Genomic DNA, 55231 nt, shown 5'->3' on the forward strand with positions numbered 1-55231 from the left:
ACTGACGGCTCCGATCTTCGTCGGCGGCGGTGTCACCTTCGCGGCCAAGCCGCGCAGCTTCGAGCAGAAGGTCAATCGTAAGCAGTACCGTGCCGCCATGTGCGCGATCCTGTCCGAGCTGAACCGTCAGGGCCGTCTGACCATCGTGGAGTCCTTCGATGTCGAAGTGACCAACACGAAGGGTCTGATCGCCAAGCTGGCCGGCCTGGAAGTGGGCAAGCGCCCGCTGATCGTCACTGAAGAAGCGTCCGAGCACCTGTACCTGTCCGCCCGCAATCTGCCGTACGTGCAGGTGCGTGACGTCCAGGGTCTGGATCCGGTCTCGCTGGTTGGTGCCGACACGGTCGTCATCACCGCTGACGCGGTCAAGAAGGTCGAGGAGTGGCTGGCATGAACAGCAACGAAAAAATCTTCAGCGTGCTGCGTGCCCCGCGTGTCTCCGAAAAGACCGCGCGCCTGCAGGAACTCTCCAATCAGTATGTCTTCGAAGTTTCGAACGAAGCCACCAAGGCCGATGTAAAGGCCGCGGTTGAGCAGCTGTTCGACGTCAAGGTCGAAGCCGTCAACGTGGTCAACGTCAAGGGCAAGAACAAGTCCTTCCGTAACCGTGCTGGCCGCCGCGGCGATTGGCGCAAGGCGTACGTTCGTCTGGCCGACGGCCAGTCGATCGATGTAACGGCCAAGGCCTGAGGTACATCCCATGCCATTGATGAAATTCAAGCCCACCTCCCCCGGCCGCCGTTCGGCCGTGCGCGTGGTCACCCCCGACCTGCACAAGGGTGCTCCGCACGCCGCACTGGTCGAGTCGCAGAGCCGCTCGGGTGGTCGTAACCACCATGGCCGCATCACCGTGCGTCACGTCGGTGGTGGTGCCAAGCAGCACTACCGCATCATCGACTTCAAGCGCAACAAGCTGGGCATCCCGGCGCGCGTGGAACGCATCGAATACGATCCGAACCGCACCGCCCACATCGCTCTGCTGTGCTACGTCGACGGTGAGCGTCGCTACATCATTGCCCCGAAGGGCCTGAAGGCTGGTGATCAGGTGATCGCTGGTTCGGACGCCCCGATCAAGGCTGGCAACACCCTGCCGCTGCGCAACATCCCGGTCGGTACCACCATCCACTGCATCGAACTGAAGCCGGGCAAGGGCGCTCAGATCGCTCGCGCCGCTGGTGCGGCCGTGCAGCTGGTGGCTCGTGAAGGCATCTACGCCACCCTGCGCCTGCGCTCGGGTGAAATGCGTAAGGTTCCGGTCGAGTGCTGCGCCACCATCGGCGAAGTCGGCAACGACGAGCACAGCCTGGAAAAGCTGGGCAAGGCCGGTGCCAAGCGTTGGCGCGGCGTCCGCCCGACCGTTCGTGGTGCTGCCATGAACCCGGTTGACCACCCGCACGGTGGTGGTGAGGCGAAGGCCGGCCAGGGTAATCCGCATCCGGTCACCCCGTGGGGTGTCCCGACCAAGGGTTACAAGACGCGCCATAACAAGCGCACTCAGCAGTTCATCGTCCGCGATCGTAGGGGCTAATCGACCATGGCACGTTCACTCAAGAAGGGCCCGTTCGTCGATCACCACCTCGTCAAGAAGGTGGAGGCCGCTGCGGGCAGCAAGAAGCCGATCAAGACCTGGTCGCGCCGTTCGATGATCCTGCCTGACATGGTAGGCGTCACCATTGCCGTGCATAACGGCAAGAACCACATCCCGGTTCTCGTCAACGAGAACATGGTCGGCCACAAGCTCGGCGAATTTGCCATCACCCGGACCTTCAAGGGTCACGGTGGTGACAAGAAGTCGGGCAAGTAAGGAGAGATGACAATGGAAGCGAAAGCCATCCTGCGCACTGCGCGCATCTCCCCGCAGAAGGCTCGTCTGGTCGCTGACCAGGTGCGCGGTCTGCCGGCCGAGCGTGCGGTCAACCTGCTGAAGTTCTCGGACAAGAAGGCTGCCCACCTGATCAAGAAGGTGGTGGAGTCGGCAATTGCCAACGCCGAGAACAACCAGGGCGCCGACGTCGACGAGCTGAAGGTTCAGACCATCATGGTTGATGAAGGTCCGACCCTGAAGCGTTTCATGGCGCGGGCGAAAGGCCGCGGTACCCGCATCCTCAAGCGCACCAGCCACATCACTGTGGTTGTGGGCGCCGCCAAGTAAGCGGATAAGGAAAAGACCATGGGTCATAAAGTTCATCCGATTGGTATCCGCCTCGGCATTTCCAAGGACTGGAACTCCAAGTGGTACGCCAACAAGGCCGAGTTCGCTGGTTACCTGGCAGCCGACCTGAAAGTGCGCGAAATGCTGCGCAAGAAGCTGGCTCAGGCCGGCATCAGCAAGATCCTGATCGAGCGTCCGGCCAAGACCGCTCGCGTGACGATCCACACCGCCCGTCCGGGCGTGGTGATCGGCAAGCGCGGTGAGGACATCGAGAAGCTGCGCAAGGAAGTGAGCGAGATGATGGGCGTCCCGGCGCACATCAACGTCACCGAAGTGCGCAAGCCGGAACTGGACGCGCAGCTCGTTGCCGAGTCGATCGCCCAGCAGCTGGAGCGTCGCATCATGTTCCGCCGCGCAATGAAGCGCTCGGTCGGCAACGCGATGCGCCTGGGTGCCCTGGGCATCAAGGTCAACGTGGGTGGCCGCCTCAACGGTGCAGAAATCGCCCGTTCGGAGTGGTACCGCGAAGGCCGCGTGCCGCTGCACACCCTGCGTGCCGACATCGACTATGGCTTCGCTGAAGCCAAGACGACCTACGGCATCATCGGCATCAAGGTCTGGATCTACAAGGGCGAAGTCTTCGATTTCTCCCAGGTTGGCCAGGAAAAGCAGGACGACACCCCGTCGCGCAACGATCGTCATGATCGCGGCGACCGCGGTGACCGTCAGCGCCCGGCCCGTGAAGCGAGGTAACGACAATGTTGCAACCCAAGCGAACCAAGTACCGCAAGGTACACAAAGGCCGTAACGATGGCCTGAGCTGGAGCGCCAACGCTGTCAGCTTCGGCGAGTACGGCCTGAAGGCAACCGCCCACGGTCAGCTGACCGCGCGTCAGATCGAAGCGGCCCGCCGCTCGATCAGCCGCTACGTCAAGCGCGGTGGCAAGATGTGGATCCGCGTGTTCCCCGACAAGCCCATCACCAAGAAGCCCATCGAAGTTCGAATGGGTTCGGGTAAGGGCAACGTGGAATACTGGGTGGCCCAGATCCAGCCCGGCCGCATGATCTATGAAATCGAGGGTGTTTCCGAGGAAGTGGCACGCGAGGCGTTCCGCCTGGCCGCCGCGAAGCTCTCGGTCACCACCACTTTCGTGACCCGGACGGTGCGCTGATGGATATCAAAACTCTCCGTGAAAAGTCGGCTGACGAACTCAAGGCCCACCTGATCGACCTGCGTAAGGAACAGTTCTCTGTCCGTATGCAGCAGGTCACCGGCCAGCTGCCGAAGACCCACGACATCCGCCGGGTCCGTCGCGAGATTGCTCGCGTCAAGACCCTGCTCGGCAGCACGAAGTAAGGATGGCCGCTATGAGCGACAATACTGAAAACAAGACGCTGCGCACGGTCGAAGGCCGTGTCGTCAGCAACAAGATGGACAAGACGGTTACCGTCCTGGTTGAGCGTCAGGTCAAGCACGCGCTGTACGGCAAGTACATCAAGCGCTCGACCAAGCTGCACGCCCACGATGCCGACAACGCCTGCAAGGAAGGCGATGTCGTCCGCGTGACCGAGATTGCTCCGATGTCCAAGACCAAGAACTGGCGCGTGGTGGAAGTCATCACGCGTGCGGCTGAATAAGGAGTCTGAATCATGATCCAGATGCAGAGCTACCTTGACGTCGCGGACAATTCGGGTGCCAAGCAGGTGATGTGCTTCAAGGTGCTGGGTGGTTCCAAGCGCCGTTACGCCGGTATCGGCGACATCATCAAGGTCACCGTGAAGGATGCAATTCCGCGCGGCAAGGTCAAGAAGGGTGAAGTGTATGACGCCGTCGTGGTGCGTACCCGCAAGGGTGTGCGTCGCGCCGACGGTTCGCTGATCCGCTTCGACGGCAACGCTGCCGTCCTGCTGAACAACAAGCAGGAGCCGATCGGTACCCGTATCTTCGGGCCGGTGACCCGTGAACTTCGTTCGGAGAAGTTCATGAAGATCGTCTCGCTCGCTCCCGAAGTGCTGTGAGCGACAGGAGATAATCATGGCTAACCGTATCAAGAAGGGCGACCAGGTTGTCGTCAACGCTGGCAAGGACAAGGGCAAGCAGGGCGAAGTCGTCCGCGTCGACGGCGACCGTGTGGTCGTCGCCAACGTGAACATCGTCAAGCGCCACACCAAGCCGAACCCGCAGGCAGGTGTTGCCGGCGGCGTGGTCGAGCGCGAAGCTTCGATCCATATCTCCAACGTGAATGTTCTGAACCCGGCTTCGGGCAAGGGCGAACGCGTTGGCTTCAAGGTGCTGGAGGATGGACGCAAACTGCGTGTGTTCCGCTCCAGCGGTGAGGCGCTCGACGCCTGAGGAATGAGAAGATGAGTTCCCGTCTCGAAAAGTTCTACAAGGACGAAGTGGTGCCGGCGCTGATGAAGCAGTTCGGCTACACCAATCCGATGGAAGTGCCGAAGCTGGTCAAGGTCACCCTGAACATGGGTGTCGGCGAAGCGGCCACCAACAAGAAGATCCTGGAAAACGCCGTCGGCGACATGACCAAGATTTCCGGCCAGAAGCCGGTTGTCACCAAGTCGCGTGTGTCGGTTGCGTCGTTCAAGATCCGCGATGGTTGGCCGATCGGCTGCAAGACCACGCTGCGTCGCCACAAGATGTACGAGTTCCTGGATCGCCTGATCAACATCTCGCTGCCGCGCGTGCGCGACTTCCGTGGTGTTTCTGGTCGTTCCTTCGACGGTCGCGGCAACTTCAACATGGGTGTGAAGGAACAGATCATCTTCCCGGAAATCGACTTCGACGCTGTCGACGCGATCCGCGGCATGGATATCGCCATCACCACCACTGCGAAGACCGACGCGGAAGCGAAGGCGCTGCTGGCAGCGTTCAAGTTCCCGTTCCGTAACTGATCTGTCGAGGAAACCGAAATGGCAAAGACCTCCATGGTCAACCGCGACATCAAGCGGGAAAAGCTGGCAAAGAAGTACGCTGAAAAGCGTGCGGCTCTGAAGAAGATCGTGTCCTCCGTGGACGCGACCTACGAAGAGAAGATCGACGCCGCAACCAAGCTGGCCAAGCTGCCGCGCGATTCGTCGCCGAGCCGCCAGCGCAACCGTTGCGAGCTGTCGGGTCGTCCGCGTGGCGTCTACAGCAAGTTCGGCCTCGGCCGTAACAAGCTGCGCGAAGCCACCATGCGTGGCGACGTCCCGGGTCTGCGCAAGGCCAGCTGGTAATCCCAGCCGGCCCTGCGATCAGGAGCCCCTTCGGGGGCTGCTGAACCGGGGAGGGGAGGCGTTCAGCTTCCTTTCTGCGAAAAAACCCGAAGAGCCCGACGCAAATCGGGCTCTTTTGGCGTATACTCCCGCGTCTTGCCCTGCGCAAACGGGGTTGTAGGAGTGGGCTTTCGGCCCGCTGCATCAAGGGACCTGGCCCGTTTCCAGGAGACAACAGATTTTCGCGAAAGCGGATATCGGTGCACTCAAAGGTACTCATATGAGCATGACTGATCCCATCGCCGACCTGCTGGTCCGCATCAAGAATGCGGCCGCGGTTGGCAAGCAGACGGTGAAAGCCCCGTCGTCCAAGATCAAGGTTGCGATCGCCCAGGTCCTGAAGGACGAGGGTTACATCACCGACCTGCGCGTGACCCAGCTGGAAAACAACAAGTCCGAGCTGGAAATCGTGCTGAAGTATTTCGAAGGCAAGCCGGTCATCGCGACCCTGAAGCGCTTCTCGCGTTCGGGCCTGCGCCAGTACCGCGGCAAGAGCGAGCTGCCGAAGGTCATGAATGGCCTGGGTATCTCCATCATTTCCACCTCCAAGGGCATCATGACTGATGCGCAGGCGCGCCAGCTGGGCGTCGGCGGCGAAGTCCTGTGCTTCGTGGCCTAAGGCGAAAGGAGTAGAACTATGTCCCGCGTAGCCAAGAAGCCCGTCACCCTGGGTAAGGTTGAACTGAACGTCCAGTCGGAAAGCATCACCGTCAAGGGCCCGAAGGGCACCCTGTCGCTGGTCAAGCCGGCCGGTATTGCCATCAATGTCGACAGCGGCGTTGCCACCCTGAGCACCGAGAACGCCGACCTGGTCGCGCTGACCGGTACCGTGCGTGCGATCCTGGCCAACATGGTCAAGGGCGTGTCCGAAGGCTTCGAGCGCAAGCTGGAGCTGGTCGGCGTGGGTTACCGCGCTGCCATGCAGGGCAAGGATCTGAGCCTGTCGCTCGGTTTCTCGCACCCGGTCGTGTTCGTGGCGCCGGAAGGCATCACCATCACCACCCCGACCCAGACCGAGATCCTGGTCCAGGGCGCTGACAAGCAGGTCGTCGGTGAAGTCGCCGCCAAGATCCGTGCGTTCCGCAAGCCGGAGCCGTACAAGGGCAAGGGCGTGAAGTACTCCGACGAAGTCATCATCCGTAAGGAAGCCAAGAAGGCCTAATTAGGCGCTTCCGCTTTCAAGGGAAAAACATCATGAACAAGAACATCGCCCGCCTGCGTCGCGCCAAGTCGACCCGCGCCCACATCCGTGAGCTCGGCGTCGCCCGCCTGTCGGTGCTGCGCACCGGCCAGCACCTGTACGCCCAGGTCTTCACCGCCGACGGTTCCAAGGTGCTGGCTGCCGCCAACACCACCCAGACCGACGTCATGGAAGGCCTGAAGAACGGCAAGAACGCCGATGCCGCTGCCAAGGTTGGCCGCATCGTCGCTGAGCGCGCCAAGGCCGCCGGCGTCGAGAAGGTTGCCTTCGATCGTTCGGGCTACCGCTACCACGGCCGCATCAAGGCCCTGGCAGAAGCCGCGCGCGAAGCTGGCCTGCAGTTCTAAGGGATCAGGGCAGGGGGCCGATGGCCTCCTGCCCGCCTGCTCGCCAGCCTGAGTGAGGCTGGACGGCGCCGCTCTTCTGCAGTGGCCCACCGGAACGACGCGTCACTTCACAACCATAAGCGGCCCTGAGCCGTACATACCCAAACAACCAAGGAATCAACATGGCAGAAGAGCGTCAGCAGCGGGGTCGCGATCGCGACCGTAACCGCGAAGAGAAGATCGACGACGGCATGATCGAAAAGCTGGTCGCGGTCAACCGCGTCAGCAAGACCGTCAAGGGTGGCCGCCAGTTCACCTTCACCGCCCTGACCGTTGTCGGCGACGGCGAAGGCAAGGTCGGTTTCGGTTATGGCAAGGCCCGCGAAGTGCCGGTCGCCATCCAGAAGTCGATGGAACAGGCTCGCAAGAACCTGGTCAGCGTTGACCTGAACAACGGCACCCTGTGGCACACCATCAAGGATGGTCACGGCGCAGCCCGCGTGTTCATGCAGCCGGCTTCGGAAGGTACTGGCGTCATCGCCGGTGGTGCCATGCGCGCCGTGCTGGAAGCCGTTGGCGTGAAGAACGTGCTGGCCAAGGCCACCGGTTCGCGCAACCCGATCAATCTGGTGCGTGCCACCGTGAAGGGCCTGACTGCTGCGCAGTCGCCGGCTCGCATCGCGGCCAAGCGCGGCAAGAAGGTGGAGGAACTCAACCATGGCTAATGAGTCCAACAAGACTGTGAAGGTGCGCCTGGTGCGCGGCCTGCGTGGTACTCAGTCGCGTCACCGCCTGTCGGTGCGTGCTCTGGGCCTGAACAAGCTCAACGATGTGCGTGAACTGAAGGACAGCCCGCAGGTTCGCGGCCTGATCAACACCGTTCACTACCTCGTCAAGGTTGAGGAGTAATCGATCATGACTCTGCGTCTCAATGAACTGAGCCCGGCACCGGGCGCCCGCACCGAGCGCACCCGCGTCGGTCGCGGTATCGGCTCGGGCCTGGGCAAGACTGCCGGCCGCGGCCACAAGGGTTCGTTCGCCCGTAAGGGTGGCGGCAAGATCAAGGCTGGCTTCGAAGGCGGCCAGACCCCCATGCAGCGTCGTCTGCCGAAGATCGGCTTCCGTTCGCCGATCGCCAAGGACACCGCTGAAGTGCTGCTGTACGCGCTGGACAAGCTGCCGGCCGGTGAGATCGACTTCGCCGCCCTGCGTGCTGCCAAGCTGGTCCCGAGCACCGCAAAGAAGGCCAAGGTCGTCGTCAAGGGCGAAGTGACCAAGGCGTTCACCCTGAAGGGTATTGCTGCCACGGCTGGTGCCAAGGCCGCGATCGAAGCTGCCGGCGGCAGCGTAACGGAGTAAGAAAATCATGGCGCAAGCTGGCATCGGTAACCTCGCGGGCGGAATGGGCAAGTTCACTGAACTTCGCCAACGTTTGCTGTTCGTCGTCGGGGCTTTGATCGTCTATCGCATCGGCTGCTACGTGCCGGTGCCGGGCGTCAATCCCGATGCCATGCTTGCCATGATGCAAACGCAGGGCGGCGGCATCGTGGACATGTTCAACATGTTCTCGGGCGGCGCCCTGCACCGTTTCAGCATCTTCGCGCTGAACGTGATGCCGTACATCTCGGCATCGATCGTGATGCAGCTGGCCGTGCACATCTTCCCCGCCCTGAAGGCGATGCAGAAGGAAGGTGAGTCCGGTCGCCGCAAGATCACCCAGTATTCGCGCATCGGCGCCGTGCTGCTGGCAGTGGTGCAGGGCGGCTCGATCGCGCTGGCCCTGCAGGGCCAGGTCTCGCCGTCGGGCGCTCCGGTCGTGTATGCGCCGGGCATGGGCTTCGTGCTCACTGCCGTGGTCGCACTGACCGCTGGCACCATGTTCCTGATGTGGGTCGGTGAGCAGGTCACCGAGCGCGGCATCGGCAACGGCGTGTCGCTGATCATCTTCGCCGGTATCGTGGCGGGCCTGCCGGGTGCGGTCATCCACACCTTCGACGCCTACCGCGACGGCAACATCCAGTTCATCCAGCTGCTGCTGATCGCCATCGTGGTGCTCGCCTTCACCTTCTTCGTGGTGTTCGTCGAGCGTGGCCAGCGCCGGATCACGGTCAATTACGCGCGCCGCCAGGGCGGTCGCAACGCGTACATGAACCAGACCTCGTTCCTGCCGCTGAAGCTCAACATGGCTGGCGTCATCCCGGCGATCTTCGCCTCGAGCCTGCTGGCCTTCCCGGCCACCCTGGCCATGTGGTCCGGCCAGGCCGCCAACCAGAGCAGCTTCGGTCAGGTCCTGCAGAAGGTCGCCAATGCCCTGGGTCCGGGCGAGCCGCTGCACATGATCGTGTTCGCCGCGCTGATCACCGGTTTCGCGTTCTTCTATACCGCGCTGGTGTTCAACTCGCAGGAAACCGCTGACAACCTGAAGAAGTCGGGCGCGCTGATTCCGGGCATCCGTCCGGGCAAGGCCACCGCCGACTACATCGACGGCGTGCTGACCCGCCTGACCGCGGCCGGCTCGGCGTACCTGGTGATCGTCTGCTTGCTGCCGGAACTGATGCGCACGCAGCTGAATGCTTCGTTCTACTTCGGTGGTACTTCGCTGCTGATCGTGGTGGTGGTGGTGATGGACTTCATCGCCCAGGTGCAGGCGCACCTGATGTCCCATCAGTACGAGAGCCTGCTGAAGAAGGCCAACCTGAAGGGTGGCAACCGCGGCGGTTTTGCCCGCGGCTGATAGGCCTGTTATACTTTCGTCTTCCTGACGTGATGGTCCCTCCGCTTCGCGGACTCCGGCCACACAAACGAAGGGCGGCCCCCGCAGCGGTTCCGGGTGGGGGTGTGATGAGGTGGTCCCGCGCTGGAGTAGCGCGGGCGGCTCCGGGGGAAACCCCAGGTCCAACCCCATCCGGCGCCGGAGCCTGGGCACACTCCCCAGGCCGGGTTCATGAAACCAATGGTTTCACGGGCTTCCATGTAAACCGGAACCTTGTTAGTATCGCTAGTTCACTTTTTTGATCCATCCTGCCGGATTGGCGTGCCCGAGGCGCGCTGTCGGCCATCACTCAGCTGGAGAACCGCGTCATGGCGCGTATTGCAGGCGTCAACCTGCCAGCCCAGAAGCACGTCTGGGTCGGGTTGCAAAGCATTTACGGCATCGGCCGTACCCGTTCGAAGAAGGTCTGCGAAGTCGCAGGCGTTGCTTCGACCACCAAGATCCGCGATCTGTCGGAGCCGGAAATCGAGCGCCTGCGCGCCGAAGTCGGCAAGTACATCGTGGAAGGCGATCTGCGCCGTGAAATCGGCATCGCGATCAAGCGCCTGATGGACCTGGGCTGCTACCGCGGCCTGCGTCACCGTCGCGGTCTGCCGCTGCGTGGCCAGCGCACCCGTACCAACGCCCGCACCCGCAAGGGCCCGCGCAAGGCGATCAGGAAGTAAGGGACCTATAAATGGCTAAGCCCGCTGCTAAGACCAAGAAGAAGATCAAGCGCGTCGTCACCGACGGCGTTGCCCACGTCCACGCTTCGTTCAACAACACCATCGTCACCATCACCGACCGCCAGGGCAACGCTCTGTCGTGGGCAACCTCCGGTGGCGCTGGCTTCCGCGGTTCGCGCAAGTCGACCCCGTTCGCTGCCCAGGTGGCTGCTGAAAAGGCCGGTCGTGCTGCGCTGGACTACGGCGTGAAGTCGCTGGAAGTCCGCATCAAGGGCCCGGGTCCGGGCCGTGAGTCGGCCGTGCGTTCGTTGAACAACGTCGGCTACAAGATCACCAACATCATCGACGTGACGCCTATCCCGCACAACGGGTGCCGTCCGCCGAAGAAGCGTCGCGTCTAAAGGGAGCGATAAGAAATGGCTCGTTATATCGGTCCTACCTGTAAGCTCGCCCGTCGCGAAGGCGCCGACCTGTCCCTGAAGAGCCCGGCGCGTGCGCTGGACTCGAAGTGCAAGCTGGAGCAGAAGCCCGGCCAGCACGGCGCCACTGCCCGCAAGGGCAAGCTGTCCGACTACGCCACCCAGCTGCGTGAAAAGCAGAAGGTCAAGCGTATCTACGGCCTGCTGGAGCGTCAGTTCCGCAACTACTACAAGAAGGCCTCGACCAAGAAGGGCAACACCGGCGAGAACCTGCTGCAGCTGCTGGAAACCCGTCTGGACAACGTCGTCTACCGCATGGGCTTCGCCGTGACCCGTCCGGCTGCCCGTCAGCTGGTGTCGCACCGCGGCGTCACCGTGAATGGCAAGTCGGTCAACCTGGCTTCGTACCAGGTCAAGGCTGGCGACGCCATCGCCCTGTCTGAAAAGGCTGCCAAGCAGCTGCGCGTCCAGGAAGCCCTGACCGTCGCCGCCCAGCATGACCTGAGCCCGTCGTGGGTTGAAGTGGATTCCGGCAAGTTCACCGGCATCTTCAAGGCTGTTCCGGATCGTTCGGATCTGCCTGCGGACATCAACGAAGCGCTGATCGTCGAGCTGTATTCGAAGTAATTCACATTGGAGAGCCCCCGGCGACGGCCGGGGGTTCACTAGGAGAACCCGCAACATGACGGTTACCGCCAACCAGGTTCTGCGTCCTCGCGGTCCGCAGATCGAACGCCTTACCGACACCCGTGCAAAGGTCGTTATCGAACCTTTGGAGCGGGGTTACGGGCATACGCTGGGCAACGCCCTGCGTCGCGTGCTGCTGTCGTCCATCCCGGGCTTCGCCATCACGGAAGTCGAAATCGACGGCGTGTTGCATGAGTACACCACGGTCGAAGGTCTGCAGGAGGACGTGCTCGAAGTCCTGCTGAACCTGAAGGACGTGGCCATCCGTATGCACTCCGGCGACAGCGCCACCCTGTCCCTGTCCAAGCAGGGCCCGGGCGTTGTCACCGCTGCCGATATCAAGGTCGACCACAATGTGGAGATCCTGAACGGCGACCATGTGATCTGCCACCTGACCAAGGATACGGCGATCAACATGCGTCTGAAGATCGAACGTGGTTTCGGCTACCAGCCGGCTGCCGCGCGTCGTCGTCCGGACGAAGAAACCCGTGCCATCGGCCGCCTGGTCCTGGATGCCTCGTTCTCGCCGGTCCGCCGTGTCGCCTATGCCGTGGAAGCGGCACGTGTCGAACAGCGCACCGACCTGGACAAGCTGGTCATCGATATCGAGACCAACGGCACCATCGACGCCGAGGAAGCCGTGCGCACCGCCGCCGACATCCTCAGCGACCAGCTGTCGGTGTTCGGTGACTTCACCCACCGCGACCGCGGTGCGGCCAAGCCGGCCAACAACGGCGTGGATCCGGTGCTGCTGCGCCCGATCGACGATCTGGAGCTGACCGTGCGTTCGGCCAACTGCCTGAAGGCTGAAAGCATCTACTACATCGGCGATCTGATCCAGAAGACCGAAGTGGAGCTGCTGAAGACCCCGAACCTGGGCAAGAAGTCGCTCACCGAGATCAAGGAAGTGCTGGCTCAGCGCGGCCTGTCGCTCGGCATGAAGCTGGAGAACTGGCCGCCGGCCGGCGTCGCCAGCCACGGCATGCTGGGCTGATATCGGTAATGCCTGAAGGCTCCACCGTTCGCGGTGGGGCCTTCAACGCAACACAACATGCCACGACGAACCGCAGGTTCGCGGGGCAGGTCGTCCAGGACGGGCGACCAGGACCAACCGCAGTCCGCGCAGCAACGCCAGGATGGCGACAACGATCCGCACAGCCTCATCATTAACCAAGGAATATCACCATGCGTCACCAGAAGTCTGGCCGTAAGTTCAGCCGTACCAGCGCCCACCGCGAAGCGATGTTCAAGAACATGGCCGCCTCGCTGTTCAAGCACGAACTGATCAAGACCACCCTGCCGAAGGCCAAGGAACTGCGCCGCGTTGCCGAGCCGCTGATCACCCTGGCCAAGGTCGACTCCGTCGCCAACCGCCGTCTGGCCTTCGCCCGCCTGCGCGACAACGAAGCCGTGGGCAACCTGTTCACCATCCTGGGCCCGCGCTACGCGAACCGTCCGGGCGGCTACCTGCGTCTGCTGAAGTGCGGCTTCCGCGCCGGCGACAACGCGCCGATGGCCTATGTCGAGCTGGTTGACCGTCCGGTCGTGGCCGAGGAAGTGGCCGAGTAATCGGACCGCTTCAACGCGACACAGCGAAAGCCCGGCCTCTGCCGGGCTTTTGCGTTTTCAGGGATCTGACCCGCACCGTTCCGACAGGCGTCACCTGTGGCGGTTCGAATGGCGCGCACTCTCGGTTACGCTTGGCGCATTGATCCATTCGAGCGTTGACGATGAATCCACTGCGCTGGCCCTTCCGCGCCCAGTTCTTCCTGGGCTTCCTGATCTGCGCGGGCCTGCTCGGCTACGCGATCTTCCTGCAGCTGAAGATGGGCCTGGAGCCGTGTCCGCTGTGCATCTTCCAGCGCCTGGCATTTGCCGCGCTGGGCCTGCTGTTCCTGATCGGCGCACTGCACGGACCCTCCAACCGTCCCGGCCGGGCAACCTACGGCGTGCTCGCCTTCATTGCCGCCGCAGTGGGCGTCGGCATCGCAGCGCGCCACGTGTACGTGCAGATGCTGCCGCCGGAGATGGGTGCGACCTGCGGCCCGCCGCTGAGCTTCCTGCGCGAGACCATGGGGCCGCTGGAAGTGTTCCGCACGGTGCTGACCGGTACCGGCAACTGCGGCAACATCGACTGGACGTTCCTGGGCCTGACCATGCCGATGTGGTCGGGCGTATGGTTCGTGCTGCTGGCGCTGTGGGCGCTGGTGGTGTCGCTGCGCAAGGTCAAGCGCTGAAGCAGGGTAGTGCCGGCCGCTGGCCGGCATACCGTGGGAATGCCGGCCAGCGGCCGGCACTATCTCAGAACTCCTGCTGCAGGCTCAGGTAGGCGCCGCGGCGCGGTCCCCACTGCGGGGCGAATACACCGACGCCGCCGCCATCGCGCAACTGGTAGCTGCGATCCAATGCATTGATCACGGCCAGCTGCACATGCAGCGGATGGCCGCTGTCGGCATTGAAGTCATGCCCGGCGCTGAGGTTCACCTGCAGGTAGGACGGCAGCTCGCCGCCGTTGGGCACGCCCTCGATGTCCGAACGCAGGCCGCTACCGAACACGTAGTTGGCGCCGACCCGGTTGTGGCCGGCGAAGGCGTAGCTGAAGCCGCCCGATGAGGTCAGCTTCTGGTCGTGGTCGAGGTGGATCCAGTGGTTGGCCACATAGGCCAGCGCGTCCGGATCGAGGTTGTACTGGCCGGTGATGACCTGGGTGCCGATGGCCTTGTTGTACGCCGCGTTGAAGTAGGCGCTGAACGGACCGTTGCTGTAGTCGGCACTGAACTCCAGGCCACGGATATGGCCGCGGCGGTAGTTGAACGTCGAGTAGATGTAGGCGGCGCCGAACTGGCCTTCGTCCTGCAGGCGCGCGACACGGCGGTCGTAGGCGTCCAGGCCCAGGGTCAGGTGTTCGCCCAGCTGCTGCGAGACGCCGATGTCGTAGTAGTCGCTGCGTTCGGCCAGTGGCGTGTTGTTGCCGCCGCTCGGCTGCTGGTTGGTGGTGCCGTCGTACAGGGCGATATCACTGCTGGCGATCAGCTCACTGGCCGGAGGCGTGAAGTAGCGCGAATAGCCGGCATGCACCGTGGTGCTGTCGCTCGCATTCCAGACCACCCCCACGCGGGGGCTGAGCTGGCCCTCGGTGTGGCCGAAGGCCTTGTAGCGATCTCCGCGCAGGCCGTAGTTGACGGTCCAGTCGTCGCCGAGCTTCCATTCATCCTGCAGGTACAACGCCAGCGTGCTGGCATGGAAGGCGCCGCGGTCAGGAATCAGCAGCGGCGTGGTGCTGGACTGCTGGCCGGCGTCATCGACCGGGAACACCCAGCTGCTGTTGCTGGCCCGTGCGTTCTCGTAGTTGCCGTACAGGCCATAGCGCAACGTGTGGTCGTTGCCCAATGGGGTGGAGAAATCGGCCTGCAGGGTGTTGGCGCGGTTGCTGCGCTGCACCTGCGAGGCGACGCCACTGAACACCAGATCGCCGATGACATCCGGGTTGAACGCCACATCGCTGTAGCGCTGCCCGGCTGACAGCTGGTAGGCGGTGCTGCCCAACGTGCCCTGCAGCACCAGCATGCCGAAGCGCGTGGTCTCGCGCTGGGTTTCATCCAGCTGGCTGGAGTCGAAGGTGGTGGTGTCCAGGTAACCGAACTGCGGGGTCTGCCCGGGGTTGACCGGGATCTGGAAGCGATTGTTGGCGAAGCCGGCGAACACGCTCAGGCGGGTGTTCTCGTTGACCAGGTAAGTGAGGTCGGCGAACGCTTTGCCCTGGTGGGTGTCGTCGTGCAGCGGCTTGCGCGAGGAGGTCGGGTTCTCCAGGCCGACCTCGTTCTGGTCGTAGTTGCCAGTCAGGAACCAGCTCCAGCGCCCCTGGTTGCCCCACCACGAGGCATTCGGATTGATCTTGCCGAACGAGCCTGCGGTCAGACCGGCGCTGCCGCCATTGCCGAGCTCGGCGCCACTGCGGGTGGTGATGTCGACCACTGCAGCGGTGCGCTCGCCGAACTGCGCCGGCAGCGCGCCATCCATCAGGCGGATGCTCTTGATGGTGCGTGCATCCAGCGTCTGGCCGAAGCCCGAGATCGATTCGGGCAGCAGCACGCCGTTGATGCGGTACTGCAGATTGGCGTGGTCGCCGCGCACGTGCACGCCGCCGTAGGAATCCTGGACCACGCCCGGGGCCTGCAGCAGCACCTGGCTGAGCGGCGCGGAGGCACCCAGCGGCTGTTTCTGGATGTCCTCGGCGGTGATCTGGTACTGGCTGCTGCCGATGTCCGGCGACAGCGCATTGCGGGCCTGGTCGAGCTGGGCGCTGACGGTGACCGTGTCGAGGTCCTTCACCGGAGCGGTGGCATCGGCGGCCACAGCGAGGGAAGGCAGGCTGGCCAGGGTCAGGGCGAAGGTGATGCCGGTAGCAAGCAGGGAGGGCTTCATGGCGGATAGGCTGTGGAAGGGGCCAATGGGGATTGAGTGTTACTTCGTAACAGTGCGTGGCGAATCATGCGCCTGTCCGGGCGGGTGTGGGCATGCGGTTTTTGGCCGATCGCGATGCCCTTTCCCCGGCGTTCAGTCATGTGCAGACGGCGTTCGGCCCTTTGCGACAGCGGTCGGCTCTGCGACCATGAACGTCCCCCACCTCCGGAAGTCTGCAATGAGCCTGTCCGCCGTTTCGCCTGTCCCCGATCCTGCCGCGACCGCTGCTGGCGCTGCCTGGTCGCCGGAGAGCTGGCGTGGCAAGACCGCGCTGCAGATGCCGACCTATCCCGACCCGGTGGCGCTGGACGCCGCTCTGCACGAGCTGAAGCGGCTGCCGCCGCTGGTCACCTCGTGGGAGATCCTGGCGCTGAAGCAGCAGCTGGCCGATGCGCAGGAAGGCAAGCGCTTCCTGCTGCAGGGCGGCGATTGCGCCGAGAACTTCAGCGACTGCGAATCGGGCACCATTTCCAACCGGTTGAAGGTGCTGCTGCAGATGAGCCTGGTGCTGGTGCACGGCCTGCGCCAGCCGGTGATCCGCGTTGGGCGCTTTGCCGGCCAGTACGCCAAGCCGCGCTCGGCCGATACCGAGACCCGCGACGGCGTGACCCTGCCCAGCTACCGTGGTGACGTGATCAATGCGCCGGCGTTCACCGAGGCGGCACGCCTGCCGGACCCGAAGCGGATGCTGCAGGCGCATGCGCATTCGGCGATGACCATGAACTTCGTGCGTGCGCTGATCGATGGCGGCTTCGCCGACCTGCACCACCCCGAATACTGGAACCTGGAATGGGTGCGGCATTCACCGCTGGCCGCCGAGTACCAGAAGATGGTGGCGTCGATCGGTGATGCGGTGCACTTCATGGAAACCCTCGCCGGGGCCCGCGTGCACAACCTCAACCGCATCGATTTCTACACGTCGCACGAAGCGCTGCTGCTGCCCTACGAGCAGGCGTTGACCCGGCAGGTGCCACGCCAGCAGGGCTGGTTGAACCTGAGCACGCATTACCCATGGATCGGCATGCGCACGGCCGCGCTCGATGGCGCGCACGTGGAGTACCTGCGTGGCGTGCGCAATCCGATTGCGATCAAGGTGGGCCCGTCGGTGACGCCGGACCAGCTGCTGCGCCTGATCGATGTGCTCAACCCGCATGACGAGCCGGGTCGACTGAGCTTCATCCACCGCATGGGTGCCGCGCAGATTGCCGAGAAGTTGCCGCCGCTGCTGGACGCGGTCAAGCGCGATGGCCGTCGCGTGCTGTGGGTGTGCGATGCGATGCATGGCAATACCGAAAGCACTGCCAACGGTTTCAAGACCCGTCGCTTTGACAACGTGCGCGGTGAAGTGGAGATGTCGTTCGATCTGCATGCGGCCGCAGGCACGCGCCTGGGCGGTGTGCACCTGGAACTGACCGGCGAAGACGTGACCGAGTGCACCGGTGGCGCGCGCGAACTGACCGAGCGTGACCTGGAGCGCGCGTATCGTTCGACGGTGGACCCACGATTGAACTACGAGCAGTCGCTGGAGATTGCGATGGCGATCGTGCGCAAGCAGGAACAGGTGCGGTAAGGGGTTTTCGGCAGGGCTTGCAGCCCTGCACCTGCGGACGCGATGGCAACGGCAACGGCAACGGCAACGGCCGAAGCAACGGCCGAAGCAACGGCAACAGCATGCATTCCGTGGGATGGCGGGGCGGTGTGGGCAGGCAGGACACGCCGTAAACCCATCCATGGGGGCTCGATGGCGCCATCCATGGCGCCAACGGTCCTGCCTGCCCACACCGCCCCGCCTCTGACAGATTCCTGCTGCTGTTGGTAGGTGTCGACCTTGGTCGACACGGTAGATCCACGCCATGCGTGGACGCTTATCGTTTCCAATTCGAAATATTCGATTTCGATGGAGATTCATCCACGCATGGCGTGGATCTACGACAGATTGCGGAAAACTGTCGAAGGCGGGGTGGGTCCGGTTGCGGGGGCGTGAGCGCCATGAATGGCGCGACCGAGGCTACATGGACGTATTTACGCCGTCCCCCGCAACCGGGCCCACCCCGCCATCCCACAGGAAACCCGCTTCTGCTTCGGCTGTTGCTGTTGCTCCAGCTCGCAGCAGGTGCAGGGCTGCAAGCCCTGCCGAGCAACACCCTCCTTACGAACGACTGACGTGACGCTCATGCATCATGCGCGAGGCTGTCCGCTTGCTGTTCGAGTGGAGGTGGCAACGGTGCACTGGCAAAGCGCACAGGCGTATGCATGGCCGCTGGGGGGGGCGGTGCTGGTGGGTGGCATCGGCGCGTGGCTGATCCTGTGGATCTACCATCGGCTGAAGGGGCGTGATCGTCGGCGCGCGCGCATCGGGCGTGTGCTCGGGCTTCCGATGGCCACTGCATGGCCGCTGCTGCTGTTGATCCCCGCATTGCAGGCCACGCCACTGCGGGATCCGTTGCTGGCCAACCTGCAGCATGTGCTGCACATCGCGCTGACTGCCTGCTTCATCTGGTTGCTGGTGCGGGCGGTGGCGGCCGGTGAGCGGGCAATCCTGCGCAGCCATCCCATCGATGTCTCCGACAACCTGGAGGCGCGCCGCATCCAGACCCAGACGCGGGTGCTCAGCCGCGTGCTGATGGGCGGCATCATCGTGCTGGGCGCGTCGCTGGTGCTGCTGACCTTCCCGATGGTGCAGAAGATCGGTACCGCCCTGCTGGCCTCGGCCGGCCTGATCGGCCTGGTGGCCGGTATCGCCGCCAAGCCGGTGTTCGGCAACCTGATCGCCGGTCTGCAGATCGCGGTGACGCAGCCGATCCGGCTGGATGACGTGGTGATCGTGGAGGGCGAGTGGGGGCGTGTCGAGGAGATCGGCAGCAGCTATGTGGTGGTGCGCATCTGGGATGAGCGGCGGATGGTGGTGCCGCTGACCTGGTTCATCGAGAACCCCTTCCAGAACTGGACGCGACGCAGCGCCGACCTGCTTGGCACGGCGTTTCTGTGGCTGGACTATCGTGCCCCGATCGCGGCAATTCGCGCCGAGCTGGAGCGCATCTGCCGGGGTGAAGCGCTGTGGGATGGCCGGGTCTGCGTGACCCAGGTGACCGAGACCAGCGAGCGTGCGATCCAGGTGCGCCTGCTGGTCAGTGCGCGCAGCTCGGGCGATGCCTTCGATCTGCGCTGCCTGGTGCGCGAACGCATGCTTGATTTCCTGGCGCGTGAGCATCCGCAGTCGCTGCCGCAGGTGCGTGCGCGGCTGCAGCATGCAGACGAGCTGGACATGCCGCGCGGTCCACGTGCACGCACCGTGGATGTGCGATCGCCGGGGGCTGAAGATGGGGAGGCGGCAATCTTGCCGATGGAGCCACAGGATCGGTAGTGCCGGCCGCTGGCCGGCAACGCCGGAGCGATCGAGCTGCCGGCCAGCGGCCGGCACTACCGGAAGTCAAGATTTTGCGGCGTCACCGGAGCTCACGGCTCGCCGGCGTCGATCAGGGTGTCGGTGTCGAAGCGCGGTGGTCGCCGCGCGCGGGTGCGCTGCTCGTAGGCGTAGGCCATTTCGATCAGCTTCGGTTCGCTCCAGGCGGTGCCCATGAACAGCAGGCCGACCGGTAGGCCATTGATCTGGCCCATCGGCACGCTGAGGCTGGGATAGCCGGCCACGGCGGCGGCGCTGTAGCTCTCGCCGGGGAAGTCGTCGCCTTCGCTGCGGATCGGCCACGCCACGCCGGTGGTGGGTGCGACCAGCGCGTCGAGCTGGTGGGCGGCGAGGGCGGCGTCGATGCCTTCCGGGCCAGCCAGCCGGCGCGCATCGCTGCGTGCGCGGATGTAGGCGGGGTCGGCCAGGCCGGCGGTAGCGTCGGCCTCCACCAGCAGTTCCTGGCCGAACAGGCCCAGTTCCTGCTTGCTGTGCGCCTGGTTGAAGGCGATCAGTTCGGCCAGGCTGCGCAGGGGCGCGCGATGGGCGTTGAAGTAACGCTCCAGCCCGGCCTTGAACTCGTACAGCAGTACCGTGCGTTCGGCCTCGGCCCAGGCGCCCTGGTTGGGCAGTTCCACTGGCACCACGATGGCACCCGCCCGACGCAGCTCGGTGGCGGCCTGCTCAATCAGCGGTGGCATGCCGCGGTACTTCAGCAGCGGCGTCTGCAGCAGGCCGATGCGCTTGCCACGCAGGCCCTGAGGATCCAACCGCGCGGTGTAGTCGTACACCGCGCGACCGGGCATGGTCGCCGTGGCCGGGTCGGCATCGTCGCGCCCGGCGATCGCGGTCAGTACGGCCGCGGCGTCGGCGACGCTGCGGGTCATCGGCCCCGCCGTGTCCTGGCTGAAGGAAATCGGGATGATGCCGTCGCGGCTGACCAGGCCGACGGTCGGCTTGAGACCGACGATGCCATTGATCGCCGCAGGACAGACGATGCTGCCGTCGGTTTCGGTGCCGATCGCCACGCTGCCAAGGTTGGCGGCGACTGCCACCGCACTGCCGCTGCTGGAGCCGCAGGGTGAGTGGCTGAGGCGATAGGGATTGCGGGTCTGGCCGCCGCGCGCGCTCCAGCCGGACACCGAATCGTTGCCGCGGAAATTGGCCCATTCGCTGAGATTGGTCTTGCCCAGCACCACGGCGCCGGCTTCGCGCAGCCGCCGCACCAGATACGCGTCGTCCGGGCGGAACCCCTGCAGTGCCAGCGAGCCAGCGCTGGTGGCCATCGGGGCGGCGTTGATGTTGTCCTTCAGCAGCACCGGGATGCCGTGCAGCGGGCCGCGCAGGCGTCCATCACGGCGCTCGCGGTCGCGTTCGGCGGCTTCCTTCAGGGCATCGGGGTTGAGCTCGATCACCGCGCGCAGGCGTGGCCCGGCGCGATCCAGGGCGGCGATGCGCTGCAGGTAGGCCTGGACCAGGCTGGCGCTGTCCAGCTCGCCGGCGCTCATCCGCGCCTGCAGGTCAACGACATCGGTTTCGGCGTACGGGAACGGCACGTTGCGGCTCGCGGGTTCGGCTGCATGCGCGCTGGACGTGGCCGGGCTGCAGCCAGCCGAAAGCAGCGCAGGCAGCGCGGCAAGCAGGCAGGTCAGCAGAGGCGGCAAGGACGGGCGCATGGGGCGGCTTGGTCGGCTCCAATCCCCAGTGTAGCCGGTGCTCAGCGATGGCGCTTGCGCAGGTCGCGGGCGAGGACGTAGACCACGATCAAGTTGATCGCCAGGATCGTCCACGACGGCCAGCCGGGGTGGCGGATGATCGCGAAGATGTCGAAGGGCAGGTACAGAGAGGCGGTCAGGCAGCCCAGCCAGGAGGCCCAGGCCTTGGCCCGCCAAAGGCCCCAGGCTTCGACCAGGTGCAGCAGGCCGTAGCCGATCATCCCCGCCGCGGCCAGGTGGACCGCGTCGGGGCTGATCATGTGCAGCAGCGAGGGCAGGGTGCCGTGGTCCGGATCCAGGCTGAAACGCCGGATCAGGACCATGATGCCGTGCCGCAGCGGCTGCGGTCCGAGCACTTCCAGCCCGGTGGCGGCCAACAACGCCAGCATCGCCTTGCTCGCTTCGAGCAGGGCGATGACATGGAGACCCGGATGCCGGTGCGGATCCGGGTTGTAGCCGCTCTGGTTCACGAGGTGCTGGCTCAGCCGCCGCGCGAAGCCTTCTTGCGATCGCTTTCGGTCAGGAACTTCTTGCGCAGACGGATCTCCTTCGGGGTGATCTCGACCAGCTCGTCGTCTTCGATGAAGTCCAGGGCCTGTTCCAGCGAGTACTTGATCGCCGGGGTCAGCTGGATCGCATCGTCCTTGCCCGAAGCGCGCATGTTGGTCAGCGGCTTGGTCTTGATCGCGTTGACGGTCAGGTCATTGTCCTTGGAGTGGATGCCGACCAGCTGACCTTCATACACGTTGTCGCCTTCAGCAGCGAAGAGCTTGCCGCGCTCCTGCAGCGGGCCCAGCGAGTACGCCGGGGTGGTACCCGGGGCATTCGCGATCATCACACCGTTGATGCGCTTGGCGATGGCGCCCTGTTCCTTCGGGCCGTAATGGTCGAACACGTGGAACAGCAGGCCCGAACCCTGGGTCAGGGTCTTGAACTCGTTCTGGAAACCGATCAGGCCACGGGCCGGGATCTGGTACTCCAGGCGCACACGGCCCTTGCCGTCCGGTTCCATGTTCTTCAGCTGGCCCTTGCGGGTACCGAGCTTTTCCATCACGCCGCCCTGGTGCACTTCTTCGATGTCCACCACCAGCTGCTCGATCGGCTCCATCATCTGGCCGTCGATTTCCTTGATGATCACTTCCGGGCGCGACACGGCCAGCTCGTAGCCTTCACGACGCATGTTCTCGATCAGCACCGACAGGTGCAGTTCGCCACGGCCGGAGACCAGGAACTTGTCGGCGTCTTCCAGCTGTTCGACCTTCAGGGCCACGTTGTGGACCTGTTCGCGGTCCAGACGGTCCTTGATCTGGCGGCTGGTCAGGAACTTGCCACCGGACAGGTCCTTGTTGCCGGCGAACGGCGAGTTGTTGACCTGGAAGGTCATCGAGATGGTCGGCTCGTCGACGGTCAGCGCCGGCAGGGCTTCCGGGTTTTCCGGGTGGCACAGGGTGTCGGAGATGGTCAGTTCCGGAATACCGGAAATGGCCACGATGTCACCGGCTTCGGCAGAGTCCTGCTCGATGCGCTCCAGGCCCAGGAAGCCCAGCACCTGGGCGACCTTGCCGTTGCGCTTCTTGCCTTCACGGTCGATGACAGCGACCTGCATGTTCTTCTTCAGGGTGCCGCGCTGGATGCGGCCGATACCGATCACGCCCACGAAGTTGTTGTAGTCCAGCTGGCTGATGCGCATCTGGAACGGGCCTTCCGGATCCACTTCCGGACGCGGGGCGTGCTGCATGATCGCTTCGTACAGCGGGGTCATGTCGCCGTCGCGCACGGTGTCTTCCAGGCCGGCGTAGCCGTTCAGGGCCGAGGCGTAGACGATCGGGAAGTCCAGCTGCTCATTGGTGGCGCCGAGCTTGTCGAACAGGTCGAAGACCTGGTCGATCACCCACTCCGGACGCGAGCCCGGGCGGTCGACCTTGTTGACCACGACGATCGGCTTGAAGCCCATCGCGAAGGCCTTCTGGGTCACGAAGCGGGTCTGCGGCATCGGGCCGTCCATCGCGTCGACCAGGATCAGCACGGTGTCGACCATCGACAGCACGCGCTCGACCTCACCGCCGAAGTCGGCGTGGCCGGGGGTGTCGACGATGTTGATCCGGTTCTTGATACCGGTCTTCTTGTCTTCCCAGGTGATGGCGGTGTTCTTGGCCAGGATGGTGATGCCGCGTTCCTTTTCCTGGTCGTTGCTGTCCATCACGCGCTCGGCGAGGACGGTACGCTCGGACAGGGTGCCGGACTGCTTCAGCAGCTGGTCGACCAGGGTGGTCTTGCCATGGTCGACGTGGGCGACGATGGCGATGTTGCGAAGATTTTCGATGGACATACGAAAGGGGGCCAGTCGGCGCCGGATTTGGAAAAAGAAGTCCAACATTATACGTCGAACTTGACGATTCGCGAAAAGGTGGATTTCACGCCGGTCAGGGGCCCCATTCAGCTGACTGCCTGCCGCCCGGCCGGAGCTCCCCTTCCGGTGACTGAAGCCGGGGTCTCCACCGATGGTCGAAGGCTCCGGCGCCACGAGGCAGGTGTAAACTAGGTGGCTAGACGCATTCCCCTTTGCATCAAGGATCTTCATGTCCCTCATCGCCACTTTCGACACCACCCAGGGCCCGATCAAGGTCGAGCTGTTCGCTGACAAGGCGCCGCTGACCGTGGCCAACTTCGTGAACCTGGTCAAGCACGGCTTCTATGACGGCCTGATCTTCCACCGCGTGATCGCCGACTTCATGATCCAGGGCGGCTGCCCGCAGGGTCGTGGCACCGGCGGCCCGGGCTACAAGTTCGAAGACGAGAAGAATGGCGTGAAGCACGAGGTCGGCTCGCTGTCGATGGCCAACGCCGGCCCGAACACCAACGGCAGCCAGTTCTTCATCACCCACATCAAGACCGATTGGCTGGACGGCCGCCACACCGTCTTCGGCAAGGTCCTGGAAGGCCAGGCCATCGTCGATTCGGTCAAGCAGGGCGATGTGATCCATTCGATCACCCTGGAAGGCGACGTCGACGCCGTGCTGGCTGCCCAGGCCGAGCGCGTCGCGGAGTGGAACAAGCACCTCGCCGCCTGATTCCCCTTCGAAACGGCCACCCTCGGGTGGCCGTTTCCCTGTTCCCCGCCGCTCGCCAGGCCTGCGTGGCCATGCCCGCGGCGTCCCATCAAACGCTTGCAAGCAAGAGGAAACCCCCATGAAAGCACCCGTTCGTGTTGCCGTGACCGGCGCCGCCGGCCAGATCGGTTATGCCCTGCTGTTCCGCATCGCCTCCGGCGAAATGCTGGGCAAGGACCAGCCGGTCATCCTGCAGCTGCTGGAACTGCCGGTCGACAAGGCCCAGGCCGCCCTGAAGGGCGTGATGATGGAGCTGGAAGACTGCGCCTTCCCGCTGCTGGCCGGCATGGTCGGCACCGATGACGCCGAAGTCGCGTTCAAGGACGCCGACATCGCCCTGCTGGTCGGCGCGCGTCCGCGCGGCCCGGGCATGGAGCGCAAGGACCTGCTGCTGGAAAACGCCAAGATCTTCACCGCCCAGGGCGCGGCGCTGAACAAGGTCGCCAGCCGTGACGTGAAGGTGCTGGTGGTCGGCAACCCGGCCAACACCAATGCCTACATCGCCATGAAGTCGGCTCCGGACCTGAAGCCGGAAAACTTCACCGCCATGCTGCGCCTGGACCACAACCGCGCGCTGAGCCAGCTGTCGACCAAGCTCGGCAAGCCGGTCGGTGGCATGGAGAAGCTGGTCGTGTGGGGCAACCACAGCCCGACCATGTACCCGGACTACCGTTTCGCCACCGCCGACGGTGCGTCGATCGCCGATGCGATCAACGACCAGGAGTGGAACGCCAACACCTTCATCCCGACCGTGGGCAAGCGCGGCGCAGCGATCATCGAAGCCCGCGGCTCGTCCTCGGCTGCTTCGGCCGCCAACGCTGCCATCGACCACGTGCGTGACTGGGTGCTGGGCAGCAACGGCAAGTGGGTCACCATGGGCGTGCCGTCCGACGGTTCCTACGGCATTCCGGAAGGCGTGATCTTCGGTTTCGCGGTGACCACCGAGAACGGCAAGTACACCCTGGTGAAGGACCTGCCGATCGACGACTTCAGCCAGAAGTACATCGACAAGACCCTGGCCGAGCTGGAAGAAGAGCGCGCCGGCGTCGCCCACCTGCTGGGCTGATGCAGGCGGTACCGGCTCCGGCCGGTACGTCTCCCATCAAGGTAGGTGCCGACCGTTGGTCGGTACGCAGAAAACGGGGAAGCTTCGGCTTCCCCGTTTTTGTTTGGACGGATACGGAACCGCATGATCCATCTGCACTACATCGACGACGCGCTGCTGGTGGCCGAGAAGCCCGCCGGCCTGCTGTCCGTGCCCGGCCGCAGCGCCGAGAACCAGGACTGCGTGGTCGCGCGCCTGCAGGCGCTTTACCCGGATGCGTTGACCGTGCACCGCCTGGATCAGGTGACCTCCGGGCTGCTGCTGCATGCGCGTGGCAAGGACATGCAGGCGGCGTTGTCGATGCAGTTCGAGCAGCGCCAGGTCGGCAAGCGGTATGAAGCGGTGGTGCAGGGGCTGCTCGCGGGCGATGCCGGCGAAGTGGACCTGCCGTTGATCGTCGACTGGCTGAACCGGCCGAAGCAGATGATCGATCACGAACGCGGTAAGCCGGCACTGACGCGCTGGCGCGTAATGGCGCGTGATGTCGAAGCGCAGCGCACCCGCGTGGAGTTGGAACCGATCACGGGCCGCAGCCATCAGCTGCGCCTGCACATGGCCAGCCTGGGCCATCCCATCGTCGGTGACGTGCTGTATGACGCCGCGCCGGCGCAGCGTGTGCATCTGCATGCGCGCAACCTGAGCTTCACCCACCCGGTGACGGGCGTGGCGCTCGCGTTCGAGTCCGCGACTCCGTTCTAGGGGTTCGGCAGGGCTTGCAGCCCTGCACCTGCGGTAGTGCCGGCCGCTGGCCGGCAACAGCAATAGCAACAGCAACAGCGTGCATTCTGCGGGTTGGGCGGGGCGGTGTGGGTGGGCAGGACACGCCGTAAACCCGTCCATGGGGGCTCGATGGCGCCATCCATGGCGCCCACGGTCCTGCCCACCCACACCGCCCCACCTCTGACAGATTTCCGCGGCTGTTGGTAACTGCGGCCGTCGTTCTGCGCCGCTGTTGGTAGGTGTCGACCTTGGTCGACACGATTTTTCTTTCAGATATCGAATGAATCATCCACGCATGGCGTGGATCTACCGTGTCGACCAAGGTCGACACCTACCAGAGCAGTCGACCAAGGTCGACACCCGCCAAGGCAGAACGCCGTTCCGACAGATCGCGGCAGTCTGCCGAAGGCGGGGTGGGTCCGGTTGAGGGGGCGTGAGCCGCATGGATGCGGCGACCGAGCCTCCATGGACGGATTCACGGCGTCCCCCGCAACCGGACCCACCCCGCCATCCCCCAGTAAGCCAGCTTCTGCTGTTGCTTCGGCTTCTGCAGGTGCAGGGCGCAGCCCTGCATGAAAATCCCACCCCCTACCAAGGTAGGGCGGCCCGCGCGGCAGCGCCGGACTATCCTCGAACCCATGACTTTGTCTGGGAGGGCTGCGTCATGAACTACGAGGAAACCTACCGTCGCTCGATCGACGAGCCGGAGGCCTTCTGGGGCGAGGAAGCCAAGCGCATCCATTGGCACAAACCGCCGCAGCAGGTGCTCGATTACAGCAACCCGCCGTTCCGGCGCTGGTTCGTCGGTGGTGAAACCAATCTCTGCTACAACGCCGTCGATCGCCACCTGGCCGAGCGCGCCGACCAGCTCGCGCTGGTTGCCATTTCCACCGAGACCAACAGCACCCGCGAGATCACCTATCGCCAGCTGTATCGCGAAGTGAACGACTTCGCCGCGGTGCTCAAGCATCTCGGCGTTGGCCACGGCGACCGCGTGGTGATCTACATGCCGAACATGGCCGAAGCCGTGTTCGCGATGCTGGCCTGCGCGCGCATCGGTGCGGTGCACTCGGTGGTGTTTGGTGGCTTCGCCGCGCACAACCTGGCGCTGCGCATCGACGATGCGAAGCCCAGGCTGCTGATCGCCGCCGATGCCGGCATGCGCGGTGGCAAGTTGATTCCGTACAAGCCGATGGTCGACGCCGCCTGCGCCGAAGCCACGTCGCCGCCGCCGCACGTGCTGATCGTGTCGCGCGGACTGGATGCAGCCGAGCCTCGCGTGTCGGGCCGCGATGTGGAATACGCCGCGCTGCGTGCGCAGGTGGGTGAAGTCGATGTGCCGGTGCAGTGGCTGGAAGCAAGTGAGCCGAGCTACCTGCTGTACACCTCCGGCACCACCGGCAAGCCGAAGGGCGTGCAGCGCGACGTGGGGGGCTACGCGGTGGCGATGGCGCAGTCGATGGAGACCGTGTTCGACTGCAAGCCGGGGCAGGTGATGTTCTCCACCTCCGATGTCGGCTGGGCGGTGGGCCATTCCTACAACGTGTACGGCCCGCTGATCGGCGGCTGCACCTCCCTGTTGTATGAAGGGCTGCCGACGAATCCGGACCCGGGCATCTGGTGGGCACTGTGCGAGCAGTACAACGTGCGCACCATGTTCTCTTCGCCCACCGCCATCCGCGTGCTGAAAAAGCACGACGCGGACTTCATCCATCGCCACGATCTGCGCGCGCTGAAGTATCTGTTCCTGGCCGGCGAGCCGCTGGACGAACCCACCGCGCACTGGATCAGCGAAGCGCTTGGCAAGCCGATCATCGACAACTACTGGCAGACCGAAACCGGCTGGCCGGCACTGACCCTGCTGCCGGGCCTGGAGATGAAGCCGGTGCGCTTCGGTTCGCCGGGCTTCCCCAACCTCGGCTACCGGATGAAGGTGATCGATGAGAACACCGGCGAGGAAGTCGCCCCGGGGCAGAAGGGCGTGCTGGTGGTGTCGCCGCCGTTGCCGCCGGGCTGCATGAGCACGGTGTGGAACGACGACAGCCGTTTCCTGCAGAGTTACTTCAGCCACTTCAAGGAACTGCTGTACAGCTCGCTGGACTGGGCGATCCGCGATGATGATGGCTACACCTTCATCCTCGGCCGCACCGATGATGTGATCAACGTGGCCGGGCACCGCCTGGGCACGCGCGAGATCGAGGAGGCCATTTCCAGTCACCCGCGCGTGGCCGAGGCCGCCGTGATCGGGGTCAAGGATGAGCTGAAGGGGCAGGTGCCGCTGGTGTTTGTCACCCTCAAGCAGGGTCTGGATGGCGAGGATCCGGCGCCGGTGGTGGCCGAGATGATGGCCACGGTGACCACCTCGCTCGGCGCGGTGGCGCGCCCGGCGCACGTGCACGTGGTCAATGCACTGCCCAAGACCCGTTCGGGCAAGCTGCTGCGGCGATCGTTGCAGGCGCTGGCGGAGCAGCGCGACCCGGGTGACCTGTCGACGCTGGACGACCCCAGCGCGCTGGAGGAGATCCGCCGGGCGCTGGGCCGCTGACCCGGTAATGCCGGCCAGCGGCCGGCACTACCCTCCGCGTCCAGCACTTGCGCTAAGCTCGGCCTGTCATCGACCTGCAATACGCGGCGCGCGCCGGGGAAGGCGCGCGTCGTTCGCGGATGGCACACAGGGGGGCGTGCCCGCGAGGGCGCGTCGGCATGGCGCATCAAGGGAGGGGGATGCAATGGCATTGCTGCACGCCAAGACGGCTGCTGGCCGTCAGGAAATCGAAGACCGTGGCCGGCGCCTGCCGGCGGCACTGCGTTCAATCCTGCTGATGGTCGATGGCCATCGCGATGACACCGAACTGCGCGGCCTGTTCGATGGCTTGCGCGCACCACCCGATGCACTGGAGCAGCTGGTCACGCAGGGCCTGATCGAAGTGATCGGCGGAAGCGCAGAGGCGGCACCGGCGCGCGGCATCAGCACCGGGCGCGAACAGGACCCGGCGCTGTACCAGCAGTTGTACGACGCGATGAGCGAGGCGGTGCGGCGCCATCTGGGGTTGAAGGGCTACTTCATGCAGTTGAAGATCGAGCGTTGCACCGATGCGCTGGCGCTGGAACGCCTGTGCCCGGAACTGTTGGCGGCGGTGGGCAAGGCGCGCAGCCCGGCGTTGGCCCAGCGCTGGTGGCAGGAAACCCAGTCGGCCGTGCTGAACGCTGGCCATGAGGTCGTGCAGGCCTGAGCCACGGCGTAAAGTGATCGGTTCACTTCCCCACAAGGAGTCCCGCGTGCAGGACGACCACGACGACACCGACACCCCTGGCTGGGACGCGATCAATGCGGCGTTGGCGCCGCTGTATGCCGGCCAGGAACCCCGTCACTACGGTACGGCGTTGCCGTACACGCTGGGTGGCCAGGATCCGCTGGATGGCATCAGCGTGTACTGGGCAGATGCGCCGGTACCGCATTGGCACTACATCACCTACGGTTTCTCCGAGCTGTACGCCAAGGAGAGCAGTGATGCGACCGCCAGCGGCTATGGTTTCGAGCTGACCTTCCGCCTCGCCGCCGAAGCCGGTGAGAACGCCGACAGCACGCCGCCAGTGTGGCCGATGAACCTGCTGCAGAACCTGGCGCGCTATGTGTTTGGCAGCGGCAATGTGTTCGAGGATGGCCACCACCTCAACGCCAACGGCCCGATCGCGCTGGAGACCGACACGCGGCTGTGCCACCTGGCCTTCATTGCCGACCCGCAGTTGCCGGCACGCGACACCGCCAATGGCAGCCTGCAGTTCCTGCAGCTGGTCGGATTGACCGATGAGGAGATGGAGGCGGTCAAGCGCTGGTCGACGCGCGGCGTGCTGCAGGCATTGCAGCCGGCCATGCCGCTGTGGATCAGCGACCTGCACCGCGGCAACCTGCTGGAGGATCCGGCACTGTCCGCACAGGTGAGGGCCGGCAGCGAGCACGAGGGCTCCAGCACCGGCATGCTGTTCATCGAGACGCTGGACTGGCGGCAGGAGGCGGGCGTCACCACGCTGGTGCTCGGCGCCGGCCAGGTGGCCAGCGTGTGCGAGCTGCTGCCGCTGCGCCTGCGCCACGGCAAATCGCTGGAACTGGTCAGCCGCGAGCGGCAGTGGGAATTCATTCCGGCCGCGCGCGGTGAAACCGGCGAGGTATCGGCCGACAGCGCGCGCTGGGCATTGGACGAGACGGGCCTGCAGGCCTTGGCAGGCGTGCGTGCCGAGCGCGGGATCTACCCGGTGGCCGGGGCGCTGCGCATCGAAGTGGTGCCGACCTACCTGCGCGATGCCAAGGGTGAAGTGATCCGCCAGATCGGTTGATCACCCCGTTGGAGCCGAGGGGGTCAGAGCCGCCTGCTGCGCAGACGGATCCGACCCCGCTTGGTAGCCAGTGGCGTCAGGCCAGGCCTTCAGCCTTCAGTGCGGCCTGCACGCCGGCATCGGCATCCATGCGCGCCTTGTAGGCGGCCAGGTTGTCCAGGCCGGACAGGTCGACCTTGGTGCCGGCGGCCCAGCGCAGGGTGATGTAGAAGTACGGGTCGGCGAAGCTGCGGAAGCCGGCCAGCCAGGGCTTGTCGGCCAGCTGCTTGTCGGCGGTCTCGAACAGGCCACGCAGGCGCTTGTGTGCGGCGGCGCGGATCGCGTCGTACTGGCCTTCGTCGGCAATGAACTTGCCCGGCGAGAACAGCGGCGAGAAGGCCGGATGCACGTCGGAATTGACGAAGGCCAACCAGCGGGTGGCTTCGGCGCGCTGGCGCGGGTTGCCATCGCCGCCGAGGCCGGCCTGCGGGAAGCTGTCGGCGATGTAGCCCATGATCGCGGCGTTCTGCAGCAGCACGAAGTCGCCGTCGACCAGCGCGGGAACGGCGCCGGCCGGATTGATCTTGAGGAATTCCGGACCCTTCAGGGTGTCCTTGTTCAGCAGTTCAACCTCGAACGGCTGGCCGGTCCACTGCAGGGCGATGTGGTCGGCGGTGGAACAGGCACCGGGCTTGCTGTACAGCTTCATGGGAACTCCAGGTGAGGCGGGCGGGAAACACCCACTATCCCAGAGCCTGCCGGCGGGCGGCAACGCTGCCGCCAGCACGGATCGTTACGACTGCCGCGGCTTGAGGTTCTGCACCTTATAGAAGGTGTGATCGCCGATGGTGGCCACCTGGTAGGCATTGCGCCAGTTTGGGCTGGCGATGGACAGCGCAGCAAAGTGGCTGGCACCGGGCACGATCTCGCGGCGCTCGCCTGCGGGCAGCGCCCAGTTGCGCTCGGCGTCGAAGGCGACGTTCATCGCTTCGCTCCAGGCGGCGTCGTTGCCCAGCTGGGTGCCGGGAGAGACGATGGTCGGCGCGAACTGCTTGCGTGCGGTGACCACCTGGCACATCGAGTCGCCCCACAGGCCACTGTCGAGACGGCGCAGGGCGACCTCGGCGACGGCTTGCTGGCCGCGCAGGGTCTGGTCGCGGGCTTCCAGGTAAACGGTGGTGCTCAGACACAGTGAATCAGCGGCCGGCTGCGGCAACAACTGCGACAGCCAGAGAATCCAGGCCAGTTTCATATAACTCCTTGCTCCGTATGGGCCGCACTCTCCGGTTCCGGCCGCGGGGCGACAGGAGGCGGGGGACGACTTGGCGTCATGGGGAGGCGGCCATCGGGGCCGCCCCGTGGGCAGCCCCAAAAGAAACGATCAGTACCGATCGTGGGGGCTGCGCCGGCTCACCGGAAACTGGCTGGTGAGCGGAAAGATGGCGCAAGGTAGGGGGGCATAGCCGAACGCATCGTGAACCGCTCGGCTTGACATTCAGGTTCAACGGGGGTGACGGAAATCACATTCCGCCCCCCATTCAGGCGCTCATCAGAGCGCGGCAGCGACGCGACTGCCCTGGTCGATGGCGCGTTTCGCATCGAGTTCGGCGGCCACATCGGCACCACCGATCAGCTGCGCGTTGATGCCGGCGGCCTGCAGTTCAGCCTGCAGCAAACGGTTGGGTTCCTGCCCGGCGCAGACCACCACATGGTCGACCGGCAGCAGCTGTTCGCTGCCGTCCACGCGGATGCGCAGGCCTTCGTCGTCCACACCGAGGTACTCGACACCACCGAGCATGCGCACGCCCTTGGCCTTCAGCGTGGCGCGATGGATCCAGCCGGTGGTCTTGCCCAGCCGCGCGCCTGGCTTGCCCGGGCTGCGCTGCAGCAGCCACAGCCGCCGTGGTGACGCCTCGACCTCGGGCCTGGCCAGCGAGCCACGGGCCTCGAAGCTGCTGTCCACGCCCCACTCGGCCATCCAGCGCTGCGGGTCAAGGGAGGGGGACTCACCGGCGTGGCTGAGGAATTCGCCGACATCGAAGCCGATGCCGCCGGCGCCGATGATCGCCGCATTGGCGCCCACTTCGACCCGGCCCAGCAGTACGTCCAGATAGCTGACCACCTTGGCGTGGTCGGCACCGGGGAAGTCGACCTTGCGCGGGGTGATGCCGGTGGCCAGCACCACCTCGTCGAACCCGGCCAGTTGGGAGGCGTCGGCACGGGTGCCGAGGCGCAGCTGCACGCCGGTTTCCTGCAGCGTGTGGCGGAAGTAGCGCAGGGTCTCGTGGAACTCTTCCTTGCCGGGGATGCGCTTGGCCACGTTGAACTGGCCGCCGATCTCCTCGTTGGCATCGAACAGGGTGACCTGGTGGCCGCGCTGGGCAGCGACGGTGGCACAGGCCAGGCCGGCGGGGCCGGCACCGACCACGGCAACCTTCTTCGGCGTGGCGGTGGGACGATAGACCAGCTCGGTCTCGTGTGCGGCGCGCGGGTTGACCAGGCAGCTGGCCAGCTTGTTCTCGAACACGTGGTCCAGGCAGGCCTGGTTGCAGGCGATGCAGGTGTTGATCGCCTCCGCGCGGCCGGCACGGGCCTTGTTCGGCCACTGCGGGTCGGCCAGCAGCGGGCGTGCCAGCGACACCATGTCGGCACCGCCATCGGCGAGGATGCGTTCGGCGACATCGGGCATGTTGATGCGGTTGGTCGCCACCAGCGGCACCTTCACATGCGGCTTGAGCTTGGCGGTGACGCCGGCGAAGGCAGCCCGGGGCACCGAGGTGGCGATGGTCGGAATGCGCGCTTCGTGCCAGCCGATGCCGGAATTGATGATCGTCGCGCCGGCCGCCTCGATCGCCTGCGCCTGCTGCACGATCTCTTCCCAGTTGCTGCCGTCGTCGACCAGATCCACCAGCGACAGGCGGTAGATGATGATGAAGTCCGGGCCGCAGGCCTCGCGGATGCGGCGAACGATCTCGACCGCGAAGCGCATGCGCTGGCGCGCGTCGCCGCCCCAGGCATCAGTGCGCTTGTTGGTGCGCGGGGCGATGAACTCATTGATGAGGTAGCCCTCCGAGCCCATCACTTCGACGCCGTCGTAGCCGGCCTCGCGGGCCAGCTTCGCGCTGCGTGCGTAGTCGGCGATATGGCGCTCGACGCCGCTGGCCGACAGCGCGCGAGGGGTGAATGGGTTGATCGGTGCCTTCAGCTTCGACGGTGCCACCGACAAGGGGTGGTAGGCATAGCGGCCGGCGTGCAGCAGCTGCAGGCAGATCTTCGCCCCGTGCTGGTGCGCGGCGGCGGTGAGCTGGCGGTGCGGCCGCACTTCCCAGGGCCAGGACAGCTTGCCGCCGAATGGCTTCAGCCAACCGACCACATTAGGCGCGAAGCCGCCGGTGACGATCAGGCCAACGCCGCCCTCGGCGCGCTCGGCGAAGTAGGCCGCCAGCCGCGGGAAGTCGCGGGCGCGATCTTCCAGGCCGGTATGCATCGAGCCCATCAATACGCGGTTGCGCAGCTGGGTGAAGCCCAGGTCCAGCGGGGCGAACAGGTGGGGATAGGCGCTTTCGTTGGCTGGCGACATGGTCGATACGCTTGCGTACGGAAGCGCGAAGCGTGCCGCGAAACGGCGGCCGGGGCAAGGGTTGCTGGATCGCGCCTGCGGCGCTGCCCCCGAACTCCGGGGGCGGTAGTGCCGGCCGCTGGCCGGGTACGCTCGGCACATGCGTGCTGTCGCTCCCGCATTTCGCTGCGCGAACCGCGGGCCCCACTTATCGGCCTCCAACCCCCGCGCCTGCGGCGCTGCCCCCGAACTCCGGGGCGGTAGTGCCGGCCGCTGGCCGGGTACGCTCGGCACATGCGTGCTGTCGCTCCCGCATTTCGCTGCGCGAACCGCGGGCCCCACTTATCGGCCTCCAACCCCCGCGCCTGCGGCGCTGCCCCCGAACTCCGGGGGCGGTAGTGCCGGCCGCTGGCCGGGTACGCTCGGCACATGCGTGCTGTCGCTCCCGCATTTCGCTGCGCGAACCGCGGGCCTCACTTATCGGCCTCCAACCCCCGCGCCTGCGGCGCTGCCCCCGAACTCCGGGGGCGGTAGTGCCGGCCGCTGGCCGGCATACGGGGCAGCTCAGGGTGATTGCGGTTGCCGGCCAGCGGCCGGCACTACCGGCGCGGGCCGACCGATCCCGAACCAGCCCAGCGTGATCCCGCACAGCGGACCGATCAGCAGGGCGAAGGCGAGGGTGCCGAGGCCGACATTGCCGCCCAACCACCAGCCCAGCAGCAATACGCTGCCTTCGATCAGGCTGCGCACCTTCCAGATCGGCCAGCCGGTGCGGGCATGCAGGCCGGTCATCAGGCCATCGCGTGGGCCGGGACCGAGGCGGGCGCCGATGTACAGGCCGGTGGCCAGCGCGACCAGCAGCATGCCCGCGCAGAACATCGCCAGCTGCCAGCCAAGGCCGACGGCCGGCGGCAGCAGCCACAGCCCGAACTGTGCGGAAGGGCCGATCAGCATCACGTTGAGCACGGTGCCGACGCCTGGCTTCTGGCGCAGCGGCCACCACAGCAACAGCACCAGTGCGCCGATGACATTGGTCGCCAGGCCGAACGACAGCGGCGTCTGCGCGGCGATGCCCTGCGACAGCACATCCCACGGCGCTACACCGATGGCGGCACGGATCATCAGCGAGGCGCCGAAGCCGTACAGGAACAGGCCGGTGATCAGTTGCAGCAGGCGCAGGGGCAGGGCGGTGGGCATGGCAGTCTCGGGGGAACGGGATCTGTTTCCACTGTATCCCTGTTTCTTCAGCATCCATAGATACAGATGCCGGCCAATCCGCCGCTACAGCAGAGCCGAGCCCACGCTCGGCTCTGCTGTAGCGCTCGAGCCCGGCCGAAAGCAGGATCCACGCCACGCGACGGGCTCAGTCGTCCCAGCCCGCCAGCGCCAGCTTGCCCACCGTGCGTCCGCTGGCCAGGCGCTGATGCGCGATGTCCAGGTTGGCCGCATTGATCGTGCCCAGCGTCTCGCTGAGCGTGCCGCGCAGCTGGCCGGCATCGATCATGCTGGCGGCGCGGCTGAGGATGCGGTGCTGCTCGATGCGGTCGGCGGTGGCGAAGCGCGACCGCGCGAACATGAATTCCCAGTGGATGCCGATGCATTTGGCCTTGTAGGGATCGCCGATGTGCAGCGCGCCACGCGGCTCGACGATCAGGCCGACATGGCCCTGCGGTGCCAGCAGCTGGCCCAGCTCGTCCCAGTAGTGGTCGGTGTCGGCCAGATTGAGCGCCACCTGCACCGCAGCGATGCCCAGCGCCTGCAACTGGGGCTGCAGTGGCTGCCGATGGTCGATCACGTGCGTGGCCCCCATCTGCCGGCACCAGTCGATCGAGGCCTCGCGCGAGGCGGTGGCGATCACCTCGAAACCGGCATGGCGCGCCAGCTGGATCGCCATCGAGCCGACGCCGCCGGCGCCACCGATCACCAGCAGGTGCTGGCCGACATGGCGGCGGTCATCCAGCTGCAGCGGCATGCGCTGGAACAGCAGTTCCCAGGCTGTGAGGGTGGTCAGCGGCAGCGCGGCCGCTTCAGCGAAGTCGAGCGTGGTCGGCTTGCGCGCGACCAGGCGCTCGTCCACCCACTGGTACTGGGCGTTGCAGCCCGGCCGGGTGACGTCGCCGGCGAAGTACACCTCGTCACCGGAGGCGAACAGGATGGCCTCGTCACCAATGGCTTCGACCACGCCGGCTGCGTCCCAGCCGAGCACCCGGGGGACCTCGAGGGTGGCCGGATCGGTGGCGGCCCGCTGCTTGCCATCGACAGGGTTGACCGATACCGCTTCGATCCGCACCAGCAGGTCGCGGCCGCGAGGAGGCAGTGGCGGCGGCAACTGGACATCACGCAGGGCAGGCGCGTATTCACGACTCAGGGCGACGGCTTTCATCACGGCTCCGGCTGGGTTCGTGATCCCATCATAAGGTTCCTCACGTTTCCGCAAACGCGCTGAACCGTGTGATGCAGCGCGTTGCGCAATATGTCGTTTTTTGCGCTTAAACCCCGTCAAACCCTTGCAGCGTGTGGGTCTTGCGGATTTTCATCATCCTGTATAGGGTTTCAACGTCGGACCGGTGGACGGTCGGGCGCAACACTTCACATGTTACGGGACTGTTAACATGGCCTTCACCCGCCTGAGCATAATGTTCGCGGCGGTGGCGTGCTGAATCGGCTGTCGTACATCGACGCACTAGTGCTGGCCCATGCCTCTACCGGTTTCATACCCCCGAAATAGGAGCTGTACTCAATGAACAAGAAGATCCTTACTGCCGCGCTGCTGGGCGGCCTGGCTTTTGCCCAGGCAGCTTCGGCGCAGGAGTTCGATGACCGCTGGTACCTGACCGGTTCGGCCGGCTTCAACTTCCAGGACAGCGACCGTCTGACCAATGACGCTCCGTTCGTGACCCTGGGCCTGGGTAAGTTCATCAGCCCGAACTGGTCGCTGGACGGTGAGCTGAACTACCAGAACCCGAACTTCGACAGCAACCAGGACCTGAACTGGTCGCAGTACGGCGTCTCGCTGGACCTGCGTCGCCACTTCATCAAGGAAGGCCGCGGCTGGAACCCGTACATCGTCGGTGGCCTGGGCTACCAGAAGTCGGAAGAGCAGTACGCTGCCCTGGACAACAACGGTCCGCGCAAGCGTAAGGACGGCAACGTTGCCGCCAAGCTGGGCGTCGGCCTGCAGACCACCTTCGAGAAGCGTGTTGCTGTCCGCGCCGAAGTGGCCTACCGCGCTGACTTCGACGACCAGAGCATCGCCGCCAAGGACGAAAGCTGGTTCGGCGACGTGCTGGCTTCGGTCGGCGTCGTGATCCCGCTGGGCCCGGCTCCGGTCGCGGCTGCTCCGGCTCCGGCTCCGGTTGCCCCGAGCTGCGCCGACCTGGATGACGACGGTGACGGCGTCAACAACTGCGACGACAAGTGCCCGAACTCGCAGCCGGGTCAGACCATCGGTCCGGACGGTTGCCCGGTTCCGGTCTCCATCGACCTGAAGGGCGTCAACTTCGACTTCGACAAGTCGAACCTGCGTCCGGACGCCGTGGCGATCCTGAGCGAAGCCACCGAGATCCTGAAGCGTTACCCGGATCTGCGCGTTGAAGTTGCCGGTCACACCGACTCGAAGGGTACCGACGCTTACAACCAGAAGCTGTCGGAGCGTCGTGCTACCGCCGTGTACAACTACCTGACCAAGAACGGCGTTGACGCCGGTCGCCTGGTCGGCCCGATCGGCTACGGCGAGAGCCGTCCGATTGCTCCGAACACCAACCCGGATGGTTCGGACAACCCGGAAGGTCGCGCCAAGAACCGTCGTACCGAGCTGAACGTCCAGAACTAAGTTCTGACGCTCTGCCAGTAGGACACAGCAGGACCCGGCTTCGGCCGGGTCTTGTTGTTTCTGCGGCCGGGAATCTGGATTTTCATGCGTGAGGGCAACCGTTCGTCGGTATTTTGTCCGTAAAACCAATGAGTTGCCGTATTCATTGAAAGTGGCGCTTGAAAGCTGACGCGGCATTGCTAAACTCGCCGCGTCACTTCCTTCCGTGGATGTCCCTCATGCTGCGCTCTGCATCGGCCGCCGTCCTGGCGCTGGCCCTGGTTCCCGCCGCCCACGCTGCGGTCGATTGCTCGGTCAACACCAGCGCATCGCCGCTGCCGTTGCCGGCCACGACCATCGCGCCGGTGGCCGACGAGCTGTACATCCGCGGCAATCAGCTGGGCATGCCGGCCGGCGTGCTGAGCGGCAACTACGATCCGTCGCAGTCGCTGGACCAGGTGTTGCAGCGCCTGCGCATCGATGGCTGCCAGAGCATCGCCAAGGCCATCCCGAGCGCGCCGGCAGTGAAGCCGAACGATCCGGCGGCCTACAAGCCGCAGACCGAGTTCGACAACACGCCGTGGCGGTTCGACATGAGCCAGAACGGCAAGCGCATGACCGCCGAAGAATTCGATGCCTGGATGAAGGCGCGCGGTGTGCGCGTGGTCAAGGCGCGTCCGGCCCCGGCCGCCACTCCGGCCCCGGCCGAAGCACCGGCTGAGACCAAGCCGGTCGACAAGAAGTAAGCGCCGCGGGGAGCAGAGGCTTGCGTACGCGCCGCCCACCTGCCGCCCCCGCCGCCCGCTCCCACGCATCGCGTGGGCGTGCGGCTCCGAATGTCTCCAGTGGCGTGCGCCACGGCTTGGCGCGCGTGCTGTCCAAAGCCGGCGTGTGCTCGCGCACCGAGGCCGCGCGCTGGATCGCCGAGGGTCGCGTACGCGTGTCCGGCCGCATCGTTCGTGATCCCGAGTTCCCGATTGCCAGTCCGCACCCGCCGATCGAGGTCGATGGCCAGCCGATGGGCGCGCCGCAGCGCCTGTACCTGATGCTCAACAAGCCGCGCGGGGTGGTGACCACCGCGCAGGACGAGCGTGGCCGCGACACCGTGTACCGCTGCTTTGACGGCGCTGGCCTGCCGTGGATCGCGCCGGTTGGGCGCCTGGACAAGGCCAGTGAAGGGCTGTTGCTGTTCAGCAACGATCCGCAGTGGGCCGCGCGCCTGACCGATCCGCAGACCGGGCCGGACAAGACCTACCACGTGCAGGTTGATGGCCTGCCCGATGACGCCACCCTGGCGGCACTGCAGGCCGGCGTGGAGGACGAGGGCGAGTTCCTCGCCGCCCAGGCCGTGCGCGTGCTGCGCAGTGGCGACAAGACCGCATGGCTGGAGGTGGTCCTCGACGAGGGCCGCAACCGTCATATCCGCCGCCTGTTGGCGGCCTTCGACCTGCAGGTGCTGCGCCTGGTCCGGGTCGCGATCGGTGGGCTGGTGCTCGGCGATCTCGGCAAGGGCCAGTGGCGGGTTCTGGAGGTCAGCGACCAGCAGCGGCTGGGGGCCGCTGCACCGGGCTGATCACCGCCCGCGGCCGGCAGTTGCCGGCCACCGTTCCAGGCGTAGGGGGCGTCTGGCTGTCGAAATTCCCGAACGGAGCCTGCCATGTACCACCCGACCCTCAATCAAACCCTGCGCTGTGCAGGCCTGCTGCTGCCGATGGTGCTGCTGACCGCCTGTGGCGGCCACAAGAAGGTGGCCAAGGCGGAAACGCCTGCCGAGACCCCGGTGGTGGAAGTGAAGACCCCGGAGCTGGATGGTCGCGGCAGCTACCGCTTCCTGATGAGCAACGGCGACAAGAAGATGACCGCCGATGAGTTCGATGCCTGGATGAAGGCCAACGGCATCCGCGTTGCCAAGGGCAACGGCCAGGACGCTGCCGCCAAGCCGGTGGTGGTGGCCAGCAAGGAAGAGCCGAAGGGCAAGAAGAAAAAGAAGTGACGCCGGGAGGTGCCGACCTGGGTCGGCACGCTTTGGGTGATGGGGTCAGAACCCTTTCCTGTGGAAAGGGATCCGACCCCGGCCATGATCAGCCCTTGACCACGCCCAGTTCGATGCCGATGCGGGTGAAGGCATCGATCGCGCGGTCCAGGTGCTCGCGGCTGTGCGCGGCGCTGATCTGGGTGCGGATGCGGGCCTGGCCCTTGGGCACGACCGGGAAGAAGAAGCCGATGGCGTAGATGCCTTCTTCGAGCAGGCGCTCGGCGAACTTCTGCGCCAGCGGTGCGTCATACAGCATCACCGGGCTGATCGGATGCACGCCCGGCTTCACGTCGAAACCGGCGGCGGTCATCTTTTCGCGGAAGTAGGCGGTGTTCTCGGCCAGGGTGCTGCGCAGGTCGTCGGCGGCAGCCAGCATTTCGAATGCCTTGATGCCGGCGGCCACGACGTGCGGCGGCAGCGAGTTGGAGAACAGGTACGGGCGCGAGCGCTGGCGCAGCAGTTCGATCACTTCGGCGCTGGCGCAGGTGAAGCCGCCCAGTGCGCCGCCCATGGCCTTGCCCAGGGTGCCGGTGATGATGTCGATCTTCTCCAGCACGCCCTTGACCTCGGCCGAGCCGCGGCCGGTGGCACCGAGGAAGCCGGTGGCGTGGCACTCATCGATGTGCACCAGCGCGTTGTACTTCTTTGCCAGCGCGGTTATCTCGTCCAGCGGCGCGATGAAGCCGTCCATCGAGAACACGCCGTCGGTGGTGATCAGCTTGGTCTTGCAGCCGGCGGCATCGGCAGCCTGCAGCTGGGCTTCCAGGTCGGCCATGTCGCAGTTGGCGTAGCGGAAGCGCTTGGCCTTGCACAGGCGCACGCCGTCGATGATCGAAGCGTGGTTCAGCGCGTCGGAAATGATCGCGTCGTTCTCGCCGAGCAGCGGCTCGAACAGGCCGCCGTTGGCGTCGAAGCAGGCCGCGTACAGGATGGTGTCCTGCTTGCCGAAGAAGTCGGCGATCTGCTTCTCCAGCTGCTTGTGCAGGTCCTGGGTACCGCAGATGAAGCGCACCGAGGCCATGCCGAAGCCGTGGGTATCCAGTGCGTCCTTGGCGGCCTGGATCAGGTCCGGATGGTCGGCCAGGCCCAGGTAGTTGTTGGCACAGAAGTTCAGCACCTTGCGGCCGTCGTCGAGGGTGATCTCGGCCGACTGCGGGCTGGTGATGATCCGCTCGGACTTGAACAGGCCCTGGGCGCGGATGGCGTCCAGTTCCTCGGCGTAGTGGCGGGTCAGGGCGGAGGAGGCGTCGGTCATGGCGTGGGCACGGCTCTGAACGGGAAACCGCTGATTCTACCGGGCATCGCCGCGTGCCAACCGGCCCGGATGGGGCATCGCCACGGCCGGCACATGTTGCATCGCAATAGCAAACTGGTTAAAAATTCGTGAACCGGAGCTGTCCCGTTCCGGCTGAAACGCCCGCTCCCCGCCTTCCACGCCACCGCCCCCACCGGAGACGCTCATGAAGCACGCCCGTGCCTGCCTCGCCATTGCCGCTGCCCTGACCCTCGCACCGTTCGCGGCCAGCGCCCAGGAAAACGAATCGCCGTACAGCTGGAACGTGACCGCCGTTTCCGATTACCTGTTCCGTGGCGTGTCGCAGACCGACGAGAAGCCGACCCTGCAGGCAGGCTTCACCTACACCTCGCCGGTGGGCCTGTACGCCGGTGTCTGGGGTTCGGGCGTGGACTTCGGTCCGGGCGACCCGAACACCGAGATCGATTACCAGATCGGCTACGGCGTGGACGTCACCCCGCGCGTCAACTTCGATGTGCTGCTGAACCGCTATACCTACATCGGTGGCAGTGACCAGAACTACAACGAGCTGGTCACCACCACCACGCTGGATGAGACCTACAAGCTGACCGTGGCCTACACCAACGACCAGTGGAACAGCGGTACCGACGGCTGGTACTACGGTGTCGGCGGCCAGTGGGGCCTGCCGCAGGAATTCACCCTCAACGCCAATGTCGGCCGCAGCCGCTTCGAGAAGGGCCTGGCCAAGAACTACACCGACTGGAACGTCGGCGTCGCACGCCAGTTCGGCATGTTCAACGTGGGCCTGGGCTACTACGGTACCGACAGCAACGGCCGCGAGAACTCGGGCAAGCTGGCACACAGCCGCGTGCTGCTGACCGTGGCGATCGGCAAATAACCCGCGCTTCGGTAGGTGCCAGGCTTGCCTGGCACGCTTTACGAAAAAGGCGCCCATCGGGCGCCTTTTTCATTTCGGTAGCGCCGGGCCATGCCCGGCGTCGCCGTGTGCCGGGTCAATTCCAGCTCAATACAACCTTGCCGGCCTTGCCTTCTTCCATCAGGTCGAAGCCCTTCTGGAAGTCGTCGATCGGCAGCTGGTGGGTCATCACCTTGCCGAGCGGGAAGCCGGACAGCACCAGTTGGGTCATCTTGTACCAGGTCTCGTACATCTTGCGGCCGTAGATGCCCTGCACGGTCAGGCCCTTGAAGATGATCTTGTCCCAGTCGCAGCCGGCGCCCTTGGGCATGATGCCGAGCATGGCGATCTTGCCGCCGTGGTACATGCAGTCGAGCATGTCGTTGAACGCGCGCGGGTTGCCGCTCATTTCCAGGCCCACGTCGAAGCCCTCCATGTGCAGTTCCTTCATCACGTCCTTCAGCGACTGGTTGGCGACGTTGACCACGCGGGTGGCGCCCATGTCGGCGGCCAGCTTCAGGCGGAAGTCGTTGACGTCGGTCACCACCACGTTGCGCGCACCGATGTGCTTGCAGATGCCGGCGGCGATGATGCCGATCGGGCCCGCGCCGGTGATCAGCACGTCTTCACCGATCACGTTGAACTCCAGCGCACAGTGCGCGGCGTTGCCGTACGGGTCGAAGAACGCAGCCAGCTCCGACGGGATCTGGTCCGGGATCGGCCACAGGTTGCTGGCCGGCATCACCATGTATTCGGCGAAGGCGCCGTTGACGTTGACGCCGATGCCGACGGTGTTCGGGCACAGGTGCGGGCGGCCGCCACGGCAGTTGCGGCAGTGGCCGCAGACGATGTGGCCTTCGGCCGAGACGCGCTGGCCGATCTCATAGCCGGTCACTGCTGAGCCGAGTGCGGCGACGCGACCGACGAACTCGTGGCCGATGGTCAGGCCCGGCTTGATCGTGCGCTGGCTCCACTCGTCCCACAGGTAGATGTGCAGGTCGGTGCCGCAGATCGCGGTCTTCTCGAGCTTGATCAGGACCTCGTTCGGGCCCGGGGTCGGAACCGGAACTTCTTCCAGCCAGATGCCCTTGGCCGCTTCGCGCTTGACCAGGGCCTTCATCGTTTGCTGCGCCATCGGGGTGGAACTCATCAGGGGGAAAGCGCGGATTATAGGGTGCCGCGCGGATTTCCCATGTTGCGCTGCGGGTGCAGTGGCGGAACGAAAGGCGTGCGCCGGCGGGCGTTTCGAACGTACTGCGAACAGGGGCGTCGCTTCGCTCGCCGGGCATGGCTCGGCGCTACCGTCCGAGGCCAGGGGACTGTGGGGAGGCGAGAGGCCAGGCCGATGCAGGACCGTGAGCGCCATGGATGGCGCGACCGAGCCCCCATGGATGGGTTTACGGCGTGTCCTGCATCGGCCTGGCCTCTCGCCTCTGACCGATCGCAATGGAGACGCTGAACGGTGGAAGCACCTGATTGCATGACTTCCGGGGTTCGGGCCGGGGCAGGGCAGCGGGCTACAATCGAGGGTTCCACTACCAGGGGCCGCTCCATGCGCTCGAACCTGCTTGCATTCTCCATCGTCGCCAGCCTTGGGCTGGTCCAGGTCGCCCATGCCGCAGAAGGCATGTGGGTGCCGCAGCAGCTGCCGGAAATCGCCGGCCCGCTGCAGAAGGCCGGCCTGAAGCTGTCCCCGGAACAGCTGGCCAACCTGACCGGCGACCCGATGGGCGCGGTGGTTGCGCTGGGTGGCTGCACCGCCAGCTTCGTCTCGCCGCAGGGCCTGGTGGTCACCAACCACCACTGCGCTTATGGCGCCATCCAGCTGAATTCGACCGCGCAGAAGAACCTGATCAAGGACGGCTTCAACGCGCCGACCCTGAAGGACGAACTGAGCGCCGGCCCGAACGCCCGCGTGTTCGTGCTCGACCAGATCACCGACGTCACCGCCCAGGCCAAGGCCGCCATTGCCGGCGCCGGCAACGACCCGCTGGCCCGCAGCCGCGCACTGGACGCCTTCGACAAGGCCCAGGTCGCCGCCTGTGAAGCCGATGCCGGCTTCCGCTGCCGCCTGTACAGCTTCTCCGGCGGCAACACCTATCGCCTGTTCCGCAACATGGAAATCAAGGACGTGCGCCTGGTCTACGCGCCCCCGGGCAGCGTAGGCAAGTTCGGTGGCGACGTCGACAACTGGATGTGGCCGCGCCACACCGGCGATTTCTCGTTCTACCGCGCCTACGTCGGCAAGGACGGCAAGCCGGCCGCCTTCGCCGCCGACAACGTGCCGTACCAGCCCAAGCACTTCCTGAAGTTCGCCGACCAGCCGCTGGGCGCCGACGACTTCGTGATGGTGGCCGGCTACCCGGGCCGCACCAACCGCTACGCCCTGGCCGGTGAATTCAACGAAACCGCCAGCTTCACCTACCCGACCATCGCCAAGCACTACAACGCGGTGCTGAAGATGATCGCCGACGCCGGCAAGGCCGACGCCGACGTCAAGGTGAAGTACGCCGCCACCGCCGCCAGCATGAACAACGTGGCCAAGAACTACCTGGGCCAGCTGGAAGGTTTCAAGCGCATCGACGCAGCCGGCCAGAAGCAGGCCGAGGAAGCCGCCGTACTGGCCTGGCTGAAGAAGCAGGGCGCTGCCGGCAAGCCGGCCCTGGCGGCACACGCGCAGCTGCTCAAGCATCTGGATACCAGCAAGTCGACCCGCGAGCGTGACCTGTTCGTCGGCCAGTTCAACAACACCTCGGCCGTTGGCGCGGCGATCACCCTGTACCGCCTGTCGATCGAGCGCAGCAAGCCGGATGCCGAACGCGAAGCGGGTTACCAGGAACGCGACCTGACCACCATCGAAGGTGGCCTGAAGCAGATGGACCGCCGCTACGTGGCGAAGATGGACCAGCAGCTGCAGACCTACTGGCTGGACCAGTACGTGGCCCTGCCGGCCGCGCAGCGTGACAACGAAGTGCTGAACAAGTGGCTGGCCGGCAGCGATGCCGCTGCGGTGAAGTCGCTGGTGGCCAAGCTGGGCGGCACCGAACTGGGCAGCCTGGACACCCGCCTGAAGTGGTTCAAGGCCGACCGTGCCGCGTTTGAAGCCAGCAGCGATCCGGCCATCCAGTACGCCGTGGCCGTCATGCCGGCACTGCTGAAGCAGGAAGAGCAGAAGAAGATCCGCGAAGGCGAATCGCTGACCGCGCGTCCGCTGTACCTGCAGGCCGTGGCCGACTACAAGAAGAGCCAGGGTGAGTTCGTCTACCCGGACGCCAACCTGTCGCTGCGCATCACCTTCGGCAACGTCATGGGCTATGGCAAGGACGGCGTGAAGTACACCCCGTTCACCACCCTGGAAGGCGTGGCGGCGAAGGAAACCGGTGAAGATCCGTTCGATTCGCCGAAGGCGCTGCTCGACGCGGTCAAGGCCAAGCGTTACGGCGGCCTGGAAGACAAGCGCATTGGTTCGGTGCCGGTCAACTTCCTGTCCAACCTGGACATCACCGGCGGCAACTCGGGTTCGCCGGTGCTGGACGCCAACGGCAAGCTGGTCGGCCTGGCATTCGATGGCAACTGGGAATCGGTCAGTTCCAACTGGGTGTTCGACCCGGTGATGACCCGCATGATCGCCGTCGATAGCCGCTACATGCAGTGGATCATGCAGGAAGTGGCGCCGGCGCCGCAGCTGCTGAAGGAACTGAACCTGGCCAAGTAAGGTTCGCGGTCCCTGGCGGTTCATCCACGCATGGCGTGGATCTACTGCTTGTACCGGACGGTAGTGCCGGCCGCTGGCCGGCAAACCCGACCCGAGGGCCGGGAGTACCGAAACCCCGCGACGCAGGTCGCGGGGTTTTTTCATGCCCGACCCGGCCGGGTGCGCCGAACAGGTATCATCCCTGTTCCGCGTACTTCACAGGATGTGAACGAAACGCGGAAACCTCCTCCCCCCAGGACCCCTTGCACGCATGCGCATCCTGCTTGCCCGCCACGGCGAAACGCCGTGGAACGCCGAAGGCCGCTACCAGGGCCAGATCGATATTCCGCTTTCACCGATCGGTGAAGCCCAGGCCCAGGCACTGGGTGCCCGCCTGGCCTCGGTCGACATCACCCGTGCCGTCGCCTCGCCGCTGTCGCGCGCGCAGCGCACAGCGCAGCTGGCGCTTGGCGCCGCCCGTGCCGACATGCTGCTGACCGAGCCGGAGCTGCAGGAAATTGCCCACGGTGAGTGGGAAGGACTGCTGGCCAGCGAAATCAACGAGAAGGATCCGTCGCGCCTGCAGGCCTGGCGCGAGGAGCCGGATACCGTGCTGATGCCCGGCGGCGAATCGCTGCGCCTGGTGCTGGAGCGCAGCTGGCGCGGCCTGGCCCGTGCCACCGAAGGCCTCGGTGAGCACGACACCCTTCTGGTGGTGGCCCATGACGCGGTGAACCGCGTGATCCTGTGCAAGGTGCTGGGCCTGCCGATTTCCCGCCTGTGGACCTTCCGCCAGGCGCCGACCACGCTCAACCTGCTCGAAGGCGCCGACCTTGACAGCCTGGAAGTGGTGCGCCTGAACGACTGTGCCCACCACACGCCGTTCTTCGGCGAAGCCAAGCACCGCGCACTCTGACCCGCCACACCGAACCACCTGTACCTGCTGGAAGCACTGCCGTGACGAACACCCCGACCACCCTGGCCGACTGGCTGGACTACATTGAACGCCAGCACCCTGCGACCATCGACATGGGCCTGGAGCGCGTGCGCGCCGTGGCCACGGCGATGGGCCTGGGTACGCCGGCCCAGCGCACCATCGTGGTCGGTGGTACCAACGGCAAGGGCTCGACCGTGGCCTTCATCGAGGCCATCGGCCGTGCTGCCGGTTGGAAGGTTGGCGCGTACACCTCGCCGCACCTGCTGCGCTACAACGAGCGCGTGCGCATCGACGGGCAGGACGTGGACGATGCGGCGCTGGTCGCTGCGTTCAATGCGGTCGAAGCCGCGCGTGGCGAGACCACGCTGACCTATTTCGAGTACGGCACGCTGGCCGCGCTGCAGTTGTTCGCCGACGCCGGGCTGGACCTGGCGGTACTGGAAGTGGGCCTGGGCGGTCGACTGGATGCGGTCAACATCGTCGATGCCGACGTGGCGGTGATCACTACCGTGGACATCGACCATGCCGAATGGCTGGGCGAGGACCGTGAAGCGATCGGCACCGAGAAGGCCGGCATCATCCGTGGCTGGAAGCCGGTGATCCTGGGCGAGACCGATCCGCCGTCGAGCGTGCTGGCACGTGCCTATCTGGTCGGCGCCAATGCGATCCGTGGCGGCAGCGACTATTTCTACGAGCCGATCGATGCCCAGCGCTGGCGCTGGCGCGACGTCGGCCTGCGCATGGAACTGCCGACACCGGCGCTGGCCGGCCCGATCCAGCTGGCCAATGCCGGTGCCGCCATCGCTGCGCTGCGCGCGCTGGACAAGCCGGTGCCGCGTGCGGCGTGGGCTGCCGGTATCGCGGCGGCGCGCATCTCTGGCCGCCTGCAGGCGTTCGAGCGTGACGGTGTGCAGATCCGCGTCGACGTCGGGCACAACCCGCAGGCCGCGGGCCAGCTGGCGCGCGCACTGAAGGCCGAAACGTCTGCCGGGCGTACCCTGGCGGTGTACGCCGCGCTGCAGGACAAGGACGCGGTGGGCGTGGTGCAGGCATTGCAGGACGTGGTCGGCGAGTGGACCCTCGCCGGCCTGGACGGCCCGCGCGGGCAGAGCGCCGCCCAGTTGCAGGCGCGCCTGGCCGGGACCACCGCCGCCAGCGCGCAACTGGCCGATTCCGTCGAACAGGCACTGGCGCAGGTACTGGCCCGGGCCGGGCGCGGCGACCGCGTACTGGTGTTCGGCTCCTTCCATACGGCGGCTGCCGCGTTGCAATGGTTGCAGGGCGGCGCCTGATCCGCGTTCAGCCAATGCCGACGCCGTCCGGTCCGGCACCCGTATAATCGACCGCAACCTCCGGACAGTTGCCGCCTCACGTGGATACGCCTCTGAAACAGCGTCTGATTGGTGCCATCGTGCTGGTCGCACTGGCCGTGATTTTCCTGCCGATGCTGGTCAAGGGGCCTGCACCGGACAGCGGTGTGGCCTCGGTGCCGATCGCCGCGCCGGATGCCCCCGCCGATGGCCAGTTCGAAACCCGTGAACTGCCTCTGGTTGCTCCGGCCGGTGGAGCAACCGGCCTGCAGACCGGACAGGCCAAGCCGCTGCAGGAGGCCGCCGCGCCGGCCACGCCGCCGACCGTGGACACGTCCCCGGCGGTTGCCGCCGGCAACTACGCGGTCACTTTTGGTGCGTACGGCAGCAAGGCCGACGCCGATGCGGTGATCGCCTACCTGAAACGCTCGCAGATGCCGGGCTTCGCCGAAACGACCACCATCAGCGGGCGTCAGGCGTGGCGTGTGCGCGTCGGACCGTATGCCGATCGTGCCCAGGCCGAGGCTGCCCGTCTGCAGGCTGTGAAGATCCGCGCCGATGTGAAGGCCGAAGTCATTACCCTGGATGCTGCGGCGGTCGCCGCCGCGCCGGCGCCGACGGCCAGCACCCCGGTGGCGGCCACCACGCCGTCGGCCACCAGCAACCCGGTGCGCAGCGAAAGCCTGCCGCCGAGCCCGCCGACCGCGACCACCACGCCGGCTGCCAAGCCGGAGCCGCCCAAGCCGGCGCCGAAGCCCGAGACCCCGAAGCCGGAAGCCAAGCCTGAGCCGAAGCCGGAGGCCACCGCCAGCAAGCCGGCGACGGCGCCGACCACACCGGCAGCACCGGCTGCCAGCGGCGTCGGCTTCGCCGTGCAGCTGGGTGCGTTCGGCCAGGCCAACGATGCCAATGCGCTGCGTGACAAGGTCCGTGCCGCCGGCTTCAGCGCCTTCGTCGAGCAGGTGCGCACCGAAAAGGGCACCCTGCATCGCGTCCGCGTCGGACCGGTGGCCAACCGGGCCGACGCCGAGCAGCTGAAGGCGCAGGTCGCCGCCAAGGTTGGCGTCGCCGGCATGGTCCGACCGCACCCATGACCCACGCGCAGGCCCGTTGCCAGCGCCGCCGAAGGAGCGGGGCGCCATGATCGACGTGGTGCTGCTGATCGTGATCGCCGCCTCGACCCTGCTCGGGATGCTGCGTGGCTTCGTGGGAATCGTCATCGGCACGTTGTCGTGGCTGCTGGCCGCGTGGGCGGCCTTCGCCTTCGGCAACGATGCGGCGCGCTGGTGGGCGGCCCCGGCCGCCCCCGGCGGCGAGCATTTCGTCGGCGGCTACCTGGGCGTGGGCATTGGCGTGATGATCGTGGTTGCGGTGATCGGCATGGTCATCAAGGCGATGATCCACCGCAGCATGCTGACCAGCCTGGACCGGTTGCTGGGCGGTGTACTGGGAGCCGTGCGCGGCGGCCTGATCGCGGCGATCCTGGTGCTGCTGGCTGGCTTCACCCCGCTGACCGCCGAACCCTCCTGGAAGCGCTCGGCGGTCCGCCCGGTGCTGAACCCGGCCGTGGCCTGGATGAACGGGAAGCTGCCGCACTGGCAGGTGCCCGGCGCCGATCTGCTGCCCAAGACCTTGCCGACCGACATGCTGTCCCCATCTGCATTGATGGAGTTGGGAAAGAGCGCAGGCGCCGATTTGGGAAAGCCGGGCGCGGCAGGCGATAATGGCATCCTCAACCAGGTAGTGGCGGGCAGCGGATGGCTGCGGCCCGCGAAAGCGGAACAGGGCGACGCATACGATCCGGCCGAAGTGCGCCCGGACGCCCCAGCACTGCCAGACAGTATCGAGCCGGGCGATCCGGCCAATGTCGACCGCAGGCGCGGCGACCACCGCGGCCAGGTACGGCCACCTTCCTTGTAACTGGGCACAGCCCAGCGGAGACCTCGCACCATGTGTGGCATCGTCGGAATCGTCGGCAACCAGAACGTCGCCGGGCAGTTGTATGACGGCTTGACCGTTCTCCAGCACCGTGGCCAGGACGCGGCGGGCATCGCCACCGCCAGTGGCAGCCGCCTGCGCGTGCAGAAGGCCACCGGCCTGGTCCGCGATGTGTTCGATGCCCGCACCATGTCCACTCTGGAAGGCAGCGTCGGCATCGCCCACGTACGTTACCCGACCGCGGGTTCGGAAGGCATGGACGAGGCACAGCCGTTCTATGTGAACTCGCCGTACGGCATCGCGTTGGCCCACAACGGCAACCTGATCAACACCGAGGCGCTGCGCCAGCAGGTGTTCGAACAGGACCGCCGCAACGTCAACACCGATTCGGACAGCGAGGTGCTGCTGAACGTGTTCGCCTACGAACTGGAGCAGCAGCGCCAGCTCAGCCCGGAAGCTGCGATCCGCGCGGTGGCCGGCGTGCACCGCCGCTGCAAGGGCGGCTATGCGGTGGTCAGCGTGGTGCTGGGCCTGGGCCTGGTCGCCTTCCGCGACCCGCATGGCATCCGCCCGCTGGTGCTGGGCAAGCGCAGCCACGCCGAGGGCGATGAGTACATCGTCGCCTCCGAATCGGCCGCGCTGGACGTGCTGGGCTTCCAGCGCGTGCGTGACGTGCAACCCGGCGAAGCGCTGGTGATCACCGCGCGCGGCGAGCTGTTCTCGGAAATCTGCGCCGAGCCGGCCGAGCACACTCCGTGCATCTTCGAGTACGTGTACTTCGCGCGCCCGGATTCGATGATCGACAACGTCTCGGTGCACAAGGCGCGCATGCGCATGGGCATCAAGCTGGGCGAGAAGATCCTGCGCCTGCGCCCGGACCACGACATCGACACCATCATCCCGATTCCGGATACCTCGCGCGATGCCGCGCTGGAGATCTCCAACGTGCTCGGGGTGAAGTACCGCGAAGGCTTCATCAAGAACCGCTACATCGGCCGCACCTTCATCATGCCGGGGCAGGGTGAGCGCGTGAAGTCGGTGCGTCGCAAGCTCAACCCGATCCACCTGGAGTTCCGCAACCGCGTGGTGCTGCTGGTGGACGATTCGATCGTGCGTGGCACCACCAGCCAGCAGATCGTGCAGATGGCCCGTGATGCGGGCGCGCGCAAGGTCTACCTGGCCAGCGCCGCACCGCCGGTGCGCTACCCGAACATCTACGGCATCGACATGCCGGCGGCCGAAGAGCTGGTCGCGCACAACCGCACGGTGGAAGAGATCGAGGCCCACCTGGGCTGCGACTGGCTGATCTACCAGGACCTGGAAGACATGGAAGCGGCGGTGAGCGAGGGCAACCCGGCGCTGCGCAACTTCGATTCGTCCTGCTTCAACGGCCACTACCCGACGGGTATCGAGCCGGGCTACTTCGAGCGCATCCAGCAGCTGCGCTCGGACGACGCCAAGCACAAGCGCCGCGCCTGAGGTCCAGGCGTGGTTGAGGTGCCCGACGTTGGAGGTGACCTGCTGCGCGCGGCGCAGCAGTGCCTGGCCGAAGCCGACCCGCTGCGCAAGGTCGCGCTGACCCAGGTGTATGCCGCCGCGTTCCGTGCCGGTCGCCTGAAGGTGGCCGCCGATGCGCCGCCGCCGGAACCGATCCGCATGCCCGGCCGGCCGGCGCAGCTGGTGCTGGTGCATCCGCGCGAAGTACCGCGGCGTGGACTGGGCGGCGTGGAAGGGCGAGCGGCCTTCATCCACGCCATCGCCCACATCGAACTCAACGCGATCGACCTGGCCTGGGATGCGGTGTACCGCTTCCGCGGCCTGCCGCCGGCGTTCCATGCCGACTGGGTCAGCTGTGCCGACGACGAATCGCGGCACTTCATGCTGCTGCGCGAGCGCCTGCAGGCGCATGGCCACGATTACGCCGATTTCCCCGCGCACAACGGCCTGTGGGAAATGTGCGAAAAGACCGCGCATGATGGCCTGGCGCGCATGGCGCTGGTGCCGCGCGTGCTTGAAGCGCGCGGCCTGGACGTCACCCCGGGCATGATCGAGAAGCTGCGCAACGTCGGTGATGGCGAAACCGCCGACGTGCTGGAAGTGATCCTGCGCGAGGAAGTGGCGCATGTTGCCGCCGGTTCGCGCTGGTACCGCTGGTACTGCGACCGCGCCGGCGTCGAACCGCGCGCGCGGTTCAAGGAGCTGCTGGTGGAATACGCCGGCGGCTACCTGCATGGGCCGTTCAACATGGAAGCGCGCCTGCTGGCCGGCTTCGATGCCGACGAACTCGCCAACCTGGTCGAACAGGCCGGCTGACAAAAAAAGGGGACGGAGGGAATTAAGTCGTTTATGCATAAACGACTTAATTCCCTCCGTCCCCTTTTTTCATGCGTTCGGCAGCACCACGCGCTTGCCATCCACCGTTGGCCGGTTGATGTAGAACAAGCCGGGGCCCGGTCGATACGGCAGCTCGCTGACGCCGGCGTCGGCGGCATAGGTCAGCGCGGTGTCGCCCAGCGCGTCGAAATTCCAGTGCGCCGACTGCATCAGGTAGCGCCGCCGCAACAACGCCTCCTGGGTCTGGGTCAGCGCCTGTCCTGCCACCAGCCGCCGAGCGATCGGCTGCAGGGCGGCGGGTAGTTCCCAGCCGGGAACCTCGGCGGCGTTGGCGTGCCATTGCACGCCGGCATCGATGGCGTGCTGCTGCATCACCTGTAGCGCGATCAACTGGTAGCGCCAATCGATGCGCCGGCGCAGCACCACGGCGGCGGTGACATACAGCATCGGGGAGAGCAGCACGCTGCGGCTGCCGGCGCGACGCTGCTGCTGCCACTGGTGCCAGACATCGACCCAGACCTCTTTCTCGTCAACACCCAGCTGTTGCCGCCAGCGCTCGGCGTCGGCCTGTGCTTCGGCATAGGCCGTGGTGGCCTGCAGGACCGCCAACGGTGGCGTCTGGTAGTCAGCCACGGTCGAGCGGCGCAGCAACTGCCTGCGTGGACGACTGAGCAGCTTGGGCCCTTCTTCGAGCTGGTTGTAGCCGCCGCCGATGTTGGCGTGCACGCCGGGCAGCGCGATCTCGGGGAAGGGAGGCGACACACTGGTGAGCGGGTAGTGCTGGCGATGCTCGTCGCGTGCGCTCAGCTGCAGCACCTGCCTGGCAACGCCGGCCTGCAGTGCGAGATGGGGTTGTTCGTCGGCGCGGCCACCGTTGACCGCAACCACGGTGTCGAACAAGCCGATGAAGCGCAGCACCGGTTCTGCAGGGGCGAGGTCCGTTGCGCAGGACAGGCCGGCGGCCTGCAACAACTGTCGCCAGTGCGTGCCATCCCAGGCCTGCAACTGGTGGGCGACATCGCGCGCGGCGGCTGCACCCCGTGAAAAGCCGAACAGATCCAGTTGCACGCGTCGCAGGGGTTGCCGCCAGCGCGTAGCAAGCGCGCTCAATGCAGCCGGCAGCAATACCTGCAGCGCACGCTGCACTTTGGCGCGCACACCGCTGGCACCGATACCGAACGCCAGTCCGATCAGGTCGTCGTCGGCGTCATCGCGGGTACCGACACCTTCCACGTAGATCGACAGCGAGGGGGTGGCCGATGTGCCGGTGCGGCTGTCCGGGTACAGCTGCTGCAGGCGGGCGATGTTGGTCAGGCCGTTGTCGTAGCTGCTGGTCAGCCGGCTCTGGTAGGTCGAATCGTCATCCGCACGCAGCTGCGCCGGGCGTGGTTGCGGCAGCTGGGGTCGACCACGCGCCAGGTTGTGTGCGTTGTTGCGAGTGCCATCGAAGAACAGGCCTATCCGCAGCAAGCCGACATCTTCGTCCGTGTCCAGCGGTGGTGCCATGTGCATTCCCCGTCGTGGCTGCGTCACGGTAGCGCGAAAGCGGTGTATTGGCGAAGTGTAGTGACGCTTTTGACCTGACTGAACGCAGATGCGGTCGATCACAAATCCTGACTTTCATTCCTCTCGCCTATTGAATTCACACGACCCGCGCAGGCCATATGGCCAAACCCGGCAAACCGGGTCGTGCTGCATCAACGCTGTTCACATCATTCAAGGAGCGACGCAATGTTGTCCAGATCGATTGGTAAAGCGGCAGGTGGCCTGGTGTTGGGTTTGTCGGTGGCGGCGGCCGCGCATGCGGCACCGTTGTTCGAGCCGGTGACAGTCATCAGCCGCGCATCGGCAAACAGTGAGCCCGCGCTGGGCAAGCTGCTGGCCACCCCGTCCACGGCGACGGTACAGGAAGTGCGTGTCGATGCAGCTGCCACCGCACAGCCGCAGCTGGAATTCGAACTGCTCGGCCAGCGCGTGCAGGCGGTGCGCAGCAAGGTTGAAGCGCTGCCCGATGGCGGCAGCATCTGGTACGGCCAGTTCCGTTCGCCCTCGGACAAGCTGACCGCGGCCACCTCCAACGGCCAGGACGACCCGGGCAATTCGCTGATCCTGGTGCGCTCGGGCAACACCATCACCGGCTCGATCCGCAAGGATGGAAAGCTGTACCGCCTGCGCCCGCTGGGCAACCGCCACGTGCTGGTGGAAGTGGATGAATCGCGGATGCCAGCCGATCATCCGGCCGACTACAACCAGCTGCCGAAAATCCCGATGGGCAACAATGACCGCATCGGCATCGCACAGGCTTCGTCCGGCACGCCGGCCACCATCCGCGTGCTGGTGGTGGCGACCAATGCCGCCGTCACCGCCTATGGTGGCAACATGCAGTCGCTGGTGCAGCTGGCGGTGGCCGAGTCCAACCAGGGTTATGTCAACAGCAACGTCGGCATCACCATGGAACTGGCCCGCTACGAGACCACCAACTACACCGAATCGGGCAGCTTCGATACTGACCTGGCGCGCTTCCGTGGCACCAGCGACGGCTACATGGACAGCATCCACACCAGCCGGAACACCTACGCGGCGGACGTGGGCGTGCTGCTGATCAACAACACCGCCTACTGTGGCCTGGCCTCGGGGATCGGCTCGACCGCGTCGACGGCGTTCGCTGCGGTGTACTGGGATTGCGCGACCGGCTACTACTCGTTCGCGCACGAGATCGGGCATCTGCAGAGCGCACGGCATGACATCGCCACCGACTCGAGCACCTCGCCTTACGCCTACGGCCATGGCTATCGCTACGAGCCGGCCACCGGCACCGGCTGGCGCACGATCATGGCCTACAACTGCACCCGCAGCTGCCCGCGCCTGAACTACTGGTCCAACCCGAACATCAGCTACAACGGCATCCCGATGGGCAATGCCAGTACCGCTGACAACCAGCGCGTGCTGGTCAACACCAAGGCCACCATCGCGGCCTTCCGCTGAGTCCGTACGGTCCGCGGCCGCCTTGCGCGGCCGCGGATGTCCTGCCGGCGGGAATTACCCGCGGGCCAGGGTATCCAGCGACCAGCCGCTGGCATCCACGCGCAGCACCGAACCCTGTTCGTACCAGTCGCCG

At 65.7% G+C, this 55231-nt stretch carries 60 protein-coding genes (2 of these 60 cut by a window edge); 47 read left to right on the plus strand and 13 right to left on the minus strand.

Features of this window, described 5'->3' with window-relative positions; translation table 11 throughout:
• From rplD to EGM71_RS04065, 26 genes are all read left to right on the plus strand, one after another.
• Positions 1 to 394, plus strand: the 3' portion of a protein-coding gene (gene rplD / locus EGM71_RS03940; protein WP_004145337.1) for a 50S ribosomal protein L4. It extends 212 nt beyond the left edge of the window; only the last 394 of its 606 coding nucleotides appear in the window; the start codon falls outside the window, past its left edge; the stop codon is at positions 392 to 394.
• Positions 391 to 690 carry a 50S ribosomal protein L23 gene (gene rplW / locus EGM71_RS03945; protein ID WP_004145338.1) on the plus strand — a complete coding sequence of 100 codons (300 nt, stop codon included), beginning with the start codon at positions 391 to 393 and terminating at the stop codon, positions 688 to 690. The genes rplD and rplW overlap by 4 nt, the downstream gene beginning before the upstream one ends.
• A 10-nt stretch (positions 691 to 700) precedes the next feature.
• On the plus strand, positions 701 to 1528 hold the full coding sequence (gene rplB, locus EGM71_RS03950) for a 50S ribosomal protein L2 (RefSeq protein ID WP_004145339.1): 828 nt from the start codon (positions 701 to 703) through the stop codon (positions 1526 to 1528).
• Positions 1529 to 1534: 6 nt separating this feature from the next.
• Positions 1535 to 1804 carry a 30S ribosomal protein S19 gene (gene rpsS, locus EGM71_RS03955; RefSeq protein ID WP_004154485.1) on the plus strand — a complete coding sequence of 90 codons (270 nt, stop codon included), beginning with the start codon at positions 1535 to 1537 and terminating at the stop codon, positions 1802 to 1804.
• Positions 1805 to 1816: 12 nt separating this feature from the next.
• Positions 1817 to 2152 carry a 50S ribosomal protein L22 gene (rplV, locus tag EGM71_RS03960; RefSeq protein WP_004145348.1) on the plus strand — a complete coding sequence of 112 codons (336 nt, stop codon included), beginning with the start codon at positions 1817 to 1819 and terminating at the stop codon, positions 2150 to 2152.
• Between the two features lie 18 nt (positions 2153 to 2170).
• Positions 2171 to 2905, plus strand: coding sequence for a 30S ribosomal protein S3 (rpsC, locus tag EGM71_RS03965; RefSeq protein ID WP_004145350.1), 735 nt, complete (start codon positions 2171 to 2173; stop codon positions 2903 to 2905).
• Positions 2906 to 2910: 5 nt separating this feature from the next.
• On the plus strand, positions 2911 to 3324 hold the full coding sequence (rplP, locus tag EGM71_RS03970) for a 50S ribosomal protein L16 (RefSeq protein WP_004154486.1): 414 nt from the start codon (positions 2911 to 2913) through the stop codon (positions 3322 to 3324).
• Entirely contained in the window at positions 3324 to 3509 is a 186-nt protein-coding gene (gene rpmC, locus EGM71_RS03975) for a 50S ribosomal protein L29 (RefSeq protein ID WP_004154487.1), read from the plus strand. The genes rplP and rpmC overlap by 1 nt, the downstream gene beginning before the upstream one ends.
• Positions 3510 to 3520: 11 nt before the next feature.
• A complete protein-coding gene (rpsQ, locus tag EGM71_RS03980) occupies positions 3521 to 3790 on the plus strand; it encodes a 30S ribosomal protein S17 (protein WP_053519744.1) in 270 nt (89 codons plus the stop codon).
• Between the two features lie 12 nt (positions 3791 to 3802).
• Positions 3803 to 4171 carry a 50S ribosomal protein L14 gene (gene rplN, locus EGM71_RS03985; RefSeq protein ID WP_010483978.1) on the plus strand — a complete coding sequence of 123 codons (369 nt, stop codon included), beginning with the start codon at positions 3803 to 3805 and terminating at the stop codon, positions 4169 to 4171.
• 16 nt (positions 4172 to 4187) lie between these two features.
• Complete coding sequence (rplX, locus tag EGM71_RS03990; protein WP_004154490.1) at positions 4188 to 4505, plus strand: 50S ribosomal protein L24; 318 nt, start codon at positions 4188 to 4190, stop codon at positions 4503 to 4505.
• 11 nt (positions 4506 to 4516) lie between these two features.
• On the plus strand, positions 4517 to 5059 hold the full coding sequence (gene rplE, locus EGM71_RS03995) for a 50S ribosomal protein L5 (RefSeq protein ID WP_004154491.1): 543 nt from the start codon (positions 4517 to 4519) through the stop codon (positions 5057 to 5059).
• Between the two features lie 18 nt (positions 5060 to 5077).
• The gene (gene rpsN, locus EGM71_RS04000) at positions 5078 to 5383 is read left to right on the plus strand and encodes a 30S ribosomal protein S14 (protein WP_005408209.1); all 306 of its coding nucleotides are present in this window, start codon (positions 5078 to 5080) and stop codon (positions 5381 to 5383) included.
• A 259-nt stretch (positions 5384 to 5642) separates the two neighbouring features.
• Complete coding sequence (gene rpsH / locus EGM71_RS04005) at positions 5643 to 6041, plus strand: 30S ribosomal protein S8 (RefSeq protein ID WP_005408210.1); 399 nt, start codon at positions 5643 to 5645, stop codon at positions 6039 to 6041.
• An 18-nt stretch (positions 6042 to 6059) separates the two neighbouring features.
• Positions 6060 to 6584 carry a 50S ribosomal protein L6 gene (gene rplF, locus EGM71_RS04010; protein WP_164119290.1) on the plus strand — a complete coding sequence of 175 codons (525 nt, stop codon included), beginning with the start codon at positions 6060 to 6062 and terminating at the stop codon, positions 6582 to 6584.
• Between the two features lie 32 nt (positions 6585 to 6616).
• The gene (rplR, locus tag EGM71_RS04015) at positions 6617 to 6970 is read left to right on the plus strand and encodes a 50S ribosomal protein L18 (RefSeq protein WP_005408212.1); all 354 of its coding nucleotides are present in this window, start codon (positions 6617 to 6619) and stop codon (positions 6968 to 6970) included.
• A gap of 161 nt (positions 6971 to 7131) precedes the next feature.
• Positions 7132 to 7674 (plus strand): 30S ribosomal protein S5, encoded by a 543-nt coding sequence (gene rpsE / locus EGM71_RS04020; protein WP_005415419.1) that lies wholly within the window; start codon positions 7132 to 7134, stop codon positions 7672 to 7674.
• On the plus strand, positions 7667 to 7858 hold the full coding sequence (gene rpmD / locus EGM71_RS04025; protein WP_004154497.1) for a 50S ribosomal protein L30: 192 nt from the start codon (positions 7667 to 7669) through the stop codon (positions 7856 to 7858). Before rpsE ends, rpmD begins: the two co-directional genes overlap by 8 nt.
• A gap of 6 nt (positions 7859 to 7864) precedes the next feature.
• On the plus strand, positions 7865 to 8308 hold the full coding sequence (rplO, locus tag EGM71_RS04030) for a 50S ribosomal protein L15 (protein ID WP_004154498.1): 444 nt from the start codon (positions 7865 to 7867) through the stop codon (positions 8306 to 8308).
• Positions 8309 to 8315: 7 nt separating this feature from the next.
• Entirely contained in the window at positions 8316 to 9683 is a 1368-nt protein-coding gene (secY, locus tag EGM71_RS04035) for a preprotein translocase subunit SecY (protein WP_101764976.1), read from the plus strand.
• Positions 9684 to 10030: 347 nt separating this feature from the next.
• The gene (gene rpsM / locus EGM71_RS04040; RefSeq protein ID WP_004145437.1) at positions 10031 to 10387 is read left to right on the plus strand and encodes a 30S ribosomal protein S13; all 357 of its coding nucleotides are present in this window, start codon (positions 10031 to 10033) and stop codon (positions 10385 to 10387) included.
• Positions 10388 to 10398: 11 nt separating this feature from the next.
• Positions 10399 to 10788: a 30S ribosomal protein S11 gene (rpsK, locus tag EGM71_RS04045; RefSeq protein WP_004145443.1), complete on the plus strand. Its 390-nt coding sequence runs from the start codon at positions 10399 to 10401 to the stop codon at positions 10786 to 10788.
• Positions 10789 to 10803: 15 nt separating this feature from the next.
• Positions 10804 to 11433 (plus strand): 30S ribosomal protein S4, encoded by a 630-nt coding sequence (gene rpsD / locus EGM71_RS04050; protein ID WP_004145446.1) that lies wholly within the window; start codon positions 10804 to 10806, stop codon positions 11431 to 11433.
• Positions 11434 to 11488: 55 nt separating this feature from the next.
• Entirely contained in the window at positions 11489 to 12487 is a 999-nt protein-coding gene (locus EGM71_RS04055) for a DNA-directed RNA polymerase subunit alpha (RefSeq protein ID WP_005408216.1), read from the plus strand.
• Positions 12488 to 12678: 191 nt separating this feature from the next.
• Positions 12679 to 13062, plus strand: coding sequence for a 50S ribosomal protein L17 (rplQ, locus tag EGM71_RS04060; protein WP_005408217.1), 384 nt, complete (start codon positions 12679 to 12681; stop codon positions 13060 to 13062).
• A gap of 161 nt (positions 13063 to 13223) precedes the next feature.
• Complete coding sequence (locus EGM71_RS04065) at positions 13224 to 13730, plus strand: disulfide bond formation protein B (protein ID WP_005415421.1); 507 nt, start codon at positions 13224 to 13226, stop codon at positions 13728 to 13730.
• Between the two features lie 64 nt (positions 13731 to 13794).
• Here the strand turns inward: EGM71_RS04065 and EGM71_RS04070 are convergent, their stop codons facing one another.
• Positions 13795 to 15918: a TonB-dependent receptor gene (locus EGM71_RS04070; protein WP_188487952.1), complete on the minus strand. Its 2124-nt coding sequence runs from the start codon at positions 15916 to 15918 to the stop codon at positions 13795 to 13797.
• Positions 15919 to 16135: 217 nt separating this feature from the next.
• Between EGM71_RS04070 and EGM71_RS04075 the strand changes: the two genes are divergently transcribed.
• Positions 16136 to 17527: a class II 3-deoxy-7-phosphoheptulonate synthase gene (locus EGM71_RS04075; protein ID WP_188487954.1), complete on the plus strand. Its 1392-nt coding sequence runs from the start codon at positions 16136 to 16138 to the stop codon at positions 17525 to 17527.
• A gap of 654 nt (positions 17528 to 18181) precedes the next feature.
• Positions 18182 to 19321 carry a mechanosensitive ion channel family protein gene (locus tag EGM71_RS04080; protein WP_188487956.1) on the plus strand — a complete coding sequence of 380 codons (1140 nt, stop codon included), beginning with the start codon at positions 18182 to 18184 and terminating at the stop codon, positions 19319 to 19321.
• 92 nt (positions 19322 to 19413) lie between these two features.
• Here EGM71_RS04080 and EGM71_RS04085 read toward each other — a convergent pair whose 3' ends face one another.
• Genes EGM71_RS04085 through typA form a run of 3 tightly spaced genes read right to left on the minus strand, consistent with a single transcriptional unit; the run spans position 19414 to position 23404 of the window.
• Positions 19414 to 21036 carry an amidase gene (locus EGM71_RS04085; protein ID WP_188487957.1) on the minus strand — a complete coding sequence of 541 codons (1623 nt, stop codon included), beginning with the start codon at positions 21034 to 21036 and terminating at the stop codon, positions 19414 to 19416.
• Positions 21037 to 21077: 41 nt separating this feature from the next.
• Positions 21078 to 21545 carry a DUF2127 domain-containing protein gene (locus EGM71_RS04090; RefSeq protein ID WP_005415426.1) on the minus strand — a complete coding sequence of 156 codons (468 nt, stop codon included), beginning with the start codon at positions 21543 to 21545 and terminating at the stop codon, positions 21078 to 21080.
• An 11-nt stretch (positions 21546 to 21556) separates the two neighbouring features.
• Positions 21557 to 23404, minus strand: a complete 1848-nt coding sequence (gene typA, locus EGM71_RS04095; RefSeq protein WP_188487959.1) for a translational GTPase TypA — start codon at positions 23402 to 23404, stop codon at positions 21557 to 21559.
• A 250-nt stretch (positions 23405 to 23654) separates the two neighbouring features.
• Between typA and EGM71_RS04100 the strand changes: the two genes are divergently transcribed.
• The 6 genes from EGM71_RS04100 (at position 23655) to EGM71_RS04125 (ending at position 30345) form a co-directional block, all read left to right on the plus strand.
• Positions 23655 to 24146, plus strand: coding sequence for a peptidylprolyl isomerase (locus tag EGM71_RS04100; protein WP_004153629.1), 492 nt, complete (start codon positions 23655 to 23657; stop codon positions 24144 to 24146).
• A 118-nt stretch (positions 24147 to 24264) separates the two neighbouring features.
• Entirely contained in the window at positions 24265 to 25251 is a 987-nt protein-coding gene (locus EGM71_RS04105) for a malate dehydrogenase (protein WP_004153634.1), read from the plus strand.
• Between the two features lie 123 nt (positions 25252 to 25374).
• A complete protein-coding gene (locus EGM71_RS04110) occupies positions 25375 to 25989 on the plus strand; it encodes an RluA family pseudouridine synthase (RefSeq protein ID WP_188487961.1) in 615 nt (204 codons plus the stop codon).
• A gap of 685 nt (positions 25990 to 26674) precedes the next feature.
• Positions 26675 to 28555 (plus strand): propionate--CoA ligase, encoded by a 1881-nt coding sequence (prpE, locus tag EGM71_RS04115; protein WP_188487963.1) that lies wholly within the window; start codon positions 26675 to 26677, stop codon positions 28553 to 28555.
• Positions 28556 to 28739: 184 nt separating this feature from the next.
• Positions 28740 to 29243, plus strand: a complete 504-nt coding sequence (locus EGM71_RS04120; RefSeq protein WP_188487965.1) for a hypothetical protein — start codon at positions 28740 to 28742, stop codon at positions 29241 to 29243.
• Positions 29244 to 29289: 46 nt separating this feature from the next.
• The gene (locus EGM71_RS04125) at positions 29290 to 30345 is read left to right on the plus strand and encodes a suppressor of fused domain protein (RefSeq protein WP_188487967.1); all 1056 of its coding nucleotides are present in this window, start codon (positions 29290 to 29292) and stop codon (positions 30343 to 30345) included.
• Positions 30346 to 30421: 76 nt separating this feature from the next.
• Here the strand turns inward: EGM71_RS04125 and EGM71_RS04130 are convergent, their stop codons facing one another.
• The 5 genes from EGM71_RS04130 to EGM71_RS04150 all read right to left on the minus strand — a co-directional run bounded on the left by EGM71_RS04130 (position 30422) and on the right by EGM71_RS04150 (position 36266).
• Positions 30422 to 31033, minus strand: coding sequence for a glutathione S-transferase N-terminal domain-containing protein (locus tag EGM71_RS04130; RefSeq protein ID WP_188487968.1), 612 nt, complete (start codon positions 31031 to 31033; stop codon positions 30422 to 30424).
• An 84-nt stretch (positions 31034 to 31117) separates the two neighbouring features.
• On the minus strand, positions 31118 to 31576 hold the full coding sequence (locus EGM71_RS04135; protein WP_004154513.1) for a cell wall hydrolase: 459 nt from the start codon (positions 31574 to 31576) through the stop codon (positions 31118 to 31120).
• 297 nt (positions 31577 to 31873) lie between these two features.
• Positions 31874 to 33904: an NADPH-dependent 2,4-dienoyl-CoA reductase gene (locus EGM71_RS04140; protein ID WP_188487970.1), complete on the minus strand. Its 2031-nt coding sequence runs from the start codon at positions 33902 to 33904 to the stop codon at positions 31874 to 31876.
• A 543-nt stretch (positions 33905 to 34447) separates the two neighbouring features.
• A complete protein-coding gene (locus EGM71_RS04145; protein WP_188487973.1) occupies positions 34448 to 35080 on the minus strand; it encodes a YczE/YyaS/YitT family protein in 633 nt (210 codons plus the stop codon).
• A gap of 166 nt (positions 35081 to 35246) precedes the next feature.
• Positions 35247 to 36266 carry a zinc-binding alcohol dehydrogenase family protein gene (locus tag EGM71_RS04150; protein WP_188487975.1) on the minus strand — a complete coding sequence of 340 codons (1020 nt, stop codon included), beginning with the start codon at positions 36264 to 36266 and terminating at the stop codon, positions 35247 to 35249.
• A 357-nt stretch (positions 36267 to 36623) separates the two neighbouring features.
• Between EGM71_RS04150 and EGM71_RS04155 the strand changes: the two genes are divergently transcribed.
• From EGM71_RS04155 to EGM71_RS04170, 4 genes are all read left to right on the plus strand, one after another.
• Positions 36624 to 37715, plus strand: a complete 1092-nt coding sequence (locus EGM71_RS04155; RefSeq protein WP_014036117.1) for an OmpA family protein — start codon at positions 36624 to 36626, stop codon at positions 37713 to 37715.
• A 218-nt stretch (positions 37716 to 37933) separates the two neighbouring features.
• A complete protein-coding gene (locus EGM71_RS04160) occupies positions 37934 to 38440 on the plus strand; it encodes a hypothetical protein (RefSeq protein WP_188487977.1) in 507 nt (168 codons plus the stop codon).
• 20 nt (positions 38441 to 38460) lie between these two features.
• Positions 38461 to 39267: a pseudouridine synthase gene (locus tag EGM71_RS04165; RefSeq protein WP_223224533.1), complete on the plus strand. Its 807-nt coding sequence runs from the start codon at positions 38461 to 38463 to the stop codon at positions 39265 to 39267.
• Between the two features lie 84 nt (positions 39268 to 39351).
• Complete coding sequence (locus tag EGM71_RS04170; RefSeq protein WP_087921651.1) at positions 39352 to 39687, plus strand: hypothetical protein; 336 nt, start codon at positions 39352 to 39354, stop codon at positions 39685 to 39687.
• Positions 39688 to 39775: 88 nt separating this feature from the next.
• Here the strand turns inward: EGM71_RS04170 and kbl are convergent, their stop codons facing one another.
• Positions 39776 to 40984, minus strand: a complete 1209-nt coding sequence (gene kbl, locus EGM71_RS04175; protein WP_188487981.1) for a glycine C-acetyltransferase — start codon at positions 40982 to 40984, stop codon at positions 39776 to 39778.
• A gap of 205 nt (positions 40985 to 41189) precedes the next feature.
• Here kbl and EGM71_RS04180 point away from each other — a divergent pair, with 205 nt between their 5' ends.
• Positions 41190 to 41882, plus strand: coding sequence for a TorF family putative porin (locus EGM71_RS04180; protein ID WP_188487983.1), 693 nt, complete (start codon positions 41190 to 41192; stop codon positions 41880 to 41882).
• Positions 41883 to 41997: 115 nt separating this feature from the next.
• On the opposite strand, the gene tdh is transcribed toward EGM71_RS04180, so the two are convergent.
• The gene (gene tdh / locus EGM71_RS04185; protein ID WP_010483949.1) at positions 41998 to 43020 is read right to left on the minus strand and encodes an L-threonine 3-dehydrogenase; all 1023 of its coding nucleotides are present in this window, start codon (positions 43018 to 43020) and stop codon (positions 41998 to 42000) included.
• 432 nt (positions 43021 to 43452) lie between these two features.
• On the opposite strand from tdh, the gene EGM71_RS04190 reads away from it, so the two are divergent.
• The 7 genes from EGM71_RS04190 (at position 43453) to EGM71_RS04220 (ending at position 52092) form a co-directional block, all read left to right on the plus strand.
• Complete coding sequence (locus tag EGM71_RS04190; protein WP_188487985.1) at positions 43453 to 45615, plus strand: S46 family peptidase; 2163 nt, start codon at positions 43453 to 43455, stop codon at positions 45613 to 45615.
• A gap of 250 nt (positions 45616 to 45865) precedes the next feature.
• Positions 45866 to 46510 (plus strand): histidine phosphatase family protein, encoded by a 645-nt coding sequence (locus EGM71_RS04195; protein ID WP_010483945.1) that lies wholly within the window; start codon positions 45866 to 45868, stop codon positions 46508 to 46510.
• A 41-nt stretch (positions 46511 to 46551) separates the two neighbouring features.
• Complete coding sequence (gene folC, locus EGM71_RS04200; protein ID WP_188487987.1) at positions 46552 to 47823, plus strand: bifunctional tetrahydrofolate synthase/dihydrofolate synthase; 1272 nt, start codon at positions 46552 to 46554, stop codon at positions 47821 to 47823.
• An 80-nt stretch (positions 47824 to 47903) separates the two neighbouring features.
• Positions 47904 to 48935: an SPOR domain-containing protein gene (locus tag EGM71_RS04205; RefSeq protein ID WP_188487989.1), complete on the plus strand. Its 1032-nt coding sequence runs from the start codon at positions 47904 to 47906 to the stop codon at positions 48933 to 48935.
• 46 nt (positions 48936 to 48981) lie between these two features.
• Positions 48982 to 49761: a CvpA family protein gene (locus EGM71_RS04210; protein ID WP_014036126.1), complete on the plus strand. Its 780-nt coding sequence runs from the start codon at positions 48982 to 48984 to the stop codon at positions 49759 to 49761.
• 30 nt (positions 49762 to 49791) lie between these two features.
• Positions 49792 to 51258: an amidophosphoribosyltransferase gene (purF, locus tag EGM71_RS04215; RefSeq protein ID WP_032129068.1), complete on the plus strand. Its 1467-nt coding sequence runs from the start codon at positions 49792 to 49794 to the stop codon at positions 51256 to 51258.
• Positions 51259 to 51267: 9 nt separating this feature from the next.
• Positions 51268 to 52092 carry a ferritin-like domain-containing protein gene (locus EGM71_RS04220; RefSeq protein WP_188487991.1) on the plus strand — a complete coding sequence of 275 codons (825 nt, stop codon included), beginning with the start codon at positions 51268 to 51270 and terminating at the stop codon, positions 52090 to 52092.
• Between the two features lie 69 nt (positions 52093 to 52161).
• Here EGM71_RS04220 and EGM71_RS04225 read toward each other — a convergent pair whose 3' ends face one another.
• On the minus strand, positions 52162 to 53619 hold the full coding sequence (locus tag EGM71_RS04225) for a DUF2235 domain-containing protein (protein WP_188487993.1): 1458 nt from the start codon (positions 53617 to 53619) through the stop codon (positions 52162 to 52164).
• 225 nt (positions 53620 to 53844) lie between these two features.
• Between EGM71_RS04225 and EGM71_RS04230 the strand changes: the two genes are divergently transcribed.
• Complete coding sequence (locus EGM71_RS04230) at positions 53845 to 55098, plus strand: zinc-dependent metalloprotease (RefSeq protein ID WP_188487994.1); 1254 nt, start codon at positions 53845 to 53847, stop codon at positions 55096 to 55098.
• 54 nt (positions 55099 to 55152) lie between these two features.
• On the opposite strand, the gene lpxH is transcribed toward EGM71_RS04230, so the two are convergent.
• Positions 55153 to 55231: the 3' end of a UDP-2,3-diacylglucosamine diphosphatase gene (gene lpxH, locus EGM71_RS04235; RefSeq protein WP_188487996.1), read on the minus strand. It continues 668 nt past the right edge of the window; 79 of the gene's 747 nt are visible here — the last part of the coding sequence; the start codon falls outside the window, past its right edge; it ends in the stop codon at positions 55153 to 55155.

This window comes from Stenotrophomonas maltophilia (assembly GCF_006970445.1).
Taxonomy (GTDB): domain Bacteria; phylum Pseudomonadota; class Gammaproteobacteria; order Xanthomonadales; family Xanthomonadaceae; genus Stenotrophomonas; species Stenotrophomonas maltophilia_AU.

Bases quoted from the DNA above. Each gene is read 5' to 3' on its own strand.
- rpsM (WP_004145437.1), top strand. From the start codon at position 10,031: ATGGCGCGTATTGCAGGCGTCAACCTGCCAGCCCAGAAGCACGTCTGG.
- rplR (WP_005408212.1), top strand. From the start codon at position 6,617: ATGAACAAGAACATCGCCCGCCTGCGTCGCGCCAAGTCGACCCGCGCC.
- rplE (WP_004154491.1), top strand. From the start codon at position 4,517: ATGAGTTCCCGTCTCGAAAAGTTCTACAAGGACGAAGTGGTGCCGGCG.
- rplQ (WP_005408217.1), top strand. From the start codon at position 12,679: ATGCGTCACCAGAAGTCTGGCCGTAAGTTCAGCCGTACCAGCGCCCAC.
- rpsH (WP_005408210.1), top strand. From the start codon at position 5,643: ATGAGCATGACTGATCCCATCGCCGACCTGCTGGTCCGCATCAAGAAT.
- rplB (WP_004145339.1), top strand. From the start codon at position 701: ATGCCATTGATGAAATTCAAGCCCACCTCCCCCGGCCGCCGTTCGGCC.
- EGM71_RS04210 (WP_014036126.1), top strand. From the start codon at position 48,982: ATGATCGACGTGGTGCTGCTGATCGTGATCGCCGCCTCGACCCTGCTC.
- rplW (WP_004145338.1), top strand. From the start codon at position 391: ATGAACAGCAACGAAAAAATCTTCAGCGTGCTGCGTGCCCCGCGTGTC.
- EGM71_RS04105 (WP_004153634.1), top strand. From the start codon at position 24,265: ATGAAAGCACCCGTTCGTGTTGCCGTGACCGGCGCCGCCGGCCAGATC.
- rplV (WP_004145348.1), top strand. From the start codon at position 1,817: ATGGAAGCGAAAGCCATCCTGCGCACTGCGCGCATCTCCCCGCAGAAG.
- rpsC (WP_004145350.1), top strand. From the start codon at position 2,171: ATGGGTCATAAAGTTCATCCGATTGGTATCCGCCTCGGCATTTCCAAG.
- EGM71_RS04230 (WP_188487994.1), top strand. From the start codon at position 53,845: ATGTTGTCCAGATCGATTGGTAAAGCGGCAGGTGGCCTGGTGTTGGGT.
- rplO (WP_004154498.1), top strand. From the start codon at position 7,865: ATGACTCTGCGTCTCAATGAACTGAGCCCGGCACCGGGCGCCCGCACC.
- rpsN (WP_005408209.1), top strand. From the start codon at position 5,078: ATGGCAAAGACCTCCATGGTCAACCGCGACATCAAGCGGGAAAAGCTG.
- EGM71_RS04195 (WP_010483945.1), top strand. From the start codon at position 45,866: ATGCGCATCCTGCTTGCCCGCCACGGCGAAACGCCGTGGAACGCCGAA.
- rpsS (WP_004154485.1), top strand. From the start codon at position 1,535: ATGGCACGTTCACTCAAGAAGGGCCCGTTCGTCGATCACCACCTCGTC.
- purF (WP_032129068.1), top strand. From the start codon at position 49,792: ATGTGTGGCATCGTCGGAATCGTCGGCAACCAGAACGTCGCCGGGCAG.
- EGM71_RS04145 (WP_188487973.1), bottom strand. From the start codon at position 35,080: ATGCCCACCGCCCTGCCCCTGCGCCTGCTGCAACTGATCACCGGCCTG.
- EGM71_RS04065 (WP_005415421.1), top strand. From the start codon at position 13,224: ATGAATCCACTGCGCTGGCCCTTCCGCGCCCAGTTCTTCCTGGGCTTC.
- EGM71_RS04155 (WP_014036117.1), top strand. From the start codon at position 36,624: ATGAACAAGAAGATCCTTACTGCCGCGCTGCTGGGCGGCCTGGCTTTT.
- typA (WP_188487959.1), bottom strand. From the start codon at position 23,404: ATGTCCATCGAAAATCTTCGCAACATCGCCATCGTCGCCCACGTCGAC.
- rplX (WP_004154490.1), top strand. From the start codon at position 4,188: ATGGCTAACCGTATCAAGAAGGGCGACCAGGTTGTCGTCAACGCTGGC.
- EGM71_RS04160 (WP_188487977.1), top strand. From the start codon at position 37,934: ATGCTGCGCTCTGCATCGGCCGCCGTCCTGGCGCTGGCCCTGGTTCCC.
- kbl (WP_188487981.1), bottom strand. From the start codon at position 40,984: ATGACCGACGCCTCCTCCGCCCTGACCCGCCACTACGCCGAGGAACTG.
- EGM71_RS04075 (WP_188487954.1), top strand. From the start codon at position 16,136: ATGAGCCTGTCCGCCGTTTCGCCTGTCCCCGATCCTGCCGCGACCGCT.
- rpsD (WP_004145446.1), top strand. From the start codon at position 10,804: ATGGCTCGTTATATCGGTCCTACCTGTAAGCTCGCCCGTCGCGAAGGC.
- EGM71_RS04055 (WP_005408216.1), top strand. From the start codon at position 11,489: ATGACGGTTACCGCCAACCAGGTTCTGCGTCCTCGCGGTCCGCAGATC.
- tdh (WP_010483949.1), bottom strand. From the start codon at position 43,020: ATGAAGGCCCTGGTCAAGCGCGAAGCGGCCAAGGGCATCTGGCTGGAA.
- rpmC (WP_004154487.1), top strand. From the start codon at position 3,324: ATGGATATCAAAACTCTCCGTGAAAAGTCGGCTGACGAACTCAAGGCC.
- rpmD (WP_004154497.1), top strand. From the start codon at position 7,667: ATGGCTAATGAGTCCAACAAGACTGTGAAGGTGCGCCTGGTGCGCGGC.
- EGM71_RS04190 (WP_188487985.1), top strand. From the start codon at position 43,453: ATGCGCTCGAACCTGCTTGCATTCTCCATCGTCGCCAGCCTTGGGCTG.
- rplF (WP_164119290.1), top strand. From the start codon at position 6,060: ATGTCCCGCGTAGCCAAGAAGCCCGTCACCCTGGGTAAGGTTGAACTG.
- EGM71_RS04110 (WP_188487961.1), top strand. From the start codon at position 25,375: ATGATCCATCTGCACTACATCGACGACGCGCTGCTGGTGGCCGAGAAG.
- EGM71_RS04100 (WP_004153629.1), top strand. From the start codon at position 23,655: ATGTCCCTCATCGCCACTTTCGACACCACCCAGGGCCCGATCAAGGTC.
- EGM71_RS04070 (WP_188487952.1), bottom strand. From the start codon at position 15,918: ATGAAGCCCTCCCTGCTTGCTACCGGCATCACCTTCGCCCTGACCCTG.
- secY (WP_101764976.1), top strand. From the start codon at position 8,316: ATGGCGCAAGCTGGCATCGGTAACCTCGCGGGCGGAATGGGCAAGTTC.
- prpE (WP_188487963.1), top strand. From the start codon at position 26,675: ATGAACTACGAGGAAACCTACCGTCGCTCGATCGACGAGCCGGAGGCC.
- rpsQ (WP_053519744.1), top strand. From the start codon at position 3,521: ATGAGCGACAATACTGAAAACAAGACGCTGCGCACGGTCGAAGGCCGT.
- EGM71_RS04170 (WP_087921651.1), top strand. From the start codon at position 39,352: ATGTACCACCCGACCCTCAATCAAACCCTGCGCTGTGCAGGCCTGCTG.
- rpsE (WP_005415419.1), top strand. From the start codon at position 7,132: ATGGCAGAAGAGCGTCAGCAGCGGGGTCGCGATCGCGACCGTAACCGC.
- rplN (WP_010483978.1), top strand. From the start codon at position 3,803: ATGATCCAGATGCAGAGCTACCTTGACGTCGCGGACAATTCGGGTGCC.
- EGM71_RS04180 (WP_188487983.1), top strand. From the start codon at position 41,190: ATGAAGCACGCCCGTGCCTGCCTCGCCATTGCCGCTGCCCTGACCCTC.
- EGM71_RS04150 (WP_188487975.1), bottom strand. From the start codon at position 36,266: ATGAAAGCCGTCGCCCTGAGTCGTGAATACGCGCCTGCCCTGCGTGAT.
- EGM71_RS04135 (WP_004154513.1), bottom strand. From the start codon at position 31,576: ATGAAACTGGCCTGGATTCTCTGGCTGTCGCAGTTGTTGCCGCAGCCG.
- rpsK (WP_004145443.1), top strand. From the start codon at position 10,399: ATGGCTAAGCCCGCTGCTAAGACCAAGAAGAAGATCAAGCGCGTCGTC.
- EGM71_RS04085 (WP_188487957.1), bottom strand. From the start codon at position 21,036: ATGCGCCCGTCCTTGCCGCCTCTGCTGACCTGCCTGCTTGCCGCGCTG.
- EGM71_RS04120 (WP_188487965.1), top strand. From the start codon at position 28,740: ATGGCATTGCTGCACGCCAAGACGGCTGCTGGCCGTCAGGAAATCGAA.
- rplP (WP_004154486.1), top strand. From the start codon at position 2,911: ATGTTGCAACCCAAGCGAACCAAGTACCGCAAGGTACACAAAGGCCGT.
- EGM71_RS04140 (WP_188487970.1), bottom strand. From the start codon at position 33,904: ATGTCGCCAGCCAACGAAAGCGCCTATCCCCACCTGTTCGCCCCGCTG.
- EGM71_RS04225 (WP_188487993.1), bottom strand. From the start codon at position 53,619: ATGGCACCACCGCTGGACACGGACGAAGATGTCGGCTTGCTGCGGATA.
- EGM71_RS04130 (WP_188487968.1), bottom strand. From the start codon at position 31,033: ATGAAGCTGTACAGCAAGCCCGGTGCCTGTTCCACCGCCGACCACATC.